This window comes from Proteus sp. fly-1067, from assembly GCF_040139345.1.
GTDB classification, from domain to species: domain Bacteria; phylum Pseudomonadota; class Gammaproteobacteria; order Enterobacterales; family Enterobacteriaceae; genus Proteus; species Proteus vulgaris_B.
Window position 1 is genome coordinate 57,672 of sequence record NZ_JBEEUL010000012.1, and the last position, 57,671, is coordinate 115,342.

General features: G+C 37.7%; 48 protein-coding genes (1 of these 48 only partly in view). 21 read left to right on the plus strand and 27 right to left on the minus strand.

Features of this window, described 5'->3' with window-relative positions; genetic code table 11:
- On the minus strand, nucleotides 1–430 hold the start of the coding sequence (locus tag ABN217_RS15170; protein WP_196553876.1) for a pirin family protein. The gene continues 443 nt to the left of window position 1, outside the view; the window shows 430 of its 873 coding nt (coding positions 1–430); it begins with the start codon at nucleotides 428–430; the stop codon falls past the left edge of the window.
- A gap of 282 nt (nucleotides 431–712) precedes the next feature.
- Here ABN217_RS15170 and ABN217_RS15175 point away from each other — a divergent pair, with 282 nt between their 5' ends.
- From ABN217_RS15175 to ABN217_RS15205, 7 genes are all read left to right on the plus strand, one after another.
- Complete coding sequence (locus ABN217_RS15175) at nucleotides 713–1,390, plus strand: hydrolase (RefSeq protein WP_072070150.1); 678 nt, start codon at nucleotides 713–715, stop codon at nucleotides 1,388–1,390.
- Nucleotides 1,391–1,495: 105 nt separating this feature from the next.
- On the plus strand, nucleotides 1,496–2,062 hold the full coding sequence (locus ABN217_RS15180) for a YceI family protein (RefSeq protein ID WP_196553877.1): 567 nt from the start codon (nucleotides 1,496–1,498) through the stop codon (nucleotides 2,060–2,062).
- A gap of 546 nt (nucleotides 2,063–2,608) precedes the next feature.
- On the plus strand, nucleotides 2,609–4,276 hold the full coding sequence (locus ABN217_RS15185; protein ID WP_349441019.1) for an acyl-CoA synthetase FdrA: 1,668 nt from the start codon (nucleotides 2,609–2,611) through the stop codon (nucleotides 4,274–4,276).
- A 12-nt stretch (nucleotides 4,277–4,288) separates the two neighbouring features.
- A complete protein-coding gene (locus tag ABN217_RS15190; RefSeq protein WP_072070147.1) occupies nucleotides 4,289–5,554 on the plus strand; it encodes a YlbE family protein in 1,266 nt (421 codons plus the stop codon).
- A 42-nt stretch (nucleotides 5,555–5,596) separates the two neighbouring features.
- On the plus strand, nucleotides 5,597–6,424 hold the full coding sequence (locus tag ABN217_RS15195) for an oxamate carbamoyltransferase subunit AllH family protein (RefSeq protein ID WP_196553879.1): 828 nt from the start codon (nucleotides 5,597–5,599) through the stop codon (nucleotides 6,422–6,424).
- 47 nt (nucleotides 6,425–6,471) lie between these two features.
- Nucleotides 6,472–7,377: a carbamate kinase gene (locus ABN217_RS15200; protein WP_197269944.1), complete on the plus strand. Its 906-nt coding sequence runs from the start codon at nucleotides 6,472–6,474 to the stop codon at nucleotides 7,375–7,377.
- Between the two features lie 25 nt (nucleotides 7,378–7,402).
- On the plus strand, nucleotides 7,403–8,647 hold the full coding sequence (locus ABN217_RS15205) for an MFS transporter (RefSeq protein ID WP_196553881.1): 1,245 nt from the start codon (nucleotides 7,403–7,405) through the stop codon (nucleotides 8,645–8,647).
- Between the two features lie 58 nt (nucleotides 8,648–8,705).
- Here the strand turns inward: ABN217_RS15205 and allS are convergent, their stop codons facing one another.
- The 6 genes from allS to ABN217_RS15235 form a co-directional block, all read right to left on the minus strand.
- On the minus strand, nucleotides 8,706–9,620 hold the full coding sequence (gene allS, locus ABN217_RS15210) for an HTH-type transcriptional activator AllS (RefSeq protein WP_072070143.1): 915 nt from the start codon (nucleotides 9,618–9,620) through the stop codon (nucleotides 8,706–8,708).
- Between the two features lie 376 nt (nucleotides 9,621–9,996).
- Entirely contained in the window at nucleotides 9,997–10,818 is an 822-nt protein-coding gene (locus tag ABN217_RS15215; protein WP_196554030.1) for a CPBP family intramembrane glutamic endopeptidase, read from the minus strand.
- Nucleotides 10,819–11,145: 327 nt separating this feature from the next.
- A complete protein-coding gene (locus ABN217_RS15220) occupies nucleotides 11,146–12,081 on the minus strand; it encodes a phosphatidate cytidylyltransferase (RefSeq protein WP_196553882.1) in 936 nt (311 codons plus the stop codon).
- Nucleotides 12,068–12,790, minus strand: coding sequence for a lysophospholipid acyltransferase family protein (locus ABN217_RS15225; protein WP_349459582.1), 723 nt, complete (start codon nucleotides 12,788–12,790; stop codon nucleotides 12,068–12,070). The genes ABN217_RS15220 and ABN217_RS15225 overlap by 14 nt, the downstream gene beginning before the upstream one ends.
- Nucleotides 12,791–12,793: 3 nt before the next feature.
- Nucleotides 12,794–13,456, minus strand: a complete 663-nt coding sequence (locus ABN217_RS15230) for a CDP-alcohol phosphatidyltransferase family protein (protein ID WP_196553884.1) — start codon at nucleotides 13,454–13,456, stop codon at nucleotides 12,794–12,796.
- A gap of 945 nt (nucleotides 13,457–14,401) precedes the next feature.
- A complete protein-coding gene (locus ABN217_RS15235; RefSeq protein ID WP_109409787.1) occupies nucleotides 14,402–15,037 on the minus strand; it encodes a response regulator transcription factor in 636 nt (211 codons plus the stop codon).
- 466 nt (nucleotides 15,038–15,503) lie between these two features.
- On the opposite strand from ABN217_RS15235, the gene ABN217_RS15240 reads away from it, so the two are divergent.
- Complete coding sequence (locus tag ABN217_RS15240) at nucleotides 15,504–16,499, plus strand: LacI family DNA-binding transcriptional regulator (RefSeq protein ID WP_196553885.1); 996 nt, start codon at nucleotides 15,504–15,506, stop codon at nucleotides 16,497–16,499.
- Between the two features lie 46 nt (nucleotides 16,500–16,545).
- On the opposite strand, the gene ABN217_RS15245 is transcribed toward ABN217_RS15240, so the two are convergent.
- Nucleotides 16,546–18,012: a glycoside hydrolase family 32 protein gene (locus ABN217_RS15245; RefSeq protein WP_349459583.1), complete on the minus strand. Its 1,467-nt coding sequence runs from the start codon at nucleotides 18,010–18,012 to the stop codon at nucleotides 16,546–16,548.
- Between the two features lie 274 nt (nucleotides 18,013–18,286).
- Here ABN217_RS15245 and ABN217_RS15250 point away from each other — a divergent pair, with 274 nt between their 5' ends.
- The 8 genes from ABN217_RS15250 to ABN217_RS15285 all read left to right on the plus strand — a co-directional run bounded on the left by ABN217_RS15250 (nucleotide 18,287) and on the right by ABN217_RS15285 (nucleotide 28,445).
- Complete coding sequence (locus ABN217_RS15250; protein ID WP_115350804.1) at nucleotides 18,287–19,234, plus strand: PfkB family carbohydrate kinase; 948 nt, start codon at nucleotides 18,287–18,289, stop codon at nucleotides 19,232–19,234.
- Between the two features lie 233 nt (nucleotides 19,235–19,467).
- A complete protein-coding gene (rarD, locus tag ABN217_RS15255; protein ID WP_197269946.1) occupies nucleotides 19,468–20,379 on the plus strand; it encodes an EamA family transporter RarD in 912 nt (303 codons plus the stop codon).
- A gap of 122 nt (nucleotides 20,380–20,501) precedes the next feature.
- Entirely contained in the window at nucleotides 20,502–21,692 is a 1,191-nt protein-coding gene (purT, locus tag ABN217_RS15260; RefSeq protein WP_349439731.1) for a formate-dependent phosphoribosylglycinamide formyltransferase, read from the plus strand.
- Nucleotides 21,693–21,885: 193 nt separating this feature from the next.
- Nucleotides 21,886–23,769, plus strand: coding sequence for a molecular chaperone HtpG (gene htpG, locus ABN217_RS15265; RefSeq protein WP_349439730.1), 1,884 nt, complete (start codon nucleotides 21,886–21,888; stop codon nucleotides 23,767–23,769).
- 181 nt (nucleotides 23,770–23,950) lie between these two features.
- The gene (gene adk / locus ABN217_RS15270; protein WP_023582632.1) at nucleotides 23,951–24,595 is read left to right on the plus strand and encodes an adenylate kinase; all 645 of its coding nucleotides are present in this window, start codon (nucleotides 23,951–23,953) and stop codon (nucleotides 24,593–24,595) included.
- A gap of 174 nt (nucleotides 24,596–24,769) precedes the next feature.
- Nucleotides 24,770–25,750, plus strand: a complete 981-nt coding sequence (gene hemH, locus ABN217_RS15275; protein ID WP_340893639.1) for a ferrochelatase — start codon at nucleotides 24,770–24,772, stop codon at nucleotides 25,748–25,750.
- A gap of 162 nt (nucleotides 25,751–25,912) precedes the next feature.
- Complete coding sequence (gene wzz(fepE), locus ABN217_RS15280; RefSeq protein ID WP_164526679.1) at nucleotides 25,913–27,031, plus strand: LPS O-antigen length regulator Wzz(fepE); 1,119 nt, start codon at nucleotides 25,913–25,915, stop codon at nucleotides 27,029–27,031.
- A 103-nt stretch (nucleotides 27,032–27,134) separates the two neighbouring features.
- Nucleotides 27,135–28,445 carry an inosine/guanosine kinase gene (locus ABN217_RS15285; protein WP_072070131.1) on the plus strand — a complete coding sequence of 437 codons (1,311 nt, stop codon included), beginning with the start codon at nucleotides 27,135–27,137 and terminating at the stop codon, nucleotides 28,443–28,445.
- A 113-nt stretch (nucleotides 28,446–28,558) separates the two neighbouring features.
- Here the strand turns inward: ABN217_RS15285 and ybaL are convergent, their stop codons facing one another.
- Both ybaL and ABN217_RS15295 read right to left on the minus strand, forming a co-directional pair.
- Entirely contained in the window at nucleotides 28,559–30,319 is a 1,761-nt protein-coding gene (ybaL, locus tag ABN217_RS15290) for a YbaL family putative K(+) efflux transporter (protein ID WP_164526678.1), read from the minus strand.
- A 238-nt stretch (nucleotides 30,320–30,557) separates the two neighbouring features.
- A complete protein-coding gene (locus ABN217_RS15295) occupies nucleotides 30,558–31,796 on the minus strand; it encodes an MFS transporter (RefSeq protein ID WP_196553892.1) in 1,239 nt (412 codons plus the stop codon).
- A 261-nt stretch (nucleotides 31,797–32,057) separates the two neighbouring features.
- Here ABN217_RS15295 and ushA point away from each other — a divergent pair, with 261 nt between their 5' ends.
- Entirely contained in the window at nucleotides 32,058–33,722 is a 1,665-nt protein-coding gene (gene ushA / locus ABN217_RS15300; protein ID WP_115350799.1) for a bifunctional UDP-sugar hydrolase/5'-nucleotidase UshA, read from the plus strand.
- 145 nt (nucleotides 33,723–33,867) lie between these two features.
- Here ushA and ybaK read toward each other — a convergent pair whose 3' ends face one another.
- From ybaK to copA, 4 genes are all read right to left on the minus strand, one after another.
- Nucleotides 33,868–34,347 carry a Cys-tRNA(Pro)/Cys-tRNA(Cys) deacylase YbaK gene (gene ybaK / locus ABN217_RS15305; RefSeq protein WP_196553893.1) on the minus strand — a complete coding sequence of 160 codons (480 nt, stop codon included), beginning with the start codon at nucleotides 34,345–34,347 and terminating at the stop codon, nucleotides 33,868–33,870.
- A 22-nt stretch (nucleotides 34,348–34,369) separates the two neighbouring features.
- Nucleotides 34,370–35,179, minus strand: a complete 810-nt coding sequence (locus ABN217_RS15310) for a TraB/GumN family protein (RefSeq protein WP_196553894.1) — start codon at nucleotides 35,177–35,179, stop codon at nucleotides 34,370–34,372.
- Between the two features lie 108 nt (nucleotides 35,180–35,287).
- On the minus strand, nucleotides 35,288–36,574 hold the full coding sequence (locus ABN217_RS15315) for a YadA C-terminal domain-containing protein (protein ID WP_196553895.1): 1,287 nt from the start codon (nucleotides 36,572–36,574) through the stop codon (nucleotides 35,288–35,290).
- Between the two features lie 357 nt (nucleotides 36,575–36,931).
- Complete coding sequence (gene copA, locus ABN217_RS15320; RefSeq protein WP_349439729.1) at nucleotides 36,932–39,874, minus strand: copper-exporting P-type ATPase CopA; 2,943 nt, start codon at nucleotides 39,872–39,874, stop codon at nucleotides 36,932–36,934.
- A 133-nt stretch (nucleotides 39,875–40,007) separates the two neighbouring features.
- Here copA and cueR point away from each other — a divergent pair, with 133 nt between their 5' ends.
- Nucleotides 40,008–40,412 (plus strand): Cu(I)-responsive transcriptional regulator, encoded by a 405-nt coding sequence (cueR, locus tag ABN217_RS15325; protein WP_072070124.1) that lies wholly within the window; start codon nucleotides 40,008–40,010, stop codon nucleotides 40,410–40,412.
- Here cueR and ABN217_RS15330 read toward each other — a convergent pair.
- The 5 genes from ABN217_RS15330 to tesA all read right to left on the minus strand — a co-directional run bounded on the left by ABN217_RS15330 (nucleotide 40,375) and on the right by tesA (nucleotide 44,234).
- The gene (locus ABN217_RS15330) at nucleotides 40,375–40,863 is read right to left on the minus strand and encodes an NfeD family protein (protein ID WP_196554031.1); all 489 of its coding nucleotides are present in this window, start codon (nucleotides 40,861–40,863) and stop codon (nucleotides 40,375–40,377) included. The two genes, cueR and ABN217_RS15330, sit on opposite strands and share 38 nt — an antisense overlap.
- Nucleotides 40,864–40,865: 2 nt before the next feature.
- The gene (locus ABN217_RS15335; protein ID WP_196553897.1) at nucleotides 40,866–41,789 is read right to left on the minus strand and encodes an SPFH domain-containing protein; all 924 of its coding nucleotides are present in this window, start codon (nucleotides 41,787–41,789) and stop codon (nucleotides 40,866–40,868) included.
- Between the two features lie 37 nt (nucleotides 41,790–41,826).
- Complete coding sequence (locus tag ABN217_RS15340; protein WP_196553898.1) at nucleotides 41,827–42,684, minus strand: co-chaperone YbbN; 858 nt, start codon at nucleotides 42,682–42,684, stop codon at nucleotides 41,827–41,829.
- An 84-nt stretch (nucleotides 42,685–42,768) separates the two neighbouring features.
- On the minus strand, nucleotides 42,769–43,554 hold the full coding sequence (locus ABN217_RS15345; RefSeq protein WP_196553899.1) for an SDR family oxidoreductase: 786 nt from the start codon (nucleotides 43,552–43,554) through the stop codon (nucleotides 42,769–42,771).
- 50 nt (nucleotides 43,555–43,604) lie between these two features.
- On the minus strand, nucleotides 43,605–44,234 hold the full coding sequence (gene tesA / locus ABN217_RS15350; protein WP_196553900.1) for a multifunctional acyl-CoA thioesterase I/protease I/lysophospholipase L1: 630 nt from the start codon (nucleotides 44,232–44,234) through the stop codon (nucleotides 43,605–43,607).
- Between tesA and ybbA the strand changes: the two genes are divergently transcribed.
- Complete coding sequence (ybbA, locus tag ABN217_RS15355) at nucleotides 44,205–44,891, plus strand: putative ABC transporter ATP-binding protein YbbA (RefSeq protein WP_196553901.1); 687 nt, start codon at nucleotides 44,205–44,207, stop codon at nucleotides 44,889–44,891. The genes tesA and ybbA overlap by 30 nt on opposite strands.
- Nucleotides 44,888–47,329 (plus strand): putative ABC transporter permease subunit YbbP, encoded by a 2,442-nt coding sequence (ybbP, locus tag ABN217_RS15360; RefSeq protein ID WP_340893635.1) that lies wholly within the window; start codon nucleotides 44,888–44,890, stop codon nucleotides 47,327–47,329. Before ybbA ends, ybbP begins: the two co-directional genes overlap by 4 nt.
- An 87-nt stretch (nucleotides 47,330–47,416) precedes the next feature.
- Here ybbP and ABN217_RS15365 read toward each other — a convergent pair whose 3' ends face one another.
- The 7 genes from ABN217_RS15365 to ppiB form a co-directional block, all read right to left on the minus strand.
- Nucleotides 47,417–49,579 carry an ornithine decarboxylase gene (locus tag ABN217_RS15365; RefSeq protein WP_349439728.1) on the minus strand — a complete coding sequence of 721 codons (2,163 nt, stop codon included), beginning with the start codon at nucleotides 49,577–49,579 and terminating at the stop codon, nucleotides 47,417–47,419.
- Between the two features lie 180 nt (nucleotides 49,580–49,759).
- Entirely contained in the window at nucleotides 49,760–50,785 is a 1,026-nt protein-coding gene (locus ABN217_RS15370) for a mechanosensitive ion channel domain-containing protein (protein WP_196553904.1), read from the minus strand.
- A gap of 67 nt (nucleotides 50,786–50,852) precedes the next feature.
- Entirely contained in the window at nucleotides 50,853–52,112 is a 1,260-nt protein-coding gene (locus ABN217_RS15375; protein WP_115350791.1) for an MFS transporter, read from the minus strand.
- 123 nt (nucleotides 52,113–52,235) lie between these two features.
- Nucleotides 52,236–53,303, minus strand: coding sequence for a 5-(carboxyamino)imidazole ribonucleotide synthase (gene purK, locus ABN217_RS15380; protein WP_349439726.1), 1,068 nt, complete (start codon nucleotides 53,301–53,303; stop codon nucleotides 52,236–52,238).
- Complete coding sequence (purE, locus tag ABN217_RS15385; protein WP_349439725.1) at nucleotides 53,300–53,821, minus strand: 5-(carboxyamino)imidazole ribonucleotide mutase; 522 nt, start codon at nucleotides 53,819–53,821, stop codon at nucleotides 53,300–53,302. Before purE ends, purK begins: the two co-directional genes overlap by 4 nt.
- Nucleotides 53,822–53,955: 134 nt before the next feature.
- Nucleotides 53,956–54,678, minus strand: coding sequence for a UDP-2,3-diacylglucosamine diphosphatase (gene lpxH, locus ABN217_RS15390; protein WP_349439722.1), 723 nt, complete (start codon nucleotides 54,676–54,678; stop codon nucleotides 53,956–53,958).
- A 12-nt stretch (nucleotides 54,679–54,690) separates the two neighbouring features.
- On the minus strand, nucleotides 54,691–55,185 hold the full coding sequence (ppiB, locus tag ABN217_RS15395; protein ID WP_036934689.1) for a peptidylprolyl isomerase B: 495 nt from the start codon (nucleotides 55,183–55,185) through the stop codon (nucleotides 54,691–54,693).
- Nucleotides 55,186–55,560: 375 nt separating this feature from the next.
- Between ppiB and cysS the strand changes: the two genes are divergently transcribed.
- Nucleotides 55,561–56,952, plus strand: a complete 1,392-nt coding sequence (gene cysS / locus ABN217_RS15400) for a cysteine--tRNA ligase (RefSeq protein ID WP_072070113.1) — start codon at nucleotides 55,561–55,563, stop codon at nucleotides 56,950–56,952.
- A 92-nt stretch (nucleotides 56,953–57,044) separates the two neighbouring features.
- Here the strand turns inward: cysS and ABN217_RS15405 are convergent, their stop codons facing one another.
- Nucleotides 57,045–57,488 (minus strand): hypothetical protein, encoded by a 444-nt coding sequence (locus ABN217_RS15405; RefSeq protein WP_072070112.1) that lies wholly within the window; start codon nucleotides 57,486–57,488, stop codon nucleotides 57,045–57,047.
- Nucleotides 57,489–57,671: the final 183 nt, after the last annotated feature.

Genomic DNA, 57,671 nt, shown 5'->3' on the forward strand with positions numbered 1-57,671 from the left:
GTAATTGATAGCCAGCAGGTGCTGATTTGGCATCTGATGGGAGATTAACCCATAATTGCACCATATCTAATACACCCCCTTCTTTGGTAAATGCATCAGAATGATATTCTTGATGCAAAATACCCGATGCCGCAGTCATCCATTGCACATCACCAGGACCAATAACACCGCCTTCACCCGTTGAATCATGATGTGCAACTTCGCCTTTATAAACGATGGTCACTGTTTCAAATCCACGGTGAGGATGTTCACCCACACCTCGGTTATGGCCTTGAGAGGCAGGAAAATCGGTTGGTCCTGCTCTATCTAACAGTAAGAATGGATTTAAATATTTACCATGATCACCATAACTAAACAGTGAACGCACATGAAAGCCATCACCTACCCAATGTTGACGAGGTGCTTTATAAATACCAATAACTTTTTTCATAATGATATTCCTATAAAATTTCTATAGGACGTATTTTAAAGTAATTAATATATTTAAGTAGTATTAAAAATAGATTTCATTATTCTAAGAATAGAACAATAACAAAATGTTTCAGTGTTCTATTTTTAGAATAGTGTTTATCATAATTGACTCTAGCGATATTTTAATTAATTGACTATTGTTTATTACAACGAGGGGGGAACGATATAAAGATATCATCTTTTAATATTTCTCCTTAACTCAGTTAATAATCAATATTTATTAATTAAAAGGAATAAGCAAATGAGCGCTCCAGCAAATTTTAATGGCCAACGTCCTGTTATTAATCCAGAAGATGCGGTTATGTTATTAATTGATCACCAAAGTGGTTTATTCCAAACAGTTGGTGATATGCCTATGACTGAATTACGAGCACGAGCTTCAGTATTAGCGAAAATGGCAACATTAGCTAATATGCCGGTAATTACTACAGCATCTGTTCCACAAGGCCCAAATGGCCCATTAATTCCTGAAATTCATCAAAATGCACCACATGCTAAATATGTTGCACGTAAAGGTGAAATAAATGCGTGGGATAACCCTGAGTTTGTTGAGGCTGTTAAAGCGACAGGCAAAAAACAATTAATTATTGCTGGCACTATTACGAGTGTTTGTATGGCATTCCCTGCTATTAGTGCTGTTGCTGAGGGTTATCAAGTCTTTGCAGTTATTGATGCATCAGGAACTTACAGTAAAATGGCGGAAGAAATTACCTTAGCTCGTATCGTTCAAGCAGGGGTTGTGCCAATGGATACTGCTGCGGTTGCTTCTGAAATTCAGAAGACATGGAATCGTGATGATGCTGCACAATGGGCGCAAGCATATACCCAAATTTTCCCTGCTTATCAATTATTAATTGAAAGTTATAGCAAAGCTCAAGATGTATTAAAAAATAACGAGATATTAGATTCTCAGCGTTAATTAATTCTCAACTCTCTTTGTACTTTATATTATCTGTGTTTAAAAATGCCCATAAAGTATTTTCTTTATGGGCATTATTCTATAAAAATAGATTAGGAAATTATAATGAAATTTATTTTACCGGCTGTATTATCTTCATTATTACTTGTGCCAGCAGTACAAGCCAATGAATATAAACTTGAACCAACGCATACTAAGGCAATGTTTTATATTGATCATTTTGGGACATCTACCAACAGTGGTGGTTTCTATGAAATTGAAGGTGATTTAACATACTCACCAGAAAAAAATATAGGAAAAATAAACGTTTCTATTCCAGTTAAAACTCTAAATACGGGATTAACGGCATTTGATAATCATGTGAAAAGTGCAGATATTTTAGATGCGGATAAGTACCCAACAATTCAGTTTTCATCAACAAAATGGTATTTCTCGGATAATAAACCCACATCTATAGAAGGGCTATTAACGATAAAAGGAAAAACATTGCCAGTTAAATTAACAACAACCAAGTTTAATTGTTATGAAAGTCCTGTATTTAATGCATCAGTCTGTGGTGGTGATTTTGAAACAACTATTAAACGTTCAGATTGGGGCGTGGATTTTTTGGTCAAAGAAGGGATGGCTGATAATATGACATTAAAAATTCAAGTTGAAGCTATTAAGCAGTAAATTAAGTCATATTTTATTTTTATTTTATAGGAAAGGCCTTGTTAAATATGAGGCCTTTTCTGTTTTTATATAACAATAAATATAATTTAAGTTAGGTGCTAAATTCTAAAAATAGAGTTAAAAGAGAGTTTGTTTTTAATTGTTGATAATAATGATTTATTGCTGTATGTTATCGAATTGTTGCTTTAATTTTATTTCCCATTGTTTTGTATGATTTTTATTGCCATTGTTTTGTTTCTGATACGTTAAATTTTGCCTTTCTATTTTTGATTTTATCTCTGAATTAATAAACTTTCCTCATCATAATTTATTTAATAAATATCATCCGATTAAATAAAAATTTTTTACAATAAATAAGTGTGACTTCAATCACTCTACATTTCGATATTTCTTCAGTATGTTTATACGCAGAGATTCAAAATTAATAAATCAGACATTTATTTATATTGCTTAACAGTTTAAGCAAATAGGCTTCTTATTATCAAAAAAACGAAATGCAAATAGATATGTGCTGTTACATATATTAAATGCATTAAGGATATCATAATGATCCATGCTTTTATTAAAAAAGGGAGCTTTCAGGATTCAGTTAGCCTGATGATTATTTCCCGAAAATTAAGTGAAGCCCCAGAGGTGGAAGAAATTTCCGTCATGATGGGAACACCAGCGAATAAATCTCTTCTTGATGTCACCGGCTTTTGGCATGACATGTTTAACGAAGCAACGCCGAATGACATTTGTGTTTCGATTAAGGCAGAATCAGAAGACCCTGCCATTATCGATATGATTTCGACTGCTTTAGAAGAAGCATTAGCTGAAATTGCAAGTGGTCAGAAAGGCGGTAACAAATTAACGACAGTACGTAGCTGGCGTACCGCTAAACAAAAAAGCACTAATGCCAATATGTTACTTATCTCTATTGCAGGTGAATATGCCGCGGAATTGGCTGACACGGGCTTAGAAGATGGTTGTAACGTCATGCTGTTCTCTGACAACGTTTCTATTGCAGATGAAAAAGCACTAAAAGAGAAAGCAGCCGCAAAAGGTCTGATTGTGATGGGTCCTGACTGTGGTACTGCAAATATTGCAGGCGCGCCTCTTGCTTTCGCTAACATTGCACCTAAAGGCTCTATTGGTATTGTTGGCGCATCAGGTACAGGTATTCAAGAAATTACCTCTCAAATCGTTTTACAACGCCAAGGTATTTCTCATTCAATTGGCCTAGGTGGTCGTGATTTAACAGAGCAAATTGGTGGTATCAGTGCAATCACTGCTATCAATATGCTGGCAGCAGATCCTAATACGCGTGTTATTGCTTTTGTTTCTAAGCCACCCGCACCTGCTGTGCGCCAAAAAATCATTGCTGAAATGAAACGCCATAATAAACCGATTGTGGCGCAATTTTTAGGGACAACACCTGAGAAATTCCAAGACGACAATATCTATTTTACTCGCACGTTAGATGAAACAGCGCGTATTGCGGCTGAATTAGCGCGTGTTGAAGATATCGCGGCTGAGTTACCAAAAGTTACAGGTAAGAAAATCATTGGTCTTTATGCCGGTGGTACGCTAGCGGCTGAATGCGCCATGTTGTTATCTGAAAAACTTAATGTTGAAGTCGATAACGAGCATAAGCAAGGCACAATGCTAGATGCTGATGGTCACAAAATCATCGATATGGGTGATGATTTTTATACACAGGGTAAACCACACCCAATGATTGACCCATCAACACGTAACAAATTTATCAGTGAGCTAAGCAATAAAACAGAAGCTGGCGTGTTACTGGTTGATTTTGTTATTGGTTATGGTGCAACTCAAGATCCTGCCGGTGCGTTAATACAAGAAATCAAAAAACTGAATGAAAAACGTGGCGAAGCCAATCCATTAATCACCATCGCAACCATTACTGGTACTGAAGACGATCCACAAAACCGTAGCGAACAGCAAAAACAGCTAAAAGAAGCGGGCATTATTGTTATGGATACGTTGCCAGAAGCGGTTTTATTAGCAAAAGAATTAATCCAGCCACATCCAGCAGAAGCACATGCTGAAGTGTCACCACTGCTTAACGGGATCTCTGTGATCAACGCTGGTCTACGTAGTTTTGCAGACGATCTGCAATCGAGTGGGACTCCTGTTGTGCATTATCAGTGGGCACCTGTCGCAGGTGGTAATAAAAAACTGGCTGAAATATTAAAGAAATTGAAATAAGGAATTGCAGATATGTATTCAACTATCGAACAAGCGAATGAAGCAGTTATCGAACGTATCCGTGAAGCCCGTCCTCACTGGTGTGATGTTAACTTAGCAAAAGAAGTTGTACCGGCTTTAGAAACAGGCAAAAAATTACTTCATGCTGGTCCTCCTGTAACTTGGGGGGAAATGAGTGGCCCTGTTCGTGGTGCATGTATCGGAGCTTCTTTATTTGAAGGCTGGGCAGAAACAGAAGAACAAGCATTAGCGATGTTAGAAGCAGGTGAAATTGAGTTTATCCCTTGCCATAACGTAAATGCAGTAGGCCCAATGGGCGGTATTACTTCTGCTCACATGCCAATGTTGGTGATTAAAAACCACATTCACGGTAACTACGCTTACTGCAACATGAACGAAGGTATCGGTAAAGTAATGCGTTTTGGTGCTTACGGCCCAGACGTGCAAGAGCGTCTACATTGGATGCAAAAAAGCTTAGCGCCGGTGTTAAAAGCAGCGATTGCCACTTTTGAAAATGGTATCGACCTGACTGCAATTATGGGCCAAGCAATTACTATGGGTGATGAATTCCACCAACGTAATATCGCTGCTTCAGCCCTGTTACTGCGTCAATTGGCACCAGTATTAAGCACATTAGATTTTGAAGATGCTGAAATCACAAAGGTAACAAAATTCCTGAGCATTACAGACCAGTTCTTCCTGAACTTAGCAATGGCTTACTGTAAAGCTGCGATGGATGCTGGTGCTCAAATCAAACAAGGCACCATCGTTACGGTTATGACCCGTAATGGTAGCAACTTTGGTATCAAAATCAGTGGAATGGGTGACCAATGGTTTACTGCGCCAGTAAATACACCACAAGGTCTGTTCTTCTCTGGTTTTAGTCAAGCAGATGCAAACCCAGATATCGGTGACAGTGCAATTACTGAAACTTTCGGTATTGGTGGCGCAGCAATGGTTGCAGCACCAGGTGTAACACGCTTTGTTGGTGCATCAGGTGGTATGGATGCCGCACGTGAAGTGACTGAAGAAATGGCTGAGATCTACCTTGCTCGTAACATGATGTTGCAAATTCCAACTTGGGATTTCCAAGGTGCATGTTTAGGATTAGATGCTCGTCGCGTTGTTGAAACGGGTATTACACCACTGATTAATACGGGTATTGCACATAAAGAGCCGGGTGTTGGCCAGATTGGTGCAGGTACTGTACGCGCACCTTTAGGTTGCTTTGAAAAAGCGATTGTTGCATTGGCAGAAGAGTTAGGCATCGACGCTTAATCGTACTTTGTAACGATAAATCACAGCAATAAAGGGGGCATTATGCAAATTCAAGCACTTCAAACCAGCCAGCATATCACTGATTTTGAAGGTGAGATTAAATGTGTGGGCATTTATGACCATGCTTTGAATTTCATTTGCCCTCAACAACGCTTAATCACTTTTCATCGCGAAGGGAGAGGATTAAGCCCGATGGGATGGTTATTGAAACAAAATGATTTCGATTATTTTGCTAAACAGTGCCATCCCTCGGTCATGATGAGTCTAAAAGATCATCAAGCAATACTTGCAAATAAACTCACTCTACTCGCAGGTCAGAGTGAGAATTTACGTTTACAAGATAAAGCGGAACTAGATTTGCGTTGGTTAGAAAGTTTTTTTTCTCTGCTCTCACCCTCGATTGCAACAGGGTTGTATGGACCATTAAAAAATTATCGCCAAATCGCGCAACTCAGTGAAATTAAGTTATTAATTAAGCTATTTCATAATCAGTCAGTGGGCAATGCGGTTAACTGGGCCATTTTTACAGGGAAAGGCCCCGGATTAACACCAAGTTCAGATGATATGCTAGTGGGAATGTTATTTGCACATTATTTAGCAGAGCCAGAAAAAAAACTTAATTATTTTTTTAATAACACTCCCCCTTTATCTGAATTGACCACCGTTGTCAGTAAGCATTATTTGGAATATGCCACCCAGGGAATATTTTCTACCTATCTCATTCAACTAGGTAAAAAAATAAAGAATAAAGAGATTATTTTTAAGGATATGTTGGAAATACTCTCTATTGGTCATCATTCCGGTGCAGATACATTACTGGGATTATGGATTGGTTACCAAACTAAAAAACAACGACAGCATATTGATTAAATTTTTTTAATAAAAGAATTTATATAAACATTCGGATACGGATAATTATGAAAACAATTGTTATTGCTTTAGGCGGAAATGCATTATTACAACGCGGAGAAGTTTTGTCTGCTGAGAATCAATATAAAAATATTGAATTAATGTCAGAGACAATTAATAAATTAGCAAAAGAGTACCGTGTTGTATTAGTACACGGCAATGGGCCTCAAGTTGGACTACTTGCACTACAAAATCTGGCATATCAAGATGTTCCTGCATATCCGTTGGATATTCTAGTGGCTGAAAGCCAGGGTATGATTGGTTATATGATGATGCAAAAAATTAATCAAAATAACCCAGATCAAGCTATTACAACGGTAATGACGCGTGTTTCTGTTGATATTAATGATGAAGCATTTAACGATCCAAGTAAATTTATTGGCCCTATTTATGATGAAGCTGATAAAGAAGAATTGATTGCTAAGTATCAATGGACATTTAAACAAGATGGTAAACATTACCGTCGTGTTGTGCCATCACCAACACCGAAAAAGATTATTGATATCGAAGCGGTAAGACTTTTATTAGATAAAGGTCATATTGTTATTTGTGGTGGTGGTGGCGGTATTCCAGTCAATAATACAAATAATGAATTTATTGGTAGTGAAGCGGTTATTGATAAAGATTTAACCGCGGCTTTAATTTCTCGTGAATTAAATGCAGAGCACTTTGTTATTTTAACAGAGGCTGATGCTATTTATAAAAATTGGGGTACACCAGAACAAGCCGCAATTCGTGAAGCAACACCAGAAGAACTTGCACCAATGGCTGTCGCTGATGGCGCAATGGGACCAAAAATTATGGCGGTGAGTGATTTTGTTAACGCAACTGGGCAACAAGCCCATATTGGTGCATTACAAAATATTCAACAAGTTATTGAAGGTCAGTCTGGCACTTTAATTTATAAGTCTTAATAAAAATTCTTTCAGGAGCGTCATTATGAACGATGCACAAGTGAATGAGAAAGGCAAAGTCCCTTATTGGGTCAAACTGACCATTATCTTCTTTTTTGGTTGGATTGCACTTTATGGTAGCCGCGCTATTGTCGGCCCATTAATGGTAAATATTGGTGCTGAGTTTGATCTTACTAAAGCTCAACTTGGTTCTATTATGAGTATTTTCTTTATCGGATATACAGCACTCAATATTCCATCAGGCATGATTGGTGACTATTTAGGTAAGAAAAAAGTATTAGTAACAGGGGTTGTGCTCTTTGGTGGGTTCACCATTATTGCGGGTATGATGCCAACTTACGTGACCTTTATGTTTGCATGGGTCATGGTGGGTATCTTTCAAGGCTTCTATTATGGCCCTCAATATGGTTTATCTTCAGAAGCGATACCGAAACATCGTATTACGTTAGGTAGTGCGATTATCAATAGTGGTATGGCCTTTGGTCTGTCGATTGGTTATTACATCTCAAGTATTTCTGTTGGTGAGATGGGAATGAGCTGGCGTGCGCCGTTCTATATTATTGGTGTTCCTATTATCATCATTGGTTTGGTGATGTTATGGATAATCAAAGATAAACCCAAAGCACAATCTGCGGCAGAAGCTGGCGCACCAAAACAGAAAGTTAAACTGACATTTAAAGATTTATTTGGCAATCGCAATATCAACCTTGCGTATGTCACTATCTTCTGTTCAATCTATGGTTTCTTCGTATTAGTCACTTGGTTACCGTACTACTTAGAAACTGAACGTGGAATTACAGGGACACAAATTTCAACTATTGCATCATTAATGCCGTGGTTTGCTATTCCTGGTTCACTTATTTTTAGCTGGGTTTCAGATAAAATTGGTCGTCGTAAGCCTGTATTACTGATCATGTTACCACTGTCACTTGTCGCTATTCTTGCTGTACCAATGTCAGAATCAATGCCTGTATTAATTGGTGCTCTGATCCTTTACGGTATTGTAGGTAAAATCAGTACAAACCCAGTATTGGTTGCTGTAGTTGCTGATAATTCACCACGACATGCGTTAGGTACATCGTTTGGTGTTTATAACTGTATTGGTATGCTGGGTTCGGTTTTCGCACCAACACTAACGGGTTTCTTATCAGATAAAACAGGAAGTATGGACTCAGGTTTCTACTTTGCCGCTATTCTGATTTGTATTGGTATTGTGGCCAGCCTCTTTATTAAAGAAAGCAACAATAATAATGAAGAAGCAAAAGCATAGCTCACCATTCAGTTAGTCACTGAATAAACAGTAAAAGGGCAGACTTCGGTTTGCCCTTTTAGTTTAAAGGATCGTAAAACGATTGCACGCTAGGATGATTTTGCTTAAAAAGCTCGACTAAATAACTGACCACAGCGCCTTTTTTATCTTCACACCATGCAAAAGAAAGCGGCGAATTATGACGACGATTTTTTACTTCTTTGGCAATTAGTTGCCCACTATCAATAAGAGGTTTACACAAACTTAATGGTAAAAATCCGATACCGACGCCTTTTAAATGACAGGCTAATTTGGTGTGTAAATCAGGTACGCGAATTTCGTGCTGACCGGATAAGCGCCATGCTGTGCGTTTAGAAAGATGGCGAGACGTATCTTCTACGTTAACCGCGGAATACATTCGCATTTGATCATCACTTAATACCCCACTGATATTGGCTAAAGGATGATTAGGTGCGACAACAAATTGCCATTGAATTTCACCCATGGCGCAAATATTGATATTATTCTTAAGGGACTCATTCCCCGTAACGCCAATAGCAAAATGATAATCTTCATTAATAAGTGCATCCCAAACACCCATATAAACTTGGCGAGTAATATGAAATTGTGTGGAAGGAAAACGTTGATGAAGACAAGCCAGCATACTGGCAACCGCAGTGCGATCATAAAGAAGATTATTAATGACAATATTCACTTGATGTTCGACACCAGCATTCATTTGTTGAAGCTCAACAGGCATCGATTCTAACCATACAATCCATTGGCGGCATTTTTCTAATAAATATTCACCTGCTGGGGTTAATGTTACGGTTCGGGTTGTACGATTAAAAAGTTGAGTACCAATATTTTCTTCTAATGTTTTAATCCGATAACTAATGGCTGCGGATGTTTTATGAAGCATATCGGCAGCTTTCGTAAAACTTTGGCAATCGGCGACCTGTATAAAAGTACGGATCATTTCTTGGTCTAACATATCTTTTGTCCTGGTAATAAGAGAGGCAAAATTTCAGCAGATAATGCTGAACTAAAAAAAGCAAACAAAGCAAAGCTTACCTATTTTTTCTAAGGTCTATACTGCAAAGTAAGACAACTTCTTATCGTGTTAATGGATGTTATTATTATTGGTTTGATATTGTGTGCCGTATGAAGTTTCGATTATTTATAGATAAGCGATAAAGCATACTAACAAAAATTTCATCGGATGATGGGCGTAAATAAGAATATCTATATTCCATTTGTGTGATTGCTTTCACGTTTCACTCATCCTTTTACCGATGAAGTTAAGATATCAGTAAAAGGCGGTGAAAGTCAGGATAAAAAAATTCTTTAATAAGATGAAAGAAAAGAGATCAGGCTATTTTAAATGGGTAAGTAAAAAAGAGTAGATGAGTCAAATTAAGCACAAAATGAAACGCGGTTGAAACCCAAAGCCGACCACTCCACATCCAAGCCAAACCATAAATAATCCCTGCCAACGAAGCGAAAACAACTAACAATATTCCTCCTGCAATATGTGCGAGGCCAAAGATTATGGATGCAATTAATAGTGCAACATAAGGAGGAAGGTAACGTGATAAGGTTTGTTGAATAACACCTCTAAATAAAGCTTCTTCAGCAAGAGAGACAAAAAAGAGGTTTGCCAGAATAAATGCAGGTAACCAATGTGGTAAATGAAGCTCAATGGCTAATCCCCCTAATTTTACGGCAATAAGTAATAATGCAGGAATAGCAATAATCAACATTATCCATTGTAGTTTATTCGCTTTTTTTAATGGAGGACAGACAAAAAGTGTGGGAATGAAAATGAGAAAAATAAAGGGTATCAATGCTTTATCTGCATTGAAATAAAACGTAAAAGGGGCGCTTTTTATTCCTATAGAGGTGTATGAAAGGTAACGTAAATTGTTAAAGCCAGGAAGAAGATGAAAGGCTAAACCACTAGCAATGATAATAAGAGCAAGAATGATAATTGCCCGAAGCAGTGGTTGTGTTTTATAACGGGAATAAGCAAACGTTAATAACAGAATACTAAAGATAATCGGCAAGACTTGCCATGTAATAATGCCTGTTATAAATGCGCTAAGTGCTGTGACTGCAAGTGTAATAAGTGCAAGTATGCGATTGAAACCTAAAAATAATAAAGAAGCAGCGAGAAGTAGCCAAGTGATCATAATTATAGATATTTTAGAATGAAAAGGGGCGTTAGGGTAAAAGATAGCTGGCATTTAGGCTATCATAATGAATAAAAAATACAGAAATCAGACCTCTTGATTAAGAATGTTATTAATTAATAAATTGATTTTATTATAAAAATAATAATATTTACTTTTAGTCTAAAATAAAAACAATTGTTTAATTATTATGTTGATAATCAATATCTGATATTAAATTTGTATGAATAATAAGATAAAAGTGAATATATAAACATGCCGATAATATGGATATCGGCATGTTTGTTTGTCTTGAGTTCGCTTATTTTTGACTAAATAGTGTAAAAACTAAACGTAAAAATAGCGAATAACATGAAAGAAAATAGGGGCCGCAAAACAGAGTGAATCCATTCTATCCATCATGCCACCATGGCCTTCTATCATTGTGCCAAAGTCTTTTACACCACTGTCTCTTTTTATCGCTGACATACATAAACCACCAGCAAAACCCGCCAATGTAATGACTAAAGAGAGTAAAAAGGCGGCCCACCATGAAAAAGGCGTCGCCCACCACAACATCATACCGATAAGGCTGGCGGAAATAATGCCACCAAAAAATCCTTCGATTGTTTTATTTGGGCTTAATTTAGGCACGATAGGATGTTTGCCAAATAATTTACCAAAGACATATTGGAGTACGTCAGAAACTTGTACCACAATCATTAAAAAGAGCAGTAAGTTGATATTACGGCCTTCAAAACCTTCAATAGGCAACATTAATAGTGCCGGAGCATAACTTAGGCAATAAATGGCGATCATCACACTCCATTGCACTTTTGCCATACGCTCTAAGAAATGGCGGGTATCACCTGAAAGTGCCATGCGTGTTGGGATTAATAAAAAGGCGTAAACAGGAATGAATATCGCCATTAAATTATACCACTGCACACCAACGAGAATGTATTGGATAGGTAAGATCACAAAGAAACACCAAAACAATGCCTCATGATCGCCTCGATGTGTTGGGGTTAATGTAATGAGTTCACGAAGAGCAAGCCATGAAATAATAGTAAACAGTACCACAGAGCCAATTGCGCCAATACCAATTGCAACACCCGCAATAATACACATTACCCACCAAGCATTGATCCTTGAGTTAAGGTTAGTAATTGTTGATGTAGGGCCTTTAATTGCCGCAAGAATAGCGCCAATAATGCTGGCAACAATTAAGAAAGAGAAGAGTCCGATAAATATCCAGAGGACTTCATTATTAATACGTTCCATTGTGTAACTCCTCTAACGCGCTTTTGGCTCTTATCAGAAACTCTTGTTTACTTTCATTTTCATGGGTAGCTACTATAGGGGCACCAAAAATTGCACTACAAATAACGGGAACAACTAAGCGGGAGCCTTTAGGGAGTACCCGATTTAAGTTTTCAAGATAAATGGGGACTAATTGAACATTCGGATTTTTACGAGAAAGATGCCAAAGGCCAGCTTTAAAATCCTGAATAGATTCGCCATTGCCTCGTGTGCCTTCTGGGAAAATAATTAGAGATTCACCTTGGTCTAAAATATCTTGCATGATAGCCAGTGCATTCATTTTATTCGATGTTGATGATGCAGTTTCAGCCGTTGATTGTTCAAATATCTTTTCACATTGATTGTTTTCTTCAGCAATATTCATTTTAGCAGCATGGCGAGGAATAAGGATTGCCCTAAAAATACGGCGAGACAAATAGCGACGTAAGCGATTTTTATTCCAGTAATCTTCAGCGGCAACGGGATGTACATAAGGACGAATATCAGGCGCAAGGCAAGACCAAATTACCAAACCATCAAGATGACTAGAGTGGTTAGCGTAATAAATACAAGGTGTATCTTTCGCTATCGGAGACGTTTGTTTTGCTCGAATACCCGTTAAAAAACGACAGATAGAGACTAATACGGATGACACCACTTTTGCATCTAAAGCAAGTTTTCCATTTTTCATTAATCAGACACCTTGTGCTAAATCCCGTAAAATTCGACGGGTTCTGAAAATTGTGGTTAGTGTTGAACCTAAAATAATAATCCATAATGAGATAAAAAAGAGCCACACTCCCCAAAGGTTAGGAATAAAAGCAGCAATTACAGCAATTGAAGTGAGTAAAGCCATTCGATGTTGTTTTGCCATAGGGCCTGTAAAGTGTTGTTCTAATCCACAGCTCCCGCCTAACACACGAACATAAGCAGTCATTACCGCAAAAAAAGCACCTATCCAGCCTAAAGTAATAGCCATTGAAAAGTCGCTGGATAAACCATAACCAACACCTAAAATGATCAGCGTATCTGCAATTCTGTCTGGTAATTCATTATAAACTGCCCCTACAGGGCTTTTCATCCCGCCTTCAACCGCAACCATACCATCTAGTAAGTTACAAATAAGACGACCTTGGATCATTAATGCACCAAGGATCAATAAGAACGAGCGTAATAAGCCATGAGAATAAGAAAGGGCAAAAAAGAGCGATAGGCCAGCAAGCAATGCAAATACGATGCTAAACACCGAAATACCGTTGGGCGTAGCCCCTTTTTGCTGTAAATAGCGGCTTGATTTTGTTGCCCAGTTTGTTTGTCTTGCTTTTATAGGACGGCGATTTTTATCTTGGTTATTCATTTTTCTTTGTAAAAAAGCGAGTTAGGAGGGGATAGCATAAGGCTTATTGGTCAAAGTGAGAATAAGAATAAACGTATAAGCTTATCTTATATTTTTAAAGTACATATTTATCCTATCTTCTAATACTCAAATTAAGACTATAAATAAATTATCAATAAATATTTACTTTTCTAGGGGTTAATACTTATTCAGTGATAGTCTATTATACTTACCAGTAATGATCTTTTAATGATGATCTTTATTAGATTGGTATTAAGTGGGAATGATAAATAATGTATTACATTATTTAAACTATAAAGAGAATAAATTTCTTAAGTAAAAGGGAGTGTAAAGGATAATACTTATTATTCTTTCTTGTTTTACGACCAAGATTACGATAATTTAAATGCGTTAATTAGAATATTCTTATTAATAAAATTTTGATTAAATCGAAAATGAAATCGCATAAACAATCTCTAAATGAACATAAAAAAAAGAGACCAGAATCTATTTTGTATTATTTTTTAATCATTAATAATTTCTATCGTAAAATAAGAATAAAGAATAATGGAAAGTTAAAATGAGAATATTCATCTTTATAAAAAGTAAAAAATGATTTATATCAAATGAAATGCTTCACATATTCTTATATTGCTATTACTAATAAAAAACAGTAATTATAGTTATTAATAATAGCGATTATGAAAATAAAATATATGAGTGTTTTAAATCGAAATTAAACGAACCATAATGAAAGGGTGGCATCAAAATAAGTTGCCGCCCCTTCTATCGTAGAATGGAGTATAACGTGTTAATTATTCCCATATTAAGTACAAATCATCCAAAATAGAATGTTTTAGAAGTACAGATTCTCTCATTAATAAAAGATAATGAAAATTAAACAGGTCATATCGTTATATCTTTAGATAATACAACCTATTGATAAATAAAAATCACTTGATGGAATTAGTTTATTCTCAAGTCATATTTCTTAAAGAAATCATACTCTTGAACTAACTGTGGTAGTGATCTTATTTTCAATTTTGTATACATGTTTGAGCGATGAACTTCAACAGTACGAGGAGATAGCGAAAGTTTTTCCGCCGCTTCTTTGCTCGTATTTCCCTCAAGGATCATTTCCATAACTTCTTTTTCTCTATTTGATAACTTACCAAATTTATCTTTTAAAGATATATATGTTCGGAATTGCTCAACTTCACTTTCATAATGAAGGAATGATTCTGAGACAATATTAAGAAGTTCATTTACATTTAAAGGGCGAGTTAAATATTCAAAAGCGCCTGATTTAAATGCACTACGACAACTTTCAATAGAACTATCCCCAGAAATAATAATAACCGGAATGATATTTTTCAATTTGTTGAGTTCTTTAATCAGTGCAATTGATGGTGCTGCACTGCTTTTTGTATTAATGATGATGCATTCTTTATGTGCTCCTTTTGTTGAAGAAAAATAGTATTTCAAGAAAGCCTGTTCATTTGAATAGGTTTTCACATTAGCAGCTAAAGAAGAAAGAACAGCTTTAAGTTGAACTTTTGTACTGTCATCTTCAAATGTGATTAAGTGGATTATTGATTCCATATGTTGCTCCTGGTTTTACTCAGCTCTTTCACTAAAAGTGAATGAGTAACGAAATTTGACTAATTTATAAGTTTTTTATGTAGGGTAACATTCACGCAACGGAGCCATATTCAGAATATATCAAATTAAAAATGATTAATACTTCTGTATTATATTATAGATAAAATATCAGAACTTTGTTTTGTTTCAATATTTGTATTTTATAGATAAGAATAATTTATTTCCATAATAGATGTTCGGATAACTATTATTAATTGTAACTAAGTTTTTTACCGTAAGTGATTTTAACTATATTGAACGCACTTAATAAGTAAAAAAATAATATATTTAGGTGTCTATTAGTGAGAAAATTAATAGTTGTATTTAGTTACAATAAAATTCCCTTTGTGGCTTTTTGACTTTACTTCTTGTAAAATAGCACTTTATTTATACCTATTCCTTTTAATAAACCAATCGAGCCAATACTATGGCGTCACTGAAAGATGTAGCTCGACTTGCATCCGTTTCTTTGATGACAGTCTCAAGAGCGATTAATAACCCAGAGTTATTAAAACCAGAAACACTGAAACAAGTCCAAAGTGCTATTGATCAACTTAACTATGTTCCAGATTATTCTGCACGAAAAATTCGTGGGCAAGGAACAAAAGTTTCCTCAATTGGCGTTTTAGCAATTGATACCGCAACAACACCATTTTCTGTTGAAATGATTTTATCTATTGAACAAACAGCAAGAGAATTTGGATGGAGTTCATTTGTGGTCAATTTGACTGCGCAAGATTGTTATGAAAATGCTATTTGGCAACTTTTAGCCCAGCGACCGGACGGTATTATCTACACGACAATGGGATTACGTGAAATTTCTGTGCACGAAAAATTGCATGATAAGAATCTAGTGTTAGCGAACTGCTTGGATAAGTCACACTCTTTTCCAACTTATATTCCAGATGATTATCATGGGCAATATTATGCAATGAAAAAAGTCATTGAGAAGGGATATCGTCATCCTTTGTGCTTCTATATACCTGAAGAATCGGTTGCGGGGCCTATTCGCCGTAAAGCGGTTGAAGATGCTTGGCAAGAAGCAGGGCTACCATTAACACATTTACGCCAATATACGATGATGTTTGGCGATGAGCATTACCGTGATGTGATTGAAATATTGAAAAAACATTGCACTCATCAAAAAGCAGATTTTGATATCCTAATTTGTGGTAATGACCGTATTGCTTTTTTAGCTTATCAAGTCTTGTTGTCTATGGGATTGCGTATTCCAGATCAGGTTGCTGTTTTAGGATATGACAATATGATTGGTACAGGCGATCTATTTTATCCGCCATTAACAACGGTTCAACTACCTCATTATGAGTTAGGTAAAGAAGCAACATTACATATTATTCAAGAGCGAAATCATCAAAATACGGTACACGTACCTTGCCAATTAGTTGAACGTGAGTCGTTATAGGACTCACGTTTTATCATCATCAAAATAGAATGAATGGTTTTCAAAACTAGCCGATATGATTTAATCGCCAATATTCACCTGATAGTAATATTGCATCACCACTCATTGCAAAAAGGCGTAAAGAACGTGCGTCTTGTGGTGCATAATATCGACTACTTAATGTATATTCACCTTGATTAACAAAGACTTCAATTGATGAACGATCAATGAATATGCGTAAATTTAATTGACACCCTTCAGGTAGTGAAATACTGCGAGCACCACTGATATTGTATTGAGGGTAATGACGATTAAGCACTAAACGATTTGATTGATTATCTACAAAAAGCTCTAGCCCTTCACCTAGCCATAAGCCAAACTTTTCAGCTTGGCTGTCTAAAGACCATGTTAAATCAAGTTCGATAGCTGATGCGTTATCTATTAACTCTATAGATTGATGGCTTAATGTAAGAGGTTTAATGGTATTTTTTTCTTGGCGTAATGATTCAACTTCTTTGACTGGTACCATACATAAACGATTTTTGCTTTTATCAAAGGTAATTTCACGAGGCAATGTGAAGCAACCAGACCAAAACTCCGCTTTTGATGGCATGGGGGAATTCCACATATCCATCCAACCCATAGAAACACGACGACCATCAGGAGTCATAAATGATTGGGGTGCATAATAATCATGGCCATTATCTAGCTCAACAAAGTGGCCTTGTGGTTTAAATGGTTGGTTTGGTGACCATTGACCGATTAACGCACCCGCTTGAAAAAGGTTCCGGTATTGATAGCCTTCCGTACGTTTTCCTTGGGGTGAAAAGACAATCGCAAATTCATTGTCTTGGCTTATCGGGAAGAAATCAGGGCACTCCCACATATAGACGTTTTTATCGTCAGTTTTTCCTAAAATAATGTAATCGGTGCTCCACTGTTTCCCTTCTTCAAATAAAGTTTCACTAGAAAAGAGCAAAACTTGTCCTTGATCTTTTTCATCTCTGGCTCCGACAACCATCCACCATTTTCCGTCTTGATACCATACTTTAGGATCACGAAAATGCATATAACCTTCGGGAGGCGGTAAAACGATCCCTTTTTTTTCAAAATGAATACCGTCTTCACTGATTGCAACACATTGTGCTTCATAGATTTGGCTATCATCACCTTCGGCTGCTAACCAGTTGTGCCCTGTGTAGAAAAGATAGAGTTTGCCTTCGTGGCTAATTGCTGATCCTGAGAAACAACCACTTTTGTCGTAGTCATCTCCCGGTGCTAACGCAATAGGCTGATGTTGCCAGTGGATCATATCGGTGCTTGTGGCATGTCCCCAATGCATTGGACCCCAATCTTGAGAATAAGGATGGTGCTGATAAAAAGCATGATATAAACCATCATGATAAATAAGACCATTAGGATCATTTAACCAACCTGCAGGCGCGGCTAAATGAAATTGGGGATAAAAAGTATTACCTCGCTTTTCAATCAAGGTACTTAAGGCATTTGTTGATTGTTCTAAACGGTGTTTCATATCATTATCCTTATTATATTTTCAGTGTCTTTAGCTCACGTTTTTACGTTATAAAAGAATAAAAAACAGATTAAACTATGCGTTTCCCTTCTTTGTTAACGATAACATTTTAAGGTAAAAAAACACTTTTTATAAGATTGACATTATCATAATATCTCATTATGTTAACGTTATCAGCGTGGATTTACGAGCAATATCTTCCTTTAATTGTTATGAATAGTCATAAAAACAGAATATAGTGAAGAAAAATAATTGCTTATCTTCAGGAGAGATTATGAAAGTCTGGTCTTTAGGTGATGCTGTTGTTGACCTGATCCCATTGCAAAACATGCAATATGAAGCATGTGCTGGTGGCGCGCCTGTCAATGTCGCTGCGGGCGTTGCTAAACTGGGTCAACAAAGTGGTTTTATTGGGCGTGTAGGTGAAGATGCGTTCGGCCATTTTATGCAAAAAACATTGTTTGATTTGGGTGTTGATACTCGAGCAATGGAATTTGATGAGTTTCACCGTACCAGTACAGTTCTTGTCTCTTTACAAGAAAATGGTGAGCGTGATTTTACTTTCTTAGTTGCTGAATCTGCAGATCAATTTTTAACTGAAAAATCTTTACCTGCGTTCGAAAAAGATATTTTGCATTTTTGCTCTTTAGCATTAGTGAATCCCATTTGTCGCTCAACCTTGGATACCGCGATAAAGAGTATTAAAGAGACGGATTCATTGCTGAGTTTCGATATTAACTTACGCCCTCAAATGTGGCGTGATCATGAGGAAATGCGCGAAGTTATCGATAATTATGCGCATAAGGCCGATATATTAAAATTATCAGAAGATGAACTTACGTGGATGACACAAGAAGTGACATTGAATAATGCGCTTAAAAAATTAGAAGATTATCCCGCGCGTTTAAAAGTGATCACTCAAGGCTCTAAAGGATGTTTAGTATTAACTCCCAATACTCAAGTTGCATTTAGTGCTTTTACCGTTGAATGCATTGATACAACAGGGGCAGGGGATGCCTTTATGTCTGGTTTGTTGGCGGCACTTGCAGAATATGGTTTTGCTGAAGATGAACAATATTTATCAAAAATAGTGACGCAAGCGGCTGCTTGTGGTGCTTTGGCCACAACTCAAAAAGGAGCGATAGCAGCGGCACCAAGTCGTAAAAAATTACATGATTTTGTTCAACAACAACCTCCTTTACATGTTCGGGAGATTTTCTGATAACTCACTGATTTTTTCTGGTTGTGGTTTTTACCACGCTTTCTCTTAATGGTATTTTCTTGCCCTCCATTAATACTGGTTTTTCTCGAAGCCATTATTAGTGGAGATTTTTTTATCTTTACGATTAGACGCTTCTATTTTTTATCAATCAATCAGCGATGTTGATCATATTGTTCTATCTGTTTTAAGCGTATGATATTAAAACGTATCGACTTTTATTGATGGAATATTAAATGTGGGCTCAATCGGGCGCAGTATTAGCCATTTTTTCTTATATTCTTTGGGGGATCACACCTCTTTTTTATCGGCTTTTACCTGGTGCTCAACCTTTAGAAATGTTAGCCCAGCGTTTAATTTGGTCTATTCCTTTATTATTGTTGGTGCGACTTTTTATCAAGAATAGAACTCAATGGTACGCGGTTTTCCAAGATAAACGCTCTGTTTTTATGTGTTTATTTAGTTCAATGGCAATGGCGGTTTCTTGGTGTACCTTTACCTATGCATTAACGCATCAACAAGTATTAGAAGCGAGCTTAGGGTATTTTATTAATCCACTTTTCTCGATTTTATTAGGTGTGATCTTTCTGAAAGAAAAGCTTAATCCAGCAGAAAAGTGGGCAGTTACCTTAATTTGTGCGGGGGTGGGATACCAGCTGTGGATGTACGGGGAATTACCGGTGCTGGCTATTATGATGGGGGGCGCATTTGCTGTATATGGATTAATTCGTAAGTTTATTCGTTTTGATGTAATAACCTCTTTATTTATGGAAACTCTTTGGCTAATGCCATTAGCAATAGGTGTGACCATTTGGTTGTTTATGACAGATAAAAGCGCGCTACCTTCAGCAGATAATCTGACTCGTTTTTATTATGTTTTAACCGCACCTGTTACTATATTACCATTATTGTTTTTTACTGCGGCGGTGAAACGAACTACGTTAACCGTTATCGGACTAGCGCAATATATAGAACCTACTATTCAATTTTTATTAGCTGTTTTCTTATTTCATGAAGCTTTTGATGAAGTTAAAGGTGTCAGTTTTTCTCTAATTTGGCTGGGGCTTTTATGCTGTATCTTGGCACTTATCCGAAAACGTCTTAATTATCTAAAAATCCAAAAAGGAAAACGCAGCCAAATTTTGTAATTGTTTTCTTTCTTCGATTGATTATTTTTGCCTGCCTATTTTTCTATCAAGTAAAATCCGTTATGCTACGCAAAGGCAATCGTTTGCGTCGTTGTGTTTTTTATAAATAGTGAGGGTAAAAAATGACTGTGTTGGGTACGGCTCTTACAGCTAATGCAACAAAGGTAATGCTATTAGGTGCAGGTGAACTGGGTAAAGAGGTGGCTATTGAATGCCAGCGCCTAGGTATTGAAGTGATTGCAGTTGATCGCTATCCCAATGCACCCGCGATGCATATCGCACATCGCCATCATGTGGTGAATATGCTTGATAGTAATGCATTAAATCTCATTATTGAACAAGAGAAACCTGATTTTATTGTTCCTGAAATTGAGGCGATAGCAACCTCGTTATTGGTTGAATTAGAACAAAAAGGGCAAAGAGTTGTTCCTTGTGCACGTGCTGTAAAACTCACAATGGATAGAGAGGGGATCCGTCGTTTAGCTTCGGAAACATTACTTTTACCAACATCAAATTATCAATTTGTTGATGATGAAGTGAGTTTTAAAAAAGCTGCTTTAGATATCGGTTTTCCTTGTATTGTCAAACCTGTTATGAGTTCGTCGGGGAAAGGACAAAGTGTTATCCGTAGTGAAAATGATTTAGCACATGCTTGGGCCTATTCTCAAGAAGGCGGACGAGCAGGAAAAGGGCGTGTTATCGTTGAAAAAATGATCCCGTTTGATTTTGAAATTACTTTACTGACTATTCATGCTGTTGATGGTATCCATTTTTGTGCTCCCATTGGTCATCGACAAGAAAAAGGAGATTACCGTGAGTCATGGCAACCTCAAAAAATGAGTGATATAGCTCTTGCTAAAGCAGAACATATTGCGAGTAAAGTGGTGGAAAATTTAGGGGGTTATGGCTTATTTGGCGTAGAGTTGTTTGTTCAAGGCGATGATGTATTTTTTAATGAAGTATCTCCCCGTCCTCACGATACGGGATTAGTGACACTAATTTCACAGGATTTATCAGAGTTTGCACTTCATGTTCGTGCTTTTTTAGGTTACCCCATTGGGGGGATCCGTCAGCTAGGTAACTGTGCTTCAGCCGTTATTTTGCCAGAGCTACATAGCTCAAATATCGTTTATTCTGGTATTGAAAAAGCGTTGAAGGCGAACCGTCAAATTCGTCTTTTTGCGAAACCTGAAATTACAGGCTCTCGCCGCTTAGGGGTTGTACTTGCACATGCTGATACCATCAAACATGCGCTAGATGAAGTAAAAGCAGGTGTAAACGCGATAATTATTAGTGATGGTGAGCAACTATAATATTTTTTGCTGCTAAGTTTTCGCTATTGCTTAGCAGTATTTTTTATTTGTTTGGTCGATTTTTAATCGATATTAGCCTGCTAATATATTTTCTTCATGTAATTTATGACTCTACCCTTGAAACTTGCTTAACTATCCCCACTTTTTACTCATATTGATTTTTTTCGCCAAATTAGGATTAATTGAGGTAAAAATGAGTATGAAAGGTCAGGAAACAAGAGGATTTCAGTCAGAAGTTAAACAACTTCTTCAATTAATGATCCATTCTCTTTACTCCAATAAAGAAATTTTCCTTCGCGAATTGATTTCTAACGCATCAGATGCGGCTGATAAATTACGTTTTCGTGCATTATCAGATGCAGCACTTTATGAAAATAACGGTGAATTGCATGTGCGCATTTCCACTGATAAAGAGAACCGAACTCTGACTATCAGTGATAATGGTATTGGTATGACTCGTGATGAAGTCATTGATAATCTAGGTACTATCGCAAAATCAGGTACCAAATCATTCTTAGAATCTATCGGACAAGATCAAGCTAAAGATAGTCAATTAATTGGTCAGTTTGGTGTGGGCTTCTATTCAGCATTTATCGTTGCAGATAAAGTTACTGTGCGCACGCGTGCTGCGGGTGAAACAGCTGATAAAGGCGTTTTCTGGGAGTCTGAAGGTGAAGGTGATTACACCGTTGCTGATATTGAAAAAGCGGATCGCGGTACTGAAATAACGCTTCATTTGCGTAAAGGCGAAGATGAGTATTTAGATGACTGGCGTCTACGTAGCATTATTAGTAAATATTCTGACCATATTTCTTTGCCTGTTGAAATTGAAACGAAAAATGAAGAAGACGGTACAGTAACGTGGGAAAAGATTAATAAGGCACAAGCACTGTGGACTCGTAATAAAGCTGAAGTCAGTGATGATGAATATAAAGAGTTTTATAAGCATATCTCTCATGACTTTGCTGATCCATTAAGCTGGGTACACAACCGAGTTGAAGGTAAACAAGAATATACAAGTTTGTTATATGTACCTTCAAAAGCACCTTGGGATTTATGGAATCGTGAACAGCGTCATGGCTTAAAACTGTATGTACAGCGTGTCTTTATTATGGATGAAGCTGAGCAGTTTATGCCTAATTACCTGCGTTTTATTCGTGGGTTAGTTGATTCCAATGATTTACCACTAAACGTTTCGCGTGAAATTCTACAAGACAGCTCTGTTACACGTAACTTACGCAGTGCATTAACTAAACGTGCATTACAAATGTTACAAAAACTGGCAGAGAATAAGCCTGAAGAGTATCAAACGTTCTGGAAAGAGTTTGGTTTAGTCTTAAAAGAAGGCCCAGCAGAAGACTCCTCTAACATTGAAACTATTGCTAAATTACTGCGTTTTGCATCAACACATAACGACAGTGATGCTCAAATTGTTTCACTGGAAGATTATGTGAGCCGCATGGTAGAAGGTCAGGAAAAAATTTATTACATCACTGCTGATAGCTACGCTGCCGCGAAAAATAGCCCTCATTTAGAGCTATTCCGCAAAAAAGGTATCGAAGTATTGCTGTTATCAGATCGTATTGATGAATGGATGATGAATTATCTGACAGAATTTGATGGCAAATCATTCCAGTCTGTCAGTAAAGCCGATGAATCACTTGATAAGCTGGCGGATGAAGAAAAACAAGCTGAACAAGAAGAAACCGATAAACAATTAGCACCTTTCGTTGAACGCATTAAAACTTTGTTGGGTGACAAAGTTAAAGAGGTAAAATTAACACACCGCTTAACAGATACCCCTGCGATTGTGACAACCAGTGCGGATGAAATGACTACTCAAATGGCGAAATTGTTTGCGGCAGCTGGACAAGAAGTGCCAGAAGTAAAATATAACTTTGAGCTAAATCCAAATCATCCATTAGTGAAACAAACAGCAGAGTTAACTGATGACGCTTTATTTGCTGATTGGGTCAATTTATTACTGGATCAGGCATTATTTGCTGAAAGAGGCTCTTTGGAAGATCCAAACCAGTTTATTCGCTTAGTGAATCAACTTTTAGTTCAAAAAGCGTAACTGTTTTCGTTTTCAAACATTTAAACCACGTTTCTCTGAAAAGAGAGCGTGGTTTTTTCTTTTTCGACAAAAATAAAATGCAATCGCTACCGTGATTTCTTGAGCGATGACCTCACAAAATGGTATGGTAATGCGTTTTCGAGTTTAAATATAAAAAATTAAATGCAAGGGGATTTACGCGATGCGTATCATTCTGCTAGGCGCTCCAGGCGCTGGTAAAGGCACTCAGGCTCAATTCATTAAAGAAAATTATGGTATCCCGCAGATTTCAACTGGTGACATGTTACGTGCGGCAGTAAGCGCGGGTACAGAACTAGGGCTGAAAGCAAAAGCGTTGATGGACAATGGTCAATTAGTCACTGATGAATTAGTGATTGCGTTAGTTAAAGAGCGTATCAAACAAGACGATTGTCGTAATGGTTTCTTGTTGGATGGGTTCCCAAGAACAATTCCACAAGCTGATGCAATGAAAGAAGCAGGTATCAATGTGGATTTCGTACTGGAATTCGCAGTACCAGATGACATCATTGTAGAACGTATTATTGGCCGTCGTGTTCACGCACCATCTGGTCGTGTTTATCATGTGAAATTTAATCCACCTAAGGTGGAAAATCGTGATGACGTGACAGGTGAAGAGTTAACAACACGTAAAGATGACCAAGAAGAAACCGTTCGTAAACGTTTAGTTGAGTATCATACTCAAACGGCACCGTTAGTTTCTTATTATCAAAATGAAGCTAAAGCAAGCAATGCAAAATACTTCAAAGTTGATGGTACACAAAAAGTTAGCGAAATTAATGCTGAACTGAAAAGTATCCTTGGCTAATTTGTCATCGCTATGATTAATCCCGGTTTAGCCGGGATTTTTTTTATCTTATTTAGCCTGTATAAAATAAGTTAAAAAATTCGATCCAATAAATTGACAAGCACAATTCATTATTTTCCTTTATTCTTCTACTCTTTGGTTATCCTAATAAAAATAACTCTAAGGAGTCATGGTATGAATCATGCTAAGTATGGTGTTCTTCTCGTTAATCTTGGTACACCTGATGCGCCGACAACGGGTGCTGTCCGACGTTATTTAGCACAATTTCTTAGCGATCCTCGTGTTGTTGATGTTTCTCCTTTAATTTGGAAACCAATATTACAGGGCGCGATATTGCCGTTTCGTTCTCCTAAAGTAGCAAAACTTTATCAACAAATATGGATGACAGAGGGGTCCCCGCTGTTAGTTTATAGTCGAGCTCAACAACACGCGCTTGCTCAGCGATTACCTAATATACCTGTGGAATTAGGGATGTGTTATGGCAATCCATCGCTAAATGAAGGGATTGAAAAACTGTTACACCAAGGTGTTGAGAACATTATTTTGTTACCACTTTATCCTCAATACTCTTGCTCTACTTCTGCTGCTGTGTTTGATGGTGTAAGCAAAATATTGAAAGGGATGCGCACTATTCCATCCTTAAATTTTATTCGTAGCTACCCTGAACACCCGCTTTATATCAAAGCACTTGTTACCTCTATTGAGAAGAGCTTTCAGCAATATGGAAAACCAGATCGCTTAATTCTCTCTTTCCATGGCATTCCTGAGCGCTTTATCAAAACAGGGGATATTTATTATGATGAATGTTGCCTTACAACGGAAAAGCTTAAAGAACAATTAGAAATACAATTAGGCTACCCTAAAGAGCAGGTCATGTTGACGTTTCAATCGCGCTTTGGCCGTGAACCTTGGTTATCACCTTATACTGATAAAACGATGGAAAAGCTGGGAAGTGAAGGTGTTAAACATGTTCAGGTTGTATGTCCAGGATTTTCGTCGGATTGCTTGGAAACATTAGAAGAAATTAATGAACAAAACCGCGAGTTCTTTATTCATGGTGGTGGTAAACAGTATGAATATATTCCCGCATTAAATGATGATCCTGAGCATATTGACTTGCTAGAGGCGATGATCCGCGAGATATGCAAAAAATAATTACTGAATTCTATAAATAAAATTATCGGATTTGATGATATATTAATTTGATCATATTTCAGTTATATATAAACTTATCTTTTCTCATTTTTTAAGTGTTTTAGTGTTAATCACTAAAATGCTGATAAACGGACACTGCATTACATAAATTTAGGCAGGAAAATGAATAGTAAGCTTTCAAAACCACAATCTTCAGAAATTGATAAAGGAAATTTCGATGACTTTTATCTAAAACAGAACGATGAAATCGATCTTTTTGAATTATTTTCTGTTATTTATAAATCAAAATTTGTCATTATTGGCATTACGTTATTATTTGCTATCGTTGGCTTTACTGTTGCAAGCTTTTTACCTCAAAAATGGACAAGCCAAGCTGCAATTACCAAGCCAATGCTCGATGAAATGAAGCAGTTAAGAGCCACATTGACTGAACTAAGCCTAGTGGATGTTGATACGGGCGTTAATGGTTCTTCCGTTTATCAAAAATTTATCAATAACTATAACTCTCGTGTTTTACGTGAAGAGTATTTGGTAAGTACGGATTATTACAAAAGTTTGCTGGCTAAAATGGAAGAGCCAACGCCACTGGATAAACGTAAATTAATTGAAGAAATCGTAACGAAAGATATTAATTTAAAAGCTTCAGATGATAAAAATAGTGAAGAAGAGTTTAGTGGCGAAATTAATCTAAGCTTTACTGCACCAACCTCAGAAGAGGCTTATGATTTACTTTCAGGCTATATTCGTTTTATTTCCACTAAAGTACGTATGGAAGTGAAAGACGAAATAGATGACCAAATTGAGCGTAAATTAAGCTTTGCTCAAAAAGCGTATGAAATGGACTTAGAACGTATTGCTAATGCACGTAATGTAAATGTCCAACGCTTAAAATATGCGTTAGAGATTGCTAATGCGGCAGGTGTAAAAAAACCAATTTCAAGTGAAGGCGCACAAATTAAAGATGACCCTGATTACTCTATTGCTATGGGTTCCGATGCGTTAAGTAGTAAATTGGCTATCACAGAAGCTATCACTGATCCAACAACAGTGAGTGCTGATCTGAAAAACCGTTTATATAACATGAAGCAGTTAGAGAAAGTGAAATTAGATGAGCTTCAATTTGTACCATTCAAATATATGTTGAAGCCTTACGAACCGACTAAAAAAGATGCCCCTAAACGTGCTCTGATTTTAGTTGGAGCTGCTTTTGTTGGTTTCATCCTTTCTGTAATGGGTGTTTTACTGAGCTATATGGCGAGAAGCCGTCGTAAAGCTGCATAAAAATATCTCCAAATAAGTAGGTGTACAGACGTACACCTACTGTCTCTCCCATAATATTGTGTTAACATTGCGCATCTTTTTTAGCTGTGTAGCATCGTTCACAATGAAATTCCCTGGCAAACGAAAATCCAAACACTATTTTCCCGTTAGTTTACGAGATCCTTTATTACAACCCATCATCAATATGACGGAGAGCGAATCTTCTCGCGCCTATATTGTCGGCATTGACCAAACATTGGTGGATATCGAAGCGAAAGTTGATGAGGCATTTATTACCCGTTATAACTTGAGTCAGGGACACTCTCTAGTTATTGAAGATGATGTTGCAGAAGCGCTTTATCGTGAATTAACAGATAATAACTTAATTACTCACGAATTTGCAGGTGGCACCATTGGTAACACGTTGCATAACTACTCTGTATTGGCTGATGACCGCTCTGTGTTATTAGGTACTATGTGTAATAACATTCAGATTGGTAGCTATGCTTATCGCTATTTATGTAACACGTCTAGCCGTACTGATTTGAATTACCTTCAAGGTGTCGATGGTGCTATTGGGCGCTGTTTTACGCTGATCACGGAAAATGGTGAACGTACTTTTGCAATTAGCCCAGGCCAAATGAACCAACTTCAGCCTGAGAGTATTCCAGAAGAGGTGATTGCAGAAGCTTCAGCATTAGTTTTAACGGCTTATTTAGTACGTTGTAAACCTGGTGAGCCAATGCCTTTGGCGACCATGAAAGCAATTGAATATGCGAAAAAGTATGATGTACCCGTAGTGCTGACATTAGGTACTAAATACGTTATTGCGGATGATCCACAATGGTGGCGTGATTTCTTAAAAGAGCATGTGTCTGTTGTGGCAATGAACGAAGATGAAGCATTTGAGTTAACGGGGCATTCTGATCCTCTTCTTGCCTCTGATGTGGCGTTAGAATGGGTTGACTTAGTTCTTTGTACCGCAGGCCCCGCAGGGCTTTATATGGGGGGTTATACGGAGCAAAGCTTTAAACGTCAAACAACGCATCCATTATTACCTGGTGCAATTGCTGAATTTAATCGTTATGAATTTAGTCGCGCAATGCGCTACAAAGATTGCGAAGAGCCTGAAAAAGTTTATTCCCATATCGAGCCTTATATGGGGGGCCCTGAGAAAATCATGAATACAAATGGTGCGGGTGATGCAGCATTATCAGCATTACTGCATGATATTACAGCAAATAGTTATCATCGAATTAATGTGCCGAATTCGAGTAAGCATCCTCGAACTTATTTAACCTACTCATCATTAGCACAAGTGTGTAAATATGCTAATCGAGTGAGTTATCAAGTGTTAAGTCAGCATTCGCCTCGTTTAACGCGTGGTTTACCTGAAAAAGAAGACAGCTTAGAAGAAGCCTATTGGGAACGTTAAGTTTATATTGTTTCTAAGTTTTGTTTTATCTGTGTGAAATAAAAAACCTATCAAATTTGATAGGTTTTTTTATTGAGTTAAATTTGTAGCGTTAACAGGCTATCTATATTTGATTATTGTGATGCACTTGGAGCAATAATTTGCTGACCATTTTCAGGTGTATCATCAATTGCACAACCAAACTCTACTTCCTTCACTAACATATCAGCCATTGCAGATGCAGTTTGATCTTCATCGATAATGACGTGATTTGCGCCTTTCTCAAGGATAAAAGAGGCTTCTTCATCGTAGTTAGCCCGAACAATAATATCGTCGAAATGAGCACGAACAATGATATTTAAATTAGGGTTCATACTTCTTGCTGTTTCAGCAATATCAGCGGCTTCATAACCATTAGGGATAGTCAGTAATAACGATTTAGCACAATCGATACGCGCTAAAGCAAGCGACTCTTTAGTGGAGGCATTACCCAGTACCGTATTTAAGCTTTTCTCTTTTAATTCAGCAAATTTATTACGGCTATTTTCGATAATAACTAACGGAATAGATTTAGCTAATAATTTTTCAGAAAGCATACTTCCTGCTCGTCCATAACCGACAATGATGGCATGGCCACAAATATCGACAGGAACTGGCATTTCTTCTTCCAGCTCTTCTTGTTGTAGTTGTTCCACTTCTTCTTTTGTCTCTGTTTTTGCCAAATAACGGTCTAATAGAGAGAACAGAACAGGGTTTAGCATAATAGAAACTAAAGCACCGGCTAAAACAAGGTTACGTGCATCTGGCTCTAAAACGTTGAGCGCAACACCAAGGCCAGCAAGAATAAAGGCAAATTCACCAATTTGAGCAAGACTTGCAGAAATAGTTAAGGCAGTTCGTCTGGAATGCCCAAACATTCGCACAAGCACTAATGCGGCAGCTGATTTACCAATAATAATGATAGCGAGTGTTGCTAAGATGCCGAGTGGGTGTTCAATTAAGACCATAGGATCAAACAGCATACCTACAGAAACAAAGAACAGTACAGCAAAGGCATCACGCAGTGGCAAAGTATCTTGAGCAGCTCTGTGGCTTAAATCAGACTCATTGAGTACCATACCGGCAAAGAATGCGCCTAATGCGAAAGAAGCATCAAATAGGGTTACAGCAGCATAGGCGATACCTAAGGCTAGTGCTAATACACATAACGTAAAGAGTTCGCGAGAGCCCGTTGCTGCGGTTTTGGCTAAAATCCAAGGAATAAGTTTACGACCAACAATCATCATGATTAAGATAAAGGCAACAACCTTACCGATTGTGATCCCTAAATTAATCATTAGTTGAGAAATACTGGTTTGGTCACTACTTTCTAGCATATTGGCAGCAGCTGGGAGTAGTACAAGGGCTAATACCATTGCTAAGTCTTCAACAATCAACCAACCAATAGCAATTTGCCCTCGCTGGCTATCAATCAGGCCTCTTTCTTCAAGTGCTCGTAAAAGAACAACGGTACTTGCTGTTGATAGACATAAACCGAATACAATGCCACTAAATAAACCCCAGCCAAAAAATGCCGATAATCCCAATCCTAATAGTGTTGCGACTGCAATTTGCGCAATAGCACCCGGAATAGCGATAGCTTTTACCGCCATAAGATCTTTTAAAGAAAAATGTAAACCCACGCCAAACATTAGCAGAATAACGCCGATTTCAGCGAGTTCAGGGGCGAGAGAGGTATCAGCGACAAAGCCTGGGGTAAATGGACCAGCGAGTACACCCGCAGCAAGATATCCTACTAAAGGTGAGATTTTTAGCCGTTGAGCGATCATGCCTAAAATGTAAGCAAGTGCTAACCCACCAACAATGGTGGTAATGAGGGGTGTTGAATGCGGCATCAATTCTCCTTCTTTTTATAAAACTACATGTATCGGGGGGCGAGTAATATAGCAGGCTGATAGTTTAACGTATTCATGCAATAAATTCGCTAAAAATTATCGATTATTTATAAAAATAGCAAGTTGATTGAATTTTATGACGCAAATGCGCTTTTTTATGTTATTTTAATAAGTCTTGTCTTTTAAGGTAAGAGTTACCCTGTTATTGGTTCATTTAAATAACAGGGGTAATTACAGCTTATTTAGTTTTATCTACCCCAATATTAGGAAGAAAAATGGTGAAAATACCTAACAGTGGGAGATAAGCGCAAATATGATAGACATATTCAATACTCTTCTGATCTGCAATATATCCTAAGACTGCAGCACCAATCCCTCCCATCCCAAAAGCAAGCCCAAAGAAAAGCCCTGAAACCATGCCTGTTTTACCCGGAATTAACTCTTGAGCATAAACTAAGATAGCAGAAAATGCTGAAGCTAAAATCACACCAATGAATACAGTAAGTACGCCAGTCCAGTATAAGCTGGCATAAGGGAGTATTAGTGTAAAAGGCGCAACACCTAGAATAGATCCCCAAATAACGTATTTTCTACCAATTTTATCGCCTACAGGGCCACCAATCATGGTGCCAGCAGCAACAGCAAAAAGAAAAACAAACAGATGAATTTGGGCATTCTGTACTGAAACACCAAATTTATGTATTAAATAGAAAGTATAGTAGCTACTAATGCTTGCAAGATAAAAATACTTAGAAAAAATTAGAATAAGTAAAATAGCTAAAGAACCAAGTAGGGCTTTACGTGGCAGTGTTGCTGTGTTTTTGATGGTTTTGGGTTGTTTTTTCTGTACTTCTTGCTGGATTTTATACCAGCGACTTACTTGTAATAACACAACAATAGCTAATAGAGCAGCAAGAGAAAACCAACCAACATTACCTTTACCATAAGGGGCAATAATTAAAGCAGCTAAAAGAGGACCTAAGGAGCTACCTAAATTACCACCAACTTGGAAAAGGGATTGTGCTAGGCCATGTCTTCCACCTGATGCCATTCTGGCAACACGTGATGATTCAGGGTGGAAAACAGATGAGCCAGTACCCACTAACCCAGCAGCAAGTAATAACATTGGGAATGTATCAGCAAAGGCGAGGAGTATAAGTCCTGTTAGCGTAAAGCCCATACCAATAGGCAATGAGTAGGGTTTAGGATATTTATCAGTATAGAGACCAATAAAAGGTTGCAATAAGGATGCAGTAATTTGGTACGTTAAGGTGATCATCCCTATTTGTACAAAGCTTAAAGAGAACTCTGATTGCAACATAGGGTAGATAGCTAATATCAATGATTGGATCATATCATTGAGAAGATGTGAAAAGCTGATAGCCGTTAAAATACTAAAAACCGTATTACGCTTATTGGCTTTTCGTTGTAAAGCTTTGGCTTCTTCTATAGGAAGCGTTGGGTCACTATTGCTCATTTTAATTCCCTGTCACATCATTTTGTTAATAAATTGTTTCTGTTTTTATTAATCTAGTTTACATCTATTTGGAATAGAGTACTTTTGTGAGAAATAGAATTTGATTCATGTCTCAAAAAAACTATTGGATCAATGAAATAATAAAAAAATTATATAACCTACGTCATAAAATACAGCAAAAGTATTTAACTTCTGTCTTATTTTTCTACAGTAGAACCATGGCAGAACCTTCTCAATAAATAATATACATGGGGATATACCATGAGCTTATCTTTTAAATTATCGGCATGCGCATTGACCGTTTCTTTAGCTATGGCGCCAGCGTTGTCTCAGGCATGGGAAAAGGATAAAACCTACGAAATTACTATTTTGCACACCAATGATCATCATGGACATTTTTGGCATAACGATCGTGGCGAATATGGATTAGCAGCACAGAAAACTGTGGTTGATAATATCCGTGACGAGGTGGCTAAAAAGGGTGGTAGCGTACTGCTGTTATCTGGTGGTGATATTAATACTGGTGTTCCAGAATCTGACTTACAGGATGCTGAGCCTGATTTTAAAGGTATGAACCTTGTAGGTTATGATGCAATGGCTCTGGGTAACCATGAGTTTGATAATCCTTTAGAGGTTTTACGCCAACAAGAAAAATGGGCTACATTCCCATTCTTATCTGCCAATATTTATCAAAAGAGCACCGGTGAGCGTTTATTTAAGCCTTATACCATTTTTGATAAACAAGGTGTAAAAATTGCCGTATTAGGTTTAACCACAGACGATACTGTACGTATCGGTAACCCAGCAAACTTCCCAGACACTGAATTCCGTAAACCTTCAGATGAAGCAAAAAAAGTTGTTGAGGAGTTACGTACCACAGAAAAACCAGACATTATCATCGCGGCAACACATATGGGTCACTATGATGATGGTAACCATGGTTCTAACGCTCCGGGTGATGTTGAAATGGCACGTGCGTTACCAAAAGGGTATCTGGATATGATTGTGGGTGGTCACTCACAAGATCCTGTCTGTATGTCTCAAGAGAACAAAAACTATAAACAAGCTGATTATGTACCGGGAACACCGTGTGCACCAGATAATCAAAATGGTACATGGATCGTTCAAGCCCATGAATGGGGTAAATATGTTGGACGTGCAGACTTTGAATTCCGTAATGGTGAATTCACGCTAAAACACTACCAATTAATCCCAATCAACTTAAATCAAAAAGTGAAGAAAGACGATGGCACAACAGAACTTGTCTACTACACTAAAGAAATCCCTCATAATCCTGAAATGATGAAATTGCTGACGCCTTATCAGGAAAAAGGTGGTGAGCAACTCAATGTTAAAGTCGGTGAAGTGGTTGGTAAACTGGAAGGCGATCGTAGTAAAGTTCGTTTTGTTCAAACCAATATGGCGCGTTTATTGTTATCAGCACAAGCTGAGCGTGCTAATGCTGACTTTGCCATTATGAGTGGTGGTGGTGTGCGTGATTCTATCGAATCTGGCGATATCACTTATAAAGATGTATTAAAAGTTCAACCATTCGCGAATGAACTGGTTTATGTTGATTTTAAAGGTGAAGAAGTTGAACCTTACTTATCAGCAGTAGCTTGCATGAAAGTTGACTCAGGTGCTTATGCACAGTTCTACAATGTTAGTTTAACTGTTGATGCTGATTGCAAAGTGAGCGATGTTAAAATTGCGGGCAAACCATTAGACAAAACTAAGTCTTACCGTATGGCGACATTAAACTTTAACGGTATTGGTGGCGATGGCTATCCTAAGATCGATGTTCACCCAGGTTATGTTAATACTGGTTTCGTGGATGCAGAAGTGTTGAAAGGTTATATTGAAGCACATTCTCCACTGAAAGCCGCAGACTTTGAACCGAAAGGTGAGATTGTTTATAAAAAATAGTTCTCATTAGGAGATATTATTTTTGTCATATTGATAAAAGCAGAAAAGGTGACATTCATGTCGCCTTTTCTTTTGCTTTAAGAATAGTAAATCGCATTAATTTCTTATTTTGAGGATGAGCCTTAAAATAAAAAATCGACAATGATCAAGGCTCCTTGCGGATCAGTGCAAATTGAGCTCCTAATACCGTAGCGAGATCTTTAGCTGATAATTCAATATCTAAGCCACGTTTACCACCAGAAACAAAAATAGTGTTAAATTCAAGTGCTTGTTCATCAATTACAGTGGGCAGCCGTTTTTTCTGACCTAATGGGCTTATTCCCCCCACTAAATAACCTGTTACCTTTTGTGCAATTTGTGGATCTGCCATATCTGCTTTTTTCGCTTTAAAGCACTTAGCGACAAGCTTTAAATCTAACTGACCAGAAACAGGAGTGACTGCAACTGCTAGATTTTTTGCATCACCATTTAAGGAGACTAAAAGTGTTTTAAAAACTTGACGATTATTCAAGCCTAGTTTTTCAACGGCTTCATCACCAAAATTATGAACATTAGCATCATGCTCATAAGGATGGAGGATAAATTTAATTTTCTGTTTTTCCAATAAGTTTACAGCGGGAGTCATAGTTATTCCTACTCAGAAGGTTTTATGCTTGATGTTTTAATAAATCAATTAAATTCTCTTCACCAAATAAATGCAGAGCACCTACAGTGACTACATAGCGTCCGGCCGGTAATTTTAATAATAGATTAGCCCATTTTTGGTTACGACTTTCCATTAAAATATCAAATACCGCTTTGCTAAAGGTGTTTGGTAAAGGAAGCTGTTTTTCTCGACTATTATAATTTAACCACCAATTAATCATGATTTGCAATGTACGTGCATTATCGTGCCAATTTTTTAGAGTATCTTCGAGTAATTGCTGACCATCGTGAGGGAAGTTCAATAATAATGCGACCTGATTTTCAATACCTTCCAGCTCTATAATATTTTTTTTGCACTCATTAGCATGTTGAATGACTTGATAATCAATGCCATGTTGAGGTTCTAAACCCAACTGCATTGCTTGGGTAGATTGCATAATAAGGGCAATTTGCCAAAGGGGCTTATTTTCAATTTGATAAAGAGAAAGGGAGAGCGCTTCGCAATGCTGTGTAATTTGAGAAAAGAGAGGTTCGCTTATGCGAGTTTCGAGAGGCTCTCTAAAAAGGGAAGATTGATCAAATGGTTGTACCTCTGTTGAAATATCGGCTTCAACAATAACAGCATCTGCTTTTTTTATTTCATTTATAAGTACATTCGATAGCGGTGTCATTGTTGGAACACCCATATGGATACTACCCACAAGGTGCAAAGAGACATTATTAGGTAGCATAATATCAACAGCGGGGTAAGGGTAATGGGTCGTGTTTTTTATCCCAACCCAGTGTTTGATTTTCTGAAAAATACCCGTCATTGATATGCTCCTTTGGGATTGAATCGCAAGGTTTTAGCATAACGGATTTGAAAGGGAATGAAACAACGAAAACCAAGCTTTACTTAGTTTTCGCTGTTTTTACTTTATTTACCAACTAATACCGATACCACCAGCTGAAACAAAACTATTTGAATCATTCCATGCTGTTGAAGCTCTGACTTTAACATTTTCATTAATACGATACTGCATGCCCCAAGCAAGAGCAGTGGCATTACGATAATTACCTATGCCAATAGCGGTACTAAATGTAGCAGAATCGGTAAAAGGTAAATTACTCATTGCAGCTACAGACGCAATACCTTGGTTGGCGCGTTTTTCTACTTTATAGAAACGATTTTGAGTATCTGATTTAAAGTGTTTGAAATCAGATTCAAGCACATCAAGTCTACTTTTAGTGACGACATCTTTGCTATACAGTTTTGAAAAATGACCAGTTATATCACTAGGGTAACCGGCAATATCTAAAGTGTTTAAGTATTTATCTACTTTTTCTTTATTATTAGAGATGTCAATTTTATTTTGTTCAATATTTTCTTTGTTACTTTTTATATCGATTTTATTTTTCTCAGTAATTTCTTTATTTTCTAATGTTTTATTTTTATTTATTATTGTTTCTATTATGTTTTTTTCAGTCATTGATTTTATTTTGTTATTTTCTAGGCTTGCTACATATTCAATATTGTCTGACAAAGTAATTAAATCAAGTAAAGTTACATTCTTTTCAAGATTATCATTTGTGCGGTTATATTCTGATATAGTATCGTTATTTCTATAATCTTTTGTTATTACAACATGGTTTGACTTACTGTTTGAATTATAGTTTTTAATTATGTTGACTATGTTAGTTGAGCGCTCTTTGATAGTAGGATTATTAGCTGTATCAGTAACGAATGTCTCTATGTTTTCAAAAAAATAAGATAAGTTAAGGCGTTCTAATTCACTTAAATTTTTAATGATAATCTTATTATCATTTTCTATTATTTTGTTATATAAAATAGGATCATTATGAATTAAATAGTTATCAGTTAATTCATTAAATATTTGAGTGTTTATTAATATATTACTATTGTATGATTTATCATCAACAGAGTAATTACTACCTATTGAATAGATGAATTTTTTTGAAAATATTTTTTTTGCATTCTCGTAATTTTCTTTTTGGGATTGGATTGGGTTGAAGTATTTAATATATAATCTTCTAATATCATAAAAATTATCTAATTCTGATTTTGATATTTCATTAGGCATGTCAGGATAATGATTATCAAAGTTCACAGGTGCTTCTTTTGAATTTAATTCGGCATGAGTATTAGATAAAGCATTTGTGGAGAGTATTGATGATAGTAAAATAATAAATAATTTACTATATTTCATTTTTAAATCCTTTTAATATTGAAAGTTGACTTTTTATTTTAAAATTTGGTTTTATTATTAACAATAATATATTAATTAATGCCTTGAATTTGTTTCTTTTTTACAAGAATGTGTTTTATATATGAATTCATAAAAATGAATGAAATATTTATAATATATTGCTATTCTAGCGCTAAGAGGGCGGAGTAATGACTCTCTTGTATAATGAGAAATTCCTCTTTGACTGGCCGATAGAAATATCGGCTTTTTTTTAACCTTTTGAAAATATTAATAATCATTAATGAGTAGTAATAAAAAACCGCTTTTACTGAGAAGTAAAAGCGGCTTAAATATAATATTTCTTGATGGTTTTAAGGGTTATTGCTTAGGCTTGAAACGCAATAAACGGTTTGCATTACTGACAACTGTGATTGAAGACAGCGCCATTGCTGCACCGGCAACTACAGGATTAAGTAATGTTCCTGTCAGTGGATATAAAATACCTGCTGCAATGGGAATACCTAAGCTGTTATAAACGAAGGCACCGAATAAATTTTGCTTCATATTGCGCAATGTCCCTTTTGATATCTCAACCGCATCGGCAACACCATGCAAACTGTGGCGCATTAAAGTAATTGCCGCAGTTTCTATGGCAATATCACTGCCTCCACCCATGGCAATACCAACGTCAGCTTTCGCGAGAGCAGGGGCATCATTAATGCCATCACCTACCATTGCCACTCGATGACCTTGTGCTTGAAGCTCTGTAATGGCTTGCGCTTTGCCTTCAGGCATAACACCTGCAATCACTTGATCAATACCCGCTTCTTTTGCAATAGCATTTGCCGTAATCGGATTATCACCTGTTAACATGACTAAGCGATAACCTTGATTATGCAAGCGTTGTAGTGCACTGACGGTGTCTTCTCTTAACGGATCTCTAATAGAGAGAAGTGCCGCAACTTTACCTTCTTGAGCAAGTAAAACAGGAGTAACCCCTTTTGCTGCTTGAGAATCGATAAGTGTATTGATTTCACTAATATCAATGCCCGATTCTCTCATCAGTTTAGGGTTACCCAATAGAACAGTCTTACCTTTGATTTCGCCTGTTAATCCCATACCCGCTAAGGTACGGAACTGATTAATCTCAGGTAATGATATACCTTCAGCTCGTGTTAAAATTGCCTTCGCTAATGGGTGATTAGAGCCGTTTTCAAGCGATCCCGCTAATGCCAATGCTTCCTCTTCACTGACTTGATTGAAGGTATGTATTTCAGTTACCTGTGGTAATCCTTCTGTTAAGGTACCTGTTTTATCAAAGACTAAAGTATCAAGTTTACTCGCTTGTTGAAGAGCATCTGCATCACGAACTAAAACACCATATTCCGCAGCTCGACCTACACCTGAAATAATTGACATTGGCGTTGCGAGACCCAGAGCGCAAGGGCAGGCGATAATTAATACCGTTGTGATGATCACGAGTGCATAAGTGATTTGAGGCGATGGGCCAAAGAAGTACCAAATAGCGCCAGCAATTAAGGCAATCGCGACAACAACAGGAACAAATACACTTGAAATTTTATCAGCCAACTGGCCAATTTCAGGTTTACTGCTTTGTGCTTGGCGAACTAATTTAATGATGCGCGCCAGTGTTGTTTGGCTTCCTACTGCGGCAGCTTTAAATAAAACCGAGCCATCTTGCACCGTTGTTCCTGCATGAATGGAGTCGCCAATGGTTTTTTGCTGTGGGATAGGCTCTCCCGTTAGCATTGCTTCATCCATCCATACTTCACCTTGGATAATTTCACCATCAACAGGCACTTTATCACCCGTTGCTAACCGTAAAGTCATGCCTTGTTTGACATCAGCTAATGGCATATCGACTTCACCATTTTCAGTGATAACTCTTGCTGTGGGCGGTGTTAAGTCTAATAGGCGCTCTAGTGCTTTAGATGAACGTTGTCGCGCACGTTGTTCAAGCATATGACCTAAGTTGATTAAACCGATGATCATTGCGCTGGCTTCATAATAGAGATGTCGAGCTTGAGCGGGGAATATTTCTGGCCATAAATTCACTGTAATGGAATAGAGCCACGCTGTTCCTGTTCCTAATGCAACAAGGGTATCCATTGTTGCACTGCGGTTTTTTAAGCTTTGCCATGCACTACGATAAAAATGTCCACCCGCAACCACCATCACAAAGAGTGTTGCAATACCAATACCCAACCAAATACTATGATTTGCTTCGGTAAGCATCATGTTATCGCCGATCATTCCCCAAATCATAACGGGAAGACCAACGACTAACGCAAGTGCAGCTTGCCAACGAAAACGCTTCATATTTGCTACTGCAACTTCTTGCTGGCGTTCTCTTCGTTTTACATCATCTTGAATAATTTCAGCGCCATAACCCGCTTTTTCGATAGCGTTAACAAGTGCATCATGATTGATGTCACCGGTTACTAATGCACTGCGTTCTGCAAGGTTTACACGCACATTCTCAACACCATCAACAGATTGTAATGCTTTGTGAACCTTATTTACGCAACTTGCACAGGTCATGCCATCAATTAAAAGCTGAACACTGCTGTCATCGTCAGTGTTTATTTCTGGGCTAATTTCAATGTCAGAGTTTTCAACTGGAATGTCACAAATAGCCGCTGACGATGCATCCAGCTGTGCATGCGTTTGCGTCAGCGGCTCAGTTTTTGGGAAATCAGTACCTGCTAGTTGTGCTTCAAAACCAGCATCTTTAATGGCAGTTACTAATGTCTCTGCGGTGGCTGTTCCGATTACTTTTGCATGAGTTAATTCAACTTCAGCGCTATCAACGCCTGTTGTAGCTTCAAGCGCTTTTTTGACTGAACCGATACAATGGCCACAATTTAAGCCTGAAAGGGTTAAATGAATTGTGTTATCTGTGGGGGCTAAACTGGCTTGAAAACCTTCTGCTGTAATTGCTGTAATTAAGGTATCTGCAGTAGCATTGCCAAAAACTTCAGCTGACTCTTTTGTTACATTAACAGCTACTACACCTTCAATGGCTAATAATGCTTTTTCGGTTTTACCTACACACTTCATGCAGTTAAGACCACTTAAGCTTAATTTTACATCAGGCTGTGTTGCAATTTTAGCTTCATAACCCGCGTCTTCAATGGTTTTGATTAAACTTTCAGCAGTTGCATCACTGTCAATTTTAGCGTATTGAATAGTCACATTTGACTGTTCTATATCATTGCGAGCATCAAGTGCTTTTTTTACACTGTTAACACAGTGGGAGCATGAAAGCCCTTGTAATGAGAGTAGCGTAGTTTTTGCCATGTTAGTTGTCTCCGAAATAAAAAGCGTTACCTCTATTATTGCGCAATATCTGGTAACTTGCTTTCTTTAAAGGTTTTTTCTTATCAGAGATAAAGGCTAAACCTTTCCGCTAGGGGAAGGTCAAGGGGGAATTTTGAATATTAGTGAAATCGCAAATAAAACAGGATTAACAGCTAAAGCCATTCGGTTTTATGAAGAAAAAGACTTGATAACACCCCCAGGAAGAGGTGAAAACGGCTATCGCTATTATCAGGCGCAACATATTGAAGAATTAACATTATTGCGACAAGCCAGAGAGGTTGGTTTTAACCTAGAAGAGTGTCGTGCATTATTAATGTTATTAAGAAATCCATCACGACATAGCGCTGATGTGAAAGAAGCGACCTTAAAAAAGGTGGCTGAAATTGAGAAGACGATTAATGAACTTAACGCAATTCGTCAACGTCTTCTCTTGTTAGCCAGCGAATGTCCTGGCGATGATGGTGCTGATTGCCCTATCATCAATCATTTGTCAGGGTGTTGCCACCATCAGAAGTAGTCGGTTTAAGTGGAATAACGTGTAAAGTAATGCCATCAATAGCAATCACTTCTACCTGATCACCCGCTTGTAATGGCGTGTCTGAATAAACACGCCAGCTACCATCTGCTAATTTTACACGGCTAAACCCATTTTCCGTATCTGATGATAAAACAGCATGAACACCAATCAATTGATGACTTTTCTGATTTAAGTTCTCAGCTTCTTTTGATTGTTTTCTGCGTTTAAGCCAAAGGTGCCAAAGTACAGCACTAATAACTGTTAATATCGCAAATAACACACCTTGAATAGGCCAGTTAATAGGTAGCACCCATGCGAGTAAAGAAACGCACAATGCTGCCATTCCTGACCATAAAAGGTATCCTGCTGTTCCTAGCATTTCTGCAATTAACAGCAAGCCACCAAGACAAAGCCAGAAAAGTGCGGGGTGGGCACTAATCCATTCAATCATCATTAATTACTCTTGTTACCAGAGTCATTCTTTTTGGTATTAAGGAGCTCTGAAATACCACCAATTGCACCCATTAAGTTACTGGCTTCTAGTGGCATCATCACAACTTTACTGTTGTTGGCTGAGCCAATTTGTGCGAGTGCATCCGTGTATTTTTGAGCAACAAAGTAGTTAATTGCCTGCATATCACCTTTAGCAATTGCTTCAGACACCATTTGTGTTGCTTTAGCTTCAGCTTCTGCGGCACGTTCACGGGCTTCTGCTTGTAAGAATGCAGATTGACGCTCACCTTCAGCTTTCAGAATTTGTCCTTGTTTCTCACCTTCAGCTTTTAAAATAGCGGCTTGACGAATACCTTCAGCTTCAAGAATGTCGGCACGTTTAGTACGTTCGGCTTTCATCTGAGCATTCATTGCAGAAATCAATTCTTTTGGTGGACGAACATCACGAATTTCAATACGGGTGATTTTGATACCCCAAGGATTGGTTGCATCATCCACAATGAGTAAAAGACGGCTATTGATTTGGTCACGTTGAGAAAGAATTTCATCAAGTTCCATTGAACCTAATACTGTACGGATATTCGTCAGTGTTAAGTTGATAATAGCAAGTTCTAGATTGTTAACTTCATAAGCCGCTTTAACTGGGTCGATTACTTGAATAAAGCAGACTGCATCGATGCTGACGTTGGCGTTATCACGTGAGATCACTTCTTGAGAAGGTATATCAAGTACTTGTTCCATCATATTAATACGACGACCAATACGATCGACAAAAGGAATAAGAATTTGAAGTCCTGGAGCGAGTGTTCGTGTGTAACGACCAAAACGTTCGACAGTCCACTGATAACCCTGTGGAACGGTTTTAACACCACTTAAAACCAAAATAATAGCGAATAAGATGATAATACCAATGACTATTTCCATATATCTGTCCTGAGTCTGCTTTTATAAGAAAATAAAACTAATAAAGTAAAGAATACACCATACGGCGATATTTAGACGCTAAATTATCATTAGTACCTAAGGCAGATAAAATATCCATCAGTGTTTTCTTAACTTGCCCATCACCTGCATTTAAGTCTTTTTTGATAAAACTAAATAGTAATTCTAATGCTTCTTCATTACGGGCAACTTCATGCAATTTTAGTGCAAGTTGAATAGCAAGATCGGTATTTGCAGGTTGTTGGTTAAAATCATTTTGTAATTGCTGAATTTCTGGAGTATCAGCTGCTTGTTTTTGTAATTCAATTTGTGACAGTAAGCTATGATAATAACTGTCTTGATCTTGTAATGGGATAGTGCTTAACAGTGTTTGTGCCTCTTCATTTTTATTTAAAGAAATAAGAGCGCCCGCTAAAGCTAGCGTAATTTCACTGTTTTTAGGCGCGAGTTGATGTGCTTCTTTTAATAAAGGTAAAGCTTCATCCGCTTTTCCTTCTGAAAGAAGTTGCGCTGCTTGAGCCGCTTTTAGCTCTTCAGGTTTTGGTAATACATTGGCTAAAACTTGGCGGACTGCTTCTTCAGGTTGAGGGCCTTGGAAACCATCGACAGGGCGACCTTCTTGCAAAATATAAACAGTTGGGATCGCACGTAGACCAAATTGTGAGGCAATCATTTGCTCTGCATCGCAATCCAATTTAGCTAAAATAAATTGATCAGCAAATTCGGCTGCCAGTTTATCTAATGTTGCGCCAAGTTCTGCACAATGAGGGCTATGTTCTGAATAGAAATACATCATGACTGGTTTGGTCATGGACTGTTCTATAACTTGTTGAATATTTGATTCATTTACATCAACAATATGTGCAGTTGCTAACATTAACTTGTCCCTTTTTGAGTGTTTTAAATATAGATGCGATTTATAACGCTATTTCATTAATAAGTAAGGGTGAAACCAAAAAAATCAAGCTTTACCACTTTGGCGACTTAAAATTGCATCCATCAAGGTATCAGGTAGAAAACGTTTTAATATTCTGACAGCATAAGTTAATAGCGTTACGGGATAACGTATCTTAGGTTTTGGGTTTTCTAAAGCGTGGATAAGCTTTTTCACTACATCTTCAGGTGTTAATGTGAAACGACTCGCAATCCCTGGGTTTTTTACGGGTTTATCTTTCTCAGCTTGGTTTACATTTTCTGTAAAGCAGGTTCGTATCGGGCCTGGCTCAATTAAACTGACTTTAACACCCGTATGTGCGATTTCCATTCTTAGTGCATCAGACCACGCTTCTACAGCATATTTACTGGCTGCGTAGGCACCCCGACCCGGCGTTGAAATAATGCCCATCACTGAGCTCGTTTGAATAATCCGTCCTTCACCGTGGGGTAACATTGCAGGCAAGAGTAAGGTAGTGAGTTGGTGTAAGCCAAAAAAGTTCGTCGAGAACTGTTTCTCCATTTGTTGGCGAGTAATGGCATCTAGTGGACCATAAACACCAAACCCACCGTTATTAAATAATCCATATAAACGACCATTTGTTAGATGAATAACCTCTAGAGCGGCATTTTCAACACTTTCTGCATCATCAAGATCAAGATAAATAGGTTCTAATCCCAGTGTTCCCATGCGTTTAAGATCTTCATCTTTACGGCAAGCTGCAAGGACTCGATAGCCTCTTTTCTTAAGCGCTTTAGCTGCACAAAGCCCTATTCCACTAGAACTTCCTGTAATCAATACCGTTTTTTGCATAATTTTACAATTAATCTCGTTTAATCTACGTTAACTACTGTCAGAATAGTCTAACGTGTTAAGTAAGGGGATAATGTTTTATCCATCCATTGCGCAATAAAAGGCTGAGCATCTTCATTGGGATGTATACTGTCGTTTTGCATCCACTCAGGCTTATCTGCGATTTGCTCCATATAAAAAGGAAGCAGAGGAAGTGCATTCTCTTCAGCAAGTTTAGGATAAATCGCTGAAAAGGATTGTGTATAACGTTTACCATAATTAGGTGAAATCATTATTTGCATAAAAAGTGGGGTTGCGCCCGACGCTTTAACTTGTGTAATGATGTTTTGTAACGCGTCTTTTGTTTGTGCAACAGGGTATCCCTGTAAGCCATCATTTGCACCTAATTCAATTAAAACCCAACGTGGTTGATGCTGTTTTAATAAATCAGGCAGTCTATTTTGACCCTGAAATGCAGTTTCACCACTGATACTTGCATTAATAACATTAATTTCAGGGTGAGTTGTTTTCCATTTATCAGCAAGGCGCTGTGGCCATGCACTCTCAAGAGGAAGACGATAACCTGCACTCAAGCTGTCACCAAAGATTAAAAAGGTATCAGCAGCAATCGCCTTAAAGCTAAACATCATCATAACGATAAGGAAAAACGTATGTCGACGGAAAAGGTTCTTGAAGTTCATCAGTTAACCAAACAAGTAGGACAAGGTGATAGTCAGATCTCTATATTGCAGGGTGTTGAGTTAGTTGTCGAGCCTGCACAAACAATTGCGTTAATTGGTGAGTCAGGATCGGGTAAATCGACATTGTTAGGGATTATTGCCGGACTTGATGATGGAAGCGCTGGCAGTGTGAAATTAATGGGGCAAGATCTCACAAATATGGATGAAGAAGCGCGTGCAAAGTTGCGTGCTCAACATGTTGGGTTTGTTTTTCAATCCTTTATGTTAATTCCGACATTGAATGCACTCGAAAATGTGCAATTGCCCGCATTATTAAAAGGTGAGTCCGAAAAACACAGTTATTCTCGTGCGGTAGATTTACTTAAGCTGTTAGGATTAGGGGAACGCTTGCACCATATGCCAGCACAACTATCGGGTGGTGAACAACAACGTGTGGCACTGGCTAGAGCGTTTTGTACTCAACCTGCTATTCTTTTTGCTGATGAACCAACAGGAAATTTAGATCGTAAAACAGGAGATAAAATTGCTGATCTACTGTTTTCCCTCAATCGAGATTATGCAACAACATTAATTTTAGTGACTCATGACAATGAGCTTGCCGCTCGTTGTCAGCGACGTTTACGATTAGTTGATGGACAACTTAAGGAGGAGTCATGATTTGGCGTTGGTTCTGGCGTGAATGGCGTTCTCCTGCATTATTAATTGTTTGGCTTTCTTTAGCACTTGCGGTCGCTTGTGTGCTTGCTTTAGGACGCATAGGTGATCGTATTGATAAAAGTATTTATGCCCAAAGTCGAGACTTAATCGCGGGCGATTTAGTACTACGAGCATCTTATCCCGTTGATGAAAACTGGCTTGCTGAGGCGAAAAAAATGGGGTTAACGCTCAGTCGCCAAATGCAATTTACTACAATGTCTTATGCTCCAGAAGGAGATACACCACAGCTTGCATTAGTTAAAGCTACTGATAATTTATATCCACTTTATGGTGAATTAGAAACAGAACCTGCGGGTTTGAAACCAGAAAAAGGAACTGCGCTTGTTGGCGCCAGATTACTGGAGCTGTTGGATATAAAAGTCGGTGATAAAATTGATGTAGGTGACGCTACATTTACAATCAGTGGTGTATTAATTCAAGAGCCTGATAGTGGTTTCAATCCCTTCCAAATAGCACCACGTATTTTAATTAATCTTGATGATGTTGAATCAACCGGTGCAGTACAACCGGGGAGTCGCCTAACTTATCGCTATATGTTAGCGGGTAATGAGTCAGCAATTGATAGTTATCAACAACGCTTTGATCCTCTATTAAAACCCGATCAGCGTTGGAATAGTTTAAAACAAGACAGCGGTGCGCTTTCACAATCGATGGAAAGAGCAAAGAACTTTCTTCTACTCTCAGCCCTGTTAACGTTACTGCTCGCAATATCGGCAGTAGCGGTTTCAATGGCACACTATTGTCGTAGCCGCCATACCTTAATTGCGGTACTAAAAACCTTAGGTGCAGATAAACATGCATTGCGGAAATGGATAGTAGGGCAATGGGGCGTTATTCTTATCGGAGCCATTATTGTTGGTTCATTGGCGGGACTTCTCTTTGAAAGCATTCTGCTACAAATTTTAGCTCCTGTTTTGCCTAAACGTTTGCCTGATGCGAGTTTTTTACCGTGGTTTTGGTCAGTGGGCTCTTTATTGTTAATCGCCTTATTAACAGGATTAAGGCCTTACTATCAGTTAATGGCAACCCAACCTTCTCGTGTATTAAGAAGCGATACCACAGCATCGATCTGGCCTCTGCGTTTTTATTTACCACTCGTAGCATTAATTGTTATCGGTACTTTAACGCTTTTTGCCGGAACTGGGGTTTTATTGTGGTCAATTCTATTTGGTATCGTTGTTATCGCTTTTTTACTGGGTGTTATTGGTTGGCTTGGATTGTGGATATTAAAGCAGTTCAAATTTCGCCAACTTAGTGCTCGGTTGGCGGTAACTCGCTTGTTGCGACAGCCTTTTCAAACCATGACTCAACTGGCTGCTTTTGCACTTTCATTTATGTTGCTAACGCTATTGGTGCTGATCCAAGGTGATTTGTTAGATAAATGGCAAAAACAGCTACCAGAAGATAGTCCTAATTATTTCCTGATTAATATGTCCGCACCTCAAGTCCAAGAAGTTAACACCTTATTGGCACAACATAACGTCAAACCTACAGACGCCTATCCTGTAGTATTAGCGCGCTTAACGCAGATTAATGAGAATAATGCCAAAGAGTGGGCTGATAAACGTGATGCAGGTAATAACACAGTGCGCCGTGAGCTTAATTTAACGTGGCACAGTGAGTTGCCTAAAGATAATGTGATTGTAGAAGGAACATGGCCACCTGTTGGTAATGGTGTTTCTCTTGATCAAGGTGTTGCCAAGCAACTTGAGATTAAACTGGGCGATGAATTAACTTTTGTGGGAGATACTCGAGAGTTTAAGTCAGTTGTGACGAGTATTCGCCATGTCGATTGGGAAAATATGCGCCCTAACTTCTTCTTTATTTTTTCTGAAGAAGGATTAAATAATCAACCAGAAAAATGGATGAGTAGTTTTTATTATAATGGAGATGGTGCATTAATTACGGCGCTTAATCGACAATTCCCGACCGTAAGCGTGTTAGACACAGGTGCATTAATTCAGCAAGTTCAACAAATCTTACAGCAAGTCAGTCGAGCATTGGAGATAATGGTTGGGTTGGTGATGATTTGTGGCGCATTATTATTAATTGCCCAAATTCAAGTAGGAATGACGCAACGGCGTATTGAGCTGGTGGTTTACCGCACATTGGGAGCTGGTAAATTATTATTACGACGTACACTTTGGGCGGAGTTTGCTTTATTGGGCTTAATGGCGGGTTTAGCCGCAGCAATTGGCGCTGAAATGGCATTAGGTCTATTGCAGAAATTTGTATTTAATTTTCCTTGGCAACCTCAATGGGGAATGTGGTTTACTGTACCTATTATCGCGGCACTTTTATTATCGCTGTGTGGCAGTATGTTAGGTGTAAGGCTTTTGCAAGATAAAGGGCAATATCGCCGAATTCAAGGTGAGTAGTGAAAAGAAACAAGAGCTATAAATAGAGTTAAATAAAAATGCTGATATCATTAAATATCAGCATTTTTTTATGGAAAAAATAAAGAATTATTCTTTTATAACATAAGCATAAATACGCTTACTACCATCATCTTCATTATAAATATAAACACCTTGAAGCTCCGTTGAAAAACCAGGAAGTTGGTTAATGGTGACTTCAAGGGCTTGGAAATAACGTAACACTGCACCTCCCCAAATTTCACCGGGAACTGTGCATAAAACACCCGGTGGATAAGGTAAAGCCCCTTCAGCAGCAATTCTGCCATCTAATTGACTTAAAGGTAAAAACTCTACATTGCCACGTACAAATTCAATATTAGCTTGTTGAGGGCTTAGCGCTCGCTTAGGGAAATGATTTTTCCTAAACATTTGTTTTTGCAGTAACTTGATATTGTATTTGATACAAATATCATGCATTTCCTGACAGAGTTGACGCAATGTATAACTCTGATAACGAGATTGATAACGACGACAGATAGAAGGTAATACCTGTTCTAATGGGGAGTCATCAATTAGCAGTTTTTCAAATCTTATAATTAATGAAATTAAGCGCTCAAATTTATCATTATGCTCTGCGGGTGTGAGCAAAAATAAAATAGAATTTAAATCGCTTTTTTCAGGAATAACGCCATGTTCCCGTAAATAGTTTGCCAAAATAGATGCTGGCACACCAAAAGGTTCGTATTCTCCAGTATGAGGATCGATCCCCGGTGTTGTAAGCATTAATTTGCAAGGATCAACAAAGTATTGATTGGTGGCATAACCTTCAAATGAGTGCCAATTATCATTAGGAATAAAGTTGAAAAAGCGTTGATCGTGAGCGATTTCATCTGTGTTGTGATCTTGCCAAGCAATGCCATCAACAACTTCAGGAATAAATGGCTTAATAAATTGGCACTGTCTTAGTAAGGATTTACGAGCCTCGATACCTTGTTTAACACAATTCATCCACATTGCTTCACCGCTTTTGCCCGAATGCATCTTTGCGTTGACATCAAGAGCGGCAAAAAGTGGGTAAAAAGGGCTGGTGGATGCATGCATCATAAAGGCATTATTCATACGCTTATGATTAACATATCGAGATTGCCCTTTGATATGTGCATCTTTTTTATGGATCTGAGAGGTTTGTGAAAAGCCGGCTAGTTGCTTATGAACAGATTGAGTGACGAGAATACCGGGATCGTTCTCATTAAGCGCCAGCAACAAAGGCGAACACTGTTTCATCATTGGGATAAACTGTTCATAACCGACCCAAGCGGAATCAAATAAAATGTAATCACAAAGATGACCAATTTTATCAACCACTTGTCTTGCATTGTAAATAGTACCGTCATAAGTACCTAGTTGAATAACGGCTAAACGAAAAGGACGTTTATCTAATTGGCGTTCAGGTGTAATCTCTGCAATTCGTTGGCGTAAATAGCTCTCTTCAAAGCAATGCGCATCAATACCACCGATAAAACCAAAAGGGTTGCGAGCTGTTTCTAAATAAATAGGGGTTGCACCCGCTTGAATAAGTGCACCATGGTGATTGGATTTATGATTATTTCTATCAAATAACACTAAATCATTTGGTGCCAGCAATGCATTTAAGGCAACTTTATTCGAAGAGGAAGTTCCATTTAAGACAAAATAGGTTTTATCTGCATTAAACACTTGTGCTGCAAAGGATTGTGCATCGTAGGGCGCACCTTCATGAATAAGTAAATCCCCCATTTCCACATCAGCATTACAGAGATCAGATCGAAATAGATTCTCACCAAAATATTGATAAAACTGCTCACCAGCAGGATGGCGTCGGAAAAACTCGCCGCCTTGATGTCCGGGGCAATCAAAAGCAACATTTTTTTCGGCAACATAATTGACTAAGCGTGAGAAAAACGGTGTAGTCAGATTTTCTTCATATTGATGGGCTGCTTTATTGATCAAAATACTATTTTTTTGATGTGCACTTTCATCTGTAATGACAACACCTGAAACTTGATTAAGCAAGTCAGCACCGATGGTATCGTTAAGATCAACAGCAATAAAGACAGGTAATTCAAAGCCTGTTTGTTGAATACGCGCTAATTCACCTGACTCAATATCTGGCAATGATAATATTACCGCTGATACTTGTGTTAAATTTGCATCAACAATATCAATAATAGGGCGTTCACACGAAAAATAGTGTGAAAGCGAGAGGCGACATGCCAACTTCATTTTTTTCATTACACACACTTGTGTTTAATCAATCGGAGAATTGGCGAACAATATACTTGGTTGTGAATATGATTGGAATGGATTAAAGCAATAATATTGACAATCTTATGCACAATAAATGCATAAATCACCATCATTGGCGATTGGTAAATGGATAAGTTTATAAGAGGCTAAACTTATCCATTTCTATTATTGTGGGGTAGAAGATGATTTTTCGATATAAATTGTTTGAGATGGGAATGCAAAGTCAGCGCCATGTTTATGCACAATCTCAATCATCTTCAAATAGACTTCTTGCTGAGCTTCAAGCCACTGTGCCCAGACGGTTGTTTTGGTAAAACAATACACCATGATATTGAGTGAAGAGTCTGCGAATTGATTAAAATAGACTAGCAAAGTTTGTTGCGTATCAATTTTGTCATTTTGCATTAGCATGGTGCGAATATCTTCAACGATCACACCAATTTTATCTGAATCTTCGTAACGTAAACCGAGTTCAGTTTCAATACGTCGATTAGTCATTCGTCCCGGATTTTCAACACTAATGGAAGAAAAAATTGAGTTAGGAATATAAAGTGGTCGATGGTCGAAGGTAATAATTTTAGTAATACGCCAACCTATTTCTACTACTGTACCTTCAATATTACGATCAGGTGAGCGCACCCAGTCACCAATATTAAAAGGGCGATCGAAATAAAGCATAACCCCAGAAAAAAGGTTACTGAGCACATCTTTACTTGCCATACCAATGGCAATACCACCCAATCCGCCAAAAGTCATTAAGCCTGATAAGCTCATACCAAAATGTTCACCAAACAATAAGATGATGATGACAAAAAGGCTGATTTTAAATATCCGAGAAATAATACGGGCAGAGGTGGGATCACTACCTTTTCTGATCTGTGATTGCTCTAGTCTATTAATAAGTAAGAAAAACTTACGCATTAAAACTAAGGCGATACCAACGTAAGTAAAGAAATTAATCATCCTAAAAGAGATAAAATGGAGATTAAAATCAACAACAGCCATTTCACAGTATTGGCTTAAGATGATCACTAAACTACAAAGGAAGATGGCTTGGCTAATATGAATAATAATATTTCTACGACGTTTTTTCTTTTTGTCATGAAAAAGAGAGACGGCGACAAAGCCAACAAAACAGGCTAAAGCAATCCCTACACCTATTGAGTATTTTATTATTAATGCATCATTCATCAGCTTAACATCTCCTTAGAAAATGCGTTTGTATAATACAAAATCTATTACCATGTTTATTCAATCGCTATTTTTTGTGTTCACTAGCATGCTGAAATTTAGGGTAAGTCGGTGGTTTCATAAAGAGTGTTACCGCTAGGATCAATAGTACAGGTACAGTTAAAATTAAGAATGCAGGAGTAAAACTTCCTGATATGTCTTTTATTGCACCCGCAAAGAACGGCGCTAAACAAGCAAGTGTCGAAATTAAATTCATGACTGAAAATAGTTCAAGGTAAGGAGAGCGACCAAAGTAGTTAGCCAGTAATATACTTGATGCTAAAAAGGTCATGCCATAGCCGATACCAACACAAACCGTAAACAGGATCAGGTAAACCCAAGAGTTTGCCATACTGAGTGCTAACAGCCCAATAATGATAATACTTAAACTAGCGATAAGTAATTTTTTAGGTTCTAGCCATTCACCAATTGCGCCGCCGGCTAAGCGTGAGAAAGCGTTGATAAATGCCATGCTACTTAATAAGGTCGCGGCAATGGTTTCACCAAAGCCATTTTCAATAATATGAGCAACAGCAAAACTATTAACGGTAATACCGCACCATAAAAAAGCAGTATAAGTGGCAGCGATAACATAAAATTGCCATGTTCTCAAAGCATGGCGTGCCGTCCAAATTTCTTTGGTTTGATAGATGCGTTTTGTGCTTTGGAGTTGGCTAATTCTTTTGGCATGCTCTTGCTCTTTACTTCCTTCTCGTAAAAAGAGAATAGTGAAAAGAGTAATAACGGTAAGCGTGATCGCTGAAATAAGCCAATGCATACGCCATGTATGCCATAAATGCGTGGCTAAAAAGTAGATCCAAGGCCCCGCCACACCACCTAATCCGCCAATAGTAAAATAAACACCGAAGGCAAAAGATTGTTTTTCGAATAAGCGAGAAATTACATAAGTCCCGGGTACTGTTGCAAGTAAGGTAAAACCAATACCTAATAGTGCTGTACCAAGGAAATATCGTGCAATGGTGTAGGTTTCATAAAGAAAATAAAAACCGCTAACGAAAATAATCAGTCCAATAAGAAGGGTAAAGCGAACACTTAATTTACGAATAAGTAAAGTGGGTAAAAAACTAGCAAGACCACAGGTTAATCCTAATAACGTAAAACCAAGGCCTGCTTGTGTCCAATTCCACTCTAGCTCACTTATCATGCTAGGAAGAACAACACCCAAAGATGTAAATGTGGTTGCGGTAGCTAAAAAATAGACCAAACCCAGTAATATCAGCATACTCCACTGATAAATGGGTCCAAAACTCTGTTGTGTGGCTTGCATCCTGACTCCATCAAACGGGTGCAGTAACCTGAATAATCAGGAGAAAATAGCGAATAACAGACCTCTTTAATCAAGGTCTGTTCATTTAAAGGCTATTATTCTCTAACTTTATGAGTCGGACTGCTAGCTTAATTTTTCTAAAGCCCATTGAATGGGTTTTTGATAGGTATCATCAAGCATAAGACTCAATGATTTAAGTGTGTCTTTCAGCGGTTGGTTATCACGATGAACAAGATTGAGATGACCCACTTTTCGCACAGGGCGAACTTCTTTTTCATACCAATGTAAATGCACTAAAGGTAATGAAAGCCATTGAGGATTGATATCAGTACCAATCAAATTAACCATCACTGCGGGTTGGCAAACTTCAGGTTTTGGCATCGGTAAATCTAAGATTGCACGTAAATGTAACTCAAATTGGCTAATTGAGGCGCCATTTTGTGTCCAATGTCCACTGTTATGAACTCGTGGTGCTAATTCGTTGATGAGTAATTTATTACCGACAATAAAACACTCCATCGCCATTACACCGACATAATTGAGTTTATCAAGAATAGATGTCAGCATTTTTTCTGCTGATTGTTGTAATTCTGGGTCAGGTGTTGGTAATGCAACACTCATACGTAAAATGCCATCTTGATGAAGGTTATGTGTTAAAGGATAAAATACACAATGACCTTTTTTATCTCTGGCTCCAACTAAGGACACTTCACCAGAAAAGGGAATACCTTGCTCAACAATGCATTCACCATAAATTTCAGCGGGTAATTGTTGTTCTTCACCAGGGTGAATTCGCCATTGTCCGCGGCCGTCATAACCACCAACACGACGTTTCACGATAATAAAATCACCTAACTGAGAAAAAATATCAGGCCATTGTGCTGGAGATGTTAAGGCTTGCCAAGGTGCAGTAGCTAGGCTTAGTTCATCAAGAAGTTGTTTTTGAGGCAATCTATCTGCAAGTAAAGGGAAAATATCACGGTTAACAAAGTTAGTATGACGTTCTAATTCTTTTGTTAATGCTGTTTCTGGCCAACGTTCAATTTCTGCAGTAATAATGCTCTTTTGATAGGGAACAGCTTCAGGTTCTGCATCTAATCCTACAGGGTAAACAGCAATACCTAAAGGTTCACCTGCTTGTCTTAACATTCTACCTAATTGACCATTTCCAAGGACACAAACCGGTTTCATAGTGCCTCTCTTGGGTCTGGGTTATTTAATACATCATCGGTTTGTGCTGTGCGCCATGCAGTCAGTGCGTCTAAAATAGCAGGAGAATGTAATGCCAAAATTTGAGCCGCTAATAAAGCTGCATTGGCAGCACCCGCTTTTCCAATTGCTAAGGTTCCTACTGGAATACCTTTTGGCATTTGCACGATTGAATAGAGGCTATCAACACCGCTTAATGCTGCACTTTGAACAGGAACACCGAATACTGGCACTAACGTTTTAGCTGCAAGCATTCCAGGTAAATGGGCTGCTCCTCCGGCACCAGCAATAATGACATCAAAGCCATTACTTTTTGCTTTTTCAGCAAAACTAAATAATTTATCAGGGGTGCGGTGTGCAGAGACAATCTCAACATGGTAAGGAATGTGTAGTGCATCTAATACATCAGCGGCATGAGACATGGTTGCCCAGTCACTTTTAGATCCCATAACAATGGCGATACGAGGAAAAGCGGTATTTAGACCAACGTGAGAAGACATTACTTAACTGCTCCTGTAAGTATAAACGGATATAGCCTAATAAATTGAGAATGATAGTATCACGCTAACACGCCAAGGAAAACGTTTGCGTAAAGAAAAAAAAGGCTTTTTATAGAGAAAATAAGTGAAACAACTTAAAAGGGAAAATGGATCAGTTCTATTTTTTCAGCGGTGACTTTAAACATAGAACCTTCGGTATGCCAAGCACCCAATACACCACGATAGTGTGTTTTTCCTTCAATATGGACAGTATGAACAGCCGGTCGGTGTGTATGTCCGTGGATCATCCATTGTGTATTGAAGTGTTTAAAGGTATTAATCACCGCTTGTGGGTTAACATCCATAATTGCATCTGATTTATATTGGTTTTCATGCTGGCTACGAGAGCGCATTTTATCGGCAATTCTTAGTCGAACAAACAGAGGCAGTAATAAGAATAGGCGCTGTATAAATTTATTATGCACTTTTTTACGGTAACGTTGATAAGCCTCATCATCTGTACAAAGTGTATCACCATGTAAAATCAAGATATGATGTTGATAAATTTTGAGCACTTTTTCTTGAGGAAGTAGAGTGATACCACTCTCTTTTGCAAAACGAGAGCCAATTAAAAAATCACGATTTCCATGAATAAAATAACAGGGAATACCCGCATTTTTTAGTGTCATTAGCGCTTGAGCAATTTGTTGATGTAAAGGATTAGGATCATCATCACCTATCCAAAAATCAAAAAAATCGCCTAAGATATAGAGCGCTTTAGCGTGAATGGCTTGCTCTTTTAGAAAGCGAAGAAAACCGGCAGTGATTGCCGGTTCATGTTCACTTAAATGCAGGTCTGCAATAAAAAGCGTACACATAAAGAGTAATGCTTATTCGCTAACCGTTACACTTTTAATGATGATATCTTCACGAGGAACATCTTGGTGGAAACCGCTACGACCTGTAGAAACTGCTTTAATTTTGTCGACAACATCCATTCCTTCAACAACTTCAGCGAAGACACAATATCCCCAACCATTCGCATTTTCAGCACGGAAGTTTAAGAAATCGTTATCTGCAACGTTAATAAAGAATTGTGCAGTCGCGGAATGTGGATCGTTAGTACGAGCCATCGCTAATGTACCACGATTATTTGCAAGTCCATTGTTTGCTTCGTTTCTAACAGGTGCTTTGGTTGCTTTTTGGTTCATACCAGGTTCAAAACCACCACCTTGGATCATAAAGCCATTGATGACACGGTGGAAGATAGTGTTATCGTAGAATCCTTCTTTACAGTAGTCTAAAAAATTTTCTACGGTTGCAGGTGCTTTGTCTGCAAATGTATTAATCACGATATCGCCGTAATTGGTATGAAAAGTAACCATATTCAGATCCTAATATAATTTTAGCTTTACCCAGATTTGGGCATAAACAATAGTCCCGTTTTTTATATCACAGTTGCCTTATTTAGTCAGTATTCATCTTTTTTTTGCCCGGTTTTTCTAATTAAACAGGCGTACAAAATAGGGAAAACACATTTTTCGCCAAAATTTAGCTCAATAACAGAAGTTTGATTGTTCACTATCAAGGATTGAACAGTGAAAATAAGGATTAAGCAGAGTAATATATTAGCGCAGATCTTGAGTTTGCTTTGTCTCCAAGATCCAATATCCTAATTAATATCGTGCTATAGTAGTCGTTATTTTCTTTTATATAAAAACGTAATAAACACGTACAGTTGAAAACGGGAACGTCCACCGATGCTAAAGATTTTTAATACTCTCACTCGCCAAAAAGAAGAATTTAAACCTATCCATGCAGGGAAAATAGGTATGTACGTGTGTGGCATCACTATTTATGACCTGTGTCATATTGGTCATGGACGTACATTTGTGGCTTTTGATGCCATAACCCGTTATCTGCGTTATTTAGGTTATGATGTTAATTATGTGCGTAACGTAACGGATGTGGATGATAAAATCATCAAACGTGCGATCGAGAATAATGAAACATGTGAGCAATTAACAACTCGCATGTTAGCTGAAATGCATAAAGATTTTGATGCATTAAACATTGCTCGTCCTGATTCAGAGCCTCGTGCGACACACCATATTGCTGAAATTATTGAATTAACGGAAACGTTAATCAAACGTGATCATGCTTATGTTGCTGAAAACGGTGACGTTATGTTTGCGATTGACACCGATCCTGATTATGGATTGCTTTCTCGTCAAGATTTAGAACAACTGCAAGCAGGCGCTCGTGTTGAAGTGGCTAACGTGAAACGTAATCCTATGGACTTCGTTTTATGGAAAATGTCTAAGCCGGGTGAACCAAGTTGGGAGTCTCCATGGGGAGCGGGTCGTCCTGGTTGGCATATTGAATGTTCTGCAATGAACGGTAAAGAGCTAGGATGCCATTTTGATATTCATGGTGGTGGTTCTGATTTAATGTTCCCACATCATGAAAATGAGATTGCTCAATCAACTTGTGCTCATGATGGCCCATATGTAAATTATTGGATGCATTCTGGTATGGTGATGGTAGACAAAGAAAAAATGTCTAAGTCACTTAATAACTTTTTCACCATTCGTGATGTATTAGCTTATTACGATGCTGAAACGGTGCGTTATTTCTTATTATCTGGCCATTATCGTAGCCAGCTTAACTACACAGAAGAAAATCTAAAACAAGCACGTACCGCTTTAGAGCGTCTCTATACGTCATTACGTGGTACTGATGCTAATGCACAACCTACTGGTGGCGAAGCGTTTGAAGCACTGTTTATAGAAGCAATGAATGATGACTTCAATACACCAGAAGCGTATTCAGTATTATTTGATTTAGCGCGAGAAGTAAATCGCTTAAAAAGCGTGGATATGAATAAAGCTAACGGTTTAGCTGCGGTGTTACGCAAATTAGCTAAAGTATTAGGTCTGTTAGAGCAAGATCCTGAAGCTTTTTTACAAAGTAGTGCTAAAGCAGACGATGCGGGTGAAGTTGAAAAAATTGAAGCTTTAATTCAACAACGTAACGATGCACGTAAAAATAAAGATTGGGCTGCTGCTGATGTTGCGCGTGATGCATTAACTGCGATGGGAATTGTTTTAGAAGATGGCCCTCAAGGAACAACTTGGCGTCGTAATAATTAATATAATTAACGAGTAATTACACATAACACGTGTTTTTATAAAAATATCGGATATTTATTATCCGATATTTTTTTTGCTATTTATTATTTAATTTATTGGCTAATAATACGGATTTCTCTTTCATTATCTTTTTGTTTATCTTTAAAATAATTTATGACATTCTCAGAAAAAAAGAGTCTATGAGTTAAGATAACTATAATAGAAAAAGCAACAAAACTAAATTCAGACATATTGGTTAATGACATCGAAACACTTAGTATAAAAAATAGCGAAATAGATAAACATACCCATGATATTTTTAAAAAAGAGTAAGCATTTTTACTGTTTCTTGCGAGTTTTATCCATGCAATAACTTGTATTATCATTGTGATAATCAGGCACAGCATAATAAATAGGCCCAGGAGTATCGTTTGACCACCGCCCATCGCCATTGCTAATAAATAAATGGGTGCCCCAGCAACCAATATAAACAAACTTATACCTAAAAATAGTACTGAAATAACTTGGATCCATAAAAGCACTATGGGCCTTTCCATAATTTCTCCTAAAAACAAAATAAGTTTTTATTAGCTTTAGAATATCTTTATTAACTTTTATTAAAGTGAAGTTTATCGAATAAATAGAAAAAATAAAGTTTGATTTAATAATAAATAAATATTAATCAATTTAAGAGACTCTATTTTAGAGTTTCTATAAATATGATATTAATATATTTAATT

What these genes read in the sequence shown, in the direction of transcription:
- purT (WP_349439731.1), top strand. Translation starts at nt 20,502, where the DNA reads ATGACTGTGTTGGGTACGGCTCTTACAGCTAATGCAACAAAGGTAATG.
- htpG (WP_349439730.1), top strand. Translation starts at nt 21,886, where the DNA reads ATGAGTATGAAAGGTCAGGAAACAAGAGGATTTCAGTCAGAAGTTAAA.
- ABN217_RS15235 (WP_109409787.1), bottom strand. Translation starts at nt 15,037, where the DNA reads ATGGAATCAATAATCCACTTAATCACATTTGAAGATGACAGTACAAAA.
- ABN217_RS15240 (WP_196553885.1), top strand. Translation starts at nt 15,504, where the DNA reads ATGGCGTCACTGAAAGATGTAGCTCGACTTGCATCCGTTTCTTTGATG.
- ABN217_RS15375 (WP_115350791.1), bottom strand. Translation starts at nt 52,112, where the DNA reads ATGCAAGCCACACAACAGAGTTTTGGACCCATTTATCAGTGGAGTATG.
- ABN217_RS15200 (WP_197269944.1), top strand. Translation starts at nt 6,472, where the DNA reads ATGAAAACAATTGTTATTGCTTTAGGCGGAAATGCATTATTACAACGC.
- ABN217_RS15345 (WP_196553899.1), bottom strand. Translation starts at nt 43,554, where the DNA reads ATGCAAAAAACGGTATTGATTACAGGAAGTTCTAGTGGAATAGGGCTT.
- ybbP (WP_340893635.1), top strand. Translation starts at nt 44,888, where the DNA reads ATGATTTGGCGTTGGTTCTGGCGTGAATGGCGTTCTCCTGCATTATTA.
- ABN217_RS15250 (WP_115350804.1), top strand. Translation starts at nt 18,287, where the DNA reads ATGAAAGTCTGGTCTTTAGGTGATGCTGTTGTTGACCTGATCCCATTG.
- ybbA (WP_196553901.1), top strand. Translation starts at nt 44,205, where the DNA reads ATGTCGACGGAAAAGGTTCTTGAAGTTCATCAGTTAACCAAACAAGTA.
- ABN217_RS15180 (WP_196553877.1), top strand. Translation starts at nt 1,496, where the DNA reads ATGAAATTTATTTTACCGGCTGTATTATCTTCATTATTACTTGTGCCA.
- ABN217_RS15185 (WP_349441019.1), top strand. Translation starts at nt 2,609, where the DNA reads ATGATCCATGCTTTTATTAAAAAAGGGAGCTTTCAGGATTCAGTTAGC.
- ABN217_RS15285 (WP_072070131.1), top strand. Translation starts at nt 27,135, where the DNA reads ATGAAATTCCCTGGCAAACGAAAATCCAAACACTATTTTCCCGTTAGT.
- rarD (WP_197269946.1), top strand. Translation starts at nt 19,468, where the DNA reads ATGTGGGCTCAATCGGGCGCAGTATTAGCCATTTTTTCTTATATTCTT.
- ABN217_RS15310 (WP_196553894.1), bottom strand. Translation starts at nt 35,179, where the DNA reads ATGACGGGTATTTTTCAGAAAATCAAACACTGGGTTGGGATAAAAAAC.
- ABN217_RS15190 (WP_072070147.1), top strand. Translation starts at nt 4,289, where the DNA reads ATGTATTCAACTATCGAACAAGCGAATGAAGCAGTTATCGAACGTATC.
- cysS (WP_072070113.1), top strand. Translation starts at nt 55,561, where the DNA reads ATGCTAAAGATTTTTAATACTCTCACTCGCCAAAAAGAAGAATTTAAA.
- lpxH (WP_349439722.1), bottom strand. Translation starts at nt 54,678, where the DNA reads ATGTGTACGCTTTTTATTGCAGACCTGCATTTAAGTGAACATGAACCG.
- ABN217_RS15295 (WP_196553892.1), bottom strand. Translation starts at nt 31,796, where the DNA reads ATGAGCAATAGTGACCCAACGCTTCCTATAGAAGAAGCCAAAGCTTTA.
- ABN217_RS15225 (WP_349459582.1), bottom strand. Translation starts at nt 12,790, where the DNA reads ATGAAAAATGGAAAACTTGCTTTAGATGCAAAAGTGGTGTCATCCGTA.
- ABN217_RS15220 (WP_196553882.1), bottom strand. Translation starts at nt 12,081, where the DNA reads ATGGAACGTATTAATAATGAAGTCCTCTGGATATTTATCGGACTCTTC.
- ABN217_RS15335 (WP_196553897.1), bottom strand. Translation starts at nt 41,789, where the DNA reads ATGGAAATAGTCATTGGTATTATCATCTTATTCGCTATTATTTTGGTT.
- adk (WP_023582632.1), top strand. Translation starts at nt 23,951, where the DNA reads ATGCGTATCATTCTGCTAGGCGCTCCAGGCGCTGGTAAAGGCACTCAG.
- purK (WP_349439726.1), bottom strand. Translation starts at nt 53,303, where the DNA reads ATGAAACCGGTTTGTGTCCTTGGAAATGGTCAATTAGGTAGAATGTTA.
- ABN217_RS15245 (WP_349459583.1), bottom strand. Translation starts at nt 18,012, where the DNA reads ATGAAACACCGTTTAGAACAATCAACAAATGCCTTAAGTACCTTGATT.
- ABN217_RS15205 (WP_196553881.1), top strand. Translation starts at nt 7,403, where the DNA reads ATGAACGATGCACAAGTGAATGAGAAAGGCAAAGTCCCTTATTGGGTC.
- ABN217_RS15340 (WP_196553898.1), bottom strand. Translation starts at nt 42,684, where the DNA reads ATGTTAGCAACTGCACATATTGTTGATGTAAATGAATCAAATATTCAA.
- ABN217_RS15365 (WP_349439728.1), bottom strand. Translation starts at nt 49,579, where the DNA reads ATGAAAAAAATGAAGTTGGCATGTCGCCTCTCGCTTTCACACTATTTT.
- ABN217_RS15195 (WP_196553879.1), top strand. Translation starts at nt 5,597, where the DNA reads ATGCAAATTCAAGCACTTCAAACCAGCCAGCATATCACTGATTTTGAA.
- ABN217_RS15215 (WP_196554030.1), bottom strand. Translation starts at nt 10,818, where the DNA reads ATGATCACTTGGCTACTTCTCGCTGCTTCTTTATTATTTTTAGGTTTC.
- ushA (WP_115350799.1), top strand. Translation starts at nt 32,058, where the DNA reads ATGAGCTTATCTTTTAAATTATCGGCATGCGCATTGACCGTTTCTTTA.
- purE (WP_349439725.1), bottom strand. Translation starts at nt 53,821, where the DNA reads ATGTCTTCTCACGTTGGTCTAAATACCGCTTTTCCTCGTATCGCCATT.
- ABN217_RS15230 (WP_196553884.1), bottom strand. Translation starts at nt 13,456, where the DNA reads ATGAATAACCAAGATAAAAATCGCCGTCCTATAAAAGCAAGACAAACA.
- tesA (WP_196553900.1), bottom strand. Translation starts at nt 44,234, where the DNA reads ATGAACTTCAAGAACCTTTTCCGTCGACATACGTTTTTCCTTATCGTT.
- copA (WP_349439729.1), bottom strand. Translation starts at nt 39,874, where the DNA reads ATGGCAAAAACTACGCTACTCTCATTACAAGGGCTTTCATGCTCCCAC.
- ybaK (WP_196553893.1), bottom strand. Translation starts at nt 34,347, where the DNA reads ATGACTCCCGCTGTAAACTTATTGGAAAAACAGAAAATTAAATTTATC.
- hemH (WP_340893639.1), top strand. Translation starts at nt 24,770, where the DNA reads ATGAATCATGCTAAGTATGGTGTTCTTCTCGTTAATCTTGGTACACCT.
- ABN217_RS15405 (WP_072070112.1), bottom strand. Translation starts at nt 57,488, where the DNA reads ATGGAAAGGCCCATAGTGCTTTTATGGATCCAAGTTATTTCAGTACTA.
- ABN217_RS15175 (WP_072070150.1), top strand. Translation starts at nt 713, where the DNA reads ATGAGCGCTCCAGCAAATTTTAATGGCCAACGTCCTGTTATTAATCCA.
- ybaL (WP_164526678.1), bottom strand. Translation starts at nt 30,319, where the DNA reads ATGCCGCATTCAACACCCCTCATTACCACCATTGTTGGTGGGTTAGCA.
- allS (WP_072070143.1), bottom strand. Translation starts at nt 9,620, where the DNA reads ATGTTAGACCAAGAAATGATCCGTACTTTTATACAGGTCGCCGATTGC.
- ABN217_RS15315 (WP_196553895.1), bottom strand. Translation starts at nt 36,574, where the DNA reads ATGAAATATAGTAAATTATTTATTATTTTACTATCATCAATACTCTCC.
- ABN217_RS15330 (WP_196554031.1), bottom strand. Translation starts at nt 40,863, where the DNA reads ATGATTGAATGGATTAGTGCCCACCCCGCACTTTTCTGGCTTTGTCTT.
- ppiB (WP_036934689.1), bottom strand. Translation starts at nt 55,185, where the DNA reads ATGGTTACTTTTCATACCAATTACGGCGATATCGTGATTAATACATTT.
- ABN217_RS15370 (WP_196553904.1), bottom strand. Translation starts at nt 50,785, where the DNA reads ATGAATGATGCATTAATAATAAAATACTCAATAGGTGTAGGGATTGCT.